The sequence below is a fragment of the uncultured Schumannella sp. genome (assembly GCF_905479755.1).
GTDB lineage: Bacteria > Actinomycetota > Actinomycetes > Actinomycetales > Microbacteriaceae > DCRR01.
Genome location: NZ_CAJQNT010000003.1, coordinates 171,115 through 227,399, shown reverse-complemented (window position 1 = coordinate 227,399; position 56,285 = coordinate 171,115). Strand labels below are relative to the sequence as shown.

56 protein-coding genes, 1 tRNA gene and 1 riboswitch (1 of these 58 running past the window's edge) are annotated in these 56,285 nt (G+C 68.5%); of the genes, 30 read left to right on the top strand and 27 right to left on the bottom strand.

The features are described 5' to 3' along the window. The 4 genes from QZ258_RS01230 to QZ258_RS01215 all read left to right on the top strand — a co-directional run. The coding region (locus tag QZ258_RS01230; RefSeq protein ID WP_294178287.1) for a hypothetical protein at positions 1-871 on the top strand (871 nt) is incomplete at its 5' end. A 42-nt stretch (positions 872-913) separates the two neighbouring features. After that, positions 914-1,087, top strand: a complete 174-nt coding sequence (locus tag QZ258_RS01225; RefSeq protein WP_294178285.1) for a hypothetical protein — start codon at positions 914-916, stop codon at positions 1,085-1,087. 192 nt (positions 1,088-1,279) lie between these two features. Beyond that, the gene (locus QZ258_RS01220) at positions 1,280-2,494 is read left to right on the top strand and encodes an NADP-dependent isocitrate dehydrogenase (protein ID WP_294178283.1); all 1,215 of its coding nucleotides are present in this window, start codon (positions 1,280-1,282) and stop codon (positions 2,492-2,494) included. A 171-nt stretch (positions 2,495-2,665) separates the two neighbouring features. Continuing rightward, a complete protein-coding gene (locus QZ258_RS01215; protein WP_294178280.1) occupies positions 2,666-3,310 on the top strand; it encodes an SDR family oxidoreductase in 645 nt (214 codons plus the stop codon). A gap of 85 nt (positions 3,311-3,395) precedes the next feature. On the opposite strand, the gene QZ258_RS01210 is transcribed toward QZ258_RS01215, so the two are convergent. Then, positions 3,396-3,812, bottom strand: coding sequence for an Hsp20/alpha crystallin family protein (locus QZ258_RS01210; RefSeq protein WP_294178278.1), 417 nt, complete (start codon positions 3,810-3,812; stop codon positions 3,396-3,398). 215 nt (positions 3,813-4,027) lie between these two features. On the opposite strand from QZ258_RS01210, the gene QZ258_RS01205 reads away from it, so the two are divergent. Further along, positions 4,028-4,738, top strand: a complete 711-nt coding sequence (locus QZ258_RS01205; protein ID WP_294178276.1) for a hypothetical protein — start codon at positions 4,028-4,030, stop codon at positions 4,736-4,738. A gap of 352 nt (positions 4,739-5,090) precedes the next feature. Here QZ258_RS01205 and QZ258_RS01200 read toward each other — a convergent pair whose 3' ends face one another. Beyond that, positions 5,091-5,522: an Hsp20/alpha crystallin family protein gene (locus QZ258_RS01200; RefSeq protein WP_294178274.1), complete on the bottom strand. Its 432-nt coding sequence runs from the start codon at positions 5,520-5,522 to the stop codon at positions 5,091-5,093. 187 nt (positions 5,523-5,709) lie between these two features. Between QZ258_RS01200 and QZ258_RS01195 the strand changes: the two genes are divergently transcribed. Continuing rightward, on the top strand, positions 5,710-7,623 hold the full coding sequence (locus QZ258_RS01195; protein ID WP_294178273.1) for a heavy metal translocating P-type ATPase: 1,914 nt from the start codon (positions 5,710-5,712) through the stop codon (positions 7,621-7,623). Here the strand turns inward: QZ258_RS01195 and QZ258_RS01190 are convergent. From QZ258_RS01190 to purU, 5 genes are all read right to left on the bottom strand, one after another. Further along, positions 7,543-9,087, bottom strand: a complete 1,545-nt coding sequence (locus tag QZ258_RS01190; RefSeq protein ID WP_294178272.1) for a ferredoxin--NADP reductase — start codon at positions 9,085-9,087, stop codon at positions 7,543-7,545. The genes QZ258_RS01195 and QZ258_RS01190 overlap by 81 nt on opposite strands. Beyond that, a complete protein-coding gene (locus QZ258_RS01185) occupies positions 9,084-9,914 on the bottom strand; it encodes an FAD:protein FMN transferase (protein ID WP_294178305.1) in 831 nt (276 codons plus the stop codon). Before QZ258_RS01185 ends, QZ258_RS01190 begins: the two co-directional genes overlap by 4 nt. A gap of 38 nt (positions 9,915-9,952) precedes the next feature. Then, entirely contained in the window at positions 9,953-10,360 is a 408-nt protein-coding gene (locus tag QZ258_RS01180; protein WP_294178270.1) for a hypothetical protein, read from the bottom strand. Positions 10,361-10,485: 125 nt separating this feature from the next. Next, the gene (nagA, locus tag QZ258_RS01175) at positions 10,486-11,634 is read right to left on the bottom strand and encodes an N-acetylglucosamine-6-phosphate deacetylase (protein ID WP_294178268.1); all 1,149 of its coding nucleotides are present in this window, start codon (positions 11,632-11,634) and stop codon (positions 10,486-10,488) included. Between the two features lie 16 nt (positions 11,635-11,650). Next, a complete protein-coding gene (purU, locus tag QZ258_RS01170; RefSeq protein ID WP_294178266.1) occupies positions 11,651-12,505 on the bottom strand; it encodes a formyltetrahydrofolate deformylase in 855 nt (284 codons plus the stop codon). A 190-nt stretch (positions 12,506-12,695) separates the two neighbouring features. On the opposite strand from purU, the gene QZ258_RS01165 reads away from it, so the two are divergent. The 3 genes from QZ258_RS01165 (at position 12,696) to QZ258_RS01155 (ending at position 16,213) form a co-directional block, all read left to right on the top strand. Continuing rightward, a complete protein-coding gene (locus QZ258_RS01165; RefSeq protein ID WP_294178264.1) occupies positions 12,696-13,919 on the top strand; it encodes an MFS transporter in 1,224 nt (407 codons plus the stop codon). A gap of 2 nt (positions 13,920-13,921) precedes the next feature. Next, positions 13,922-14,007, top strand: a riboswitch (ZMP/ZTP riboswitch). A 41-nt stretch (positions 14,008-14,048) separates the two neighbouring features. Further along, complete coding sequence (gene glyA, locus QZ258_RS01160) at positions 14,049-15,341, top strand: serine hydroxymethyltransferase (protein WP_294178262.1); 1,293 nt, start codon at positions 14,049-14,051, stop codon at positions 15,339-15,341. Beyond that, positions 15,338-16,213: a bifunctional methylenetetrahydrofolate dehydrogenase/methenyltetrahydrofolate cyclohydrolase gene (locus tag QZ258_RS01155; protein WP_294178260.1), complete on the top strand. Its 876-nt coding sequence runs from the start codon at positions 15,338-15,340 to the stop codon at positions 16,211-16,213. The genes glyA and QZ258_RS01155 overlap by 4 nt, the downstream gene beginning before the upstream one ends. A 51-nt stretch (positions 16,214-16,264) precedes the next feature. Here QZ258_RS01155 and QZ258_RS01150 read toward each other — a convergent pair whose 3' ends face one another. Genes QZ258_RS01150 through QZ258_RS01135 form a run of 4 tightly spaced genes read right to left on the bottom strand, consistent with a single transcriptional unit; the run spans position 16,265 to position 19,287 of the window. Further along, entirely contained in the window at positions 16,265-17,146 is an 882-nt protein-coding gene (locus tag QZ258_RS01150) for a biotin-dependent carboxyltransferase family protein (protein ID WP_294178258.1), read from the bottom strand. Further along, complete coding sequence (locus QZ258_RS01145; RefSeq protein WP_294178257.1) at positions 17,143-17,757, bottom strand: allophanate hydrolase subunit 1; 615 nt, start codon at positions 17,755-17,757, stop codon at positions 17,143-17,145. Before QZ258_RS01145 ends, QZ258_RS01150 begins: the two co-directional genes overlap by 4 nt. Further along, the gene (locus QZ258_RS01140) at positions 17,754-18,491 is read right to left on the bottom strand and encodes a LamB/YcsF family protein (RefSeq protein WP_294178255.1); all 738 of its coding nucleotides are present in this window, start codon (positions 18,489-18,491) and stop codon (positions 17,754-17,756) included. The genes QZ258_RS01145 and QZ258_RS01140 overlap by 4 nt, the downstream gene beginning before the upstream one ends. A gap of 10 nt (positions 18,492-18,501) precedes the next feature. Beyond that, complete coding sequence (locus QZ258_RS01135; protein WP_294178253.1) at positions 18,502-19,287, bottom strand: ABC transporter permease; 786 nt, start codon at positions 19,285-19,287, stop codon at positions 18,502-18,504. A gap of 439 nt (positions 19,288-19,726) precedes the next feature. Between QZ258_RS01135 and QZ258_RS01130 the strand changes: the two genes are divergently transcribed. The 4 genes from QZ258_RS01130 to QZ258_RS01115 are packed head-to-tail and all read left to right on the top strand — an operon-like array spanning position 19,727 to position 22,688. Then, positions 19,727-20,176, top strand: a complete 450-nt coding sequence (locus QZ258_RS01130; RefSeq protein WP_294178250.1) for a MaoC family dehydratase N-terminal domain-containing protein — start codon at positions 19,727-19,729, stop codon at positions 20,174-20,176. Further along, the gene (locus tag QZ258_RS01125; protein WP_294178248.1) at positions 20,173-20,601 is read left to right on the top strand and encodes a MaoC/PaaZ C-terminal domain-containing protein; all 429 of its coding nucleotides are present in this window, start codon (positions 20,173-20,175) and stop codon (positions 20,599-20,601) included. Before QZ258_RS01130 ends, QZ258_RS01125 begins: the two co-directional genes overlap by 4 nt. Continuing rightward, positions 20,598-21,782: a UDP-N-acetylmuramate dehydrogenase gene (locus tag QZ258_RS01120; RefSeq protein WP_294178247.1), complete on the top strand. Its 1,185-nt coding sequence runs from the start codon at positions 20,598-20,600 to the stop codon at positions 21,780-21,782. The genes QZ258_RS01125 and QZ258_RS01120 overlap by 4 nt, the downstream gene beginning before the upstream one ends. A gap of 18 nt (positions 21,783-21,800) precedes the next feature. Continuing rightward, the gene (locus QZ258_RS01115; protein ID WP_294178245.1) at positions 21,801-22,688 is read left to right on the top strand and encodes a ribokinase; all 888 of its coding nucleotides are present in this window, start codon (positions 21,801-21,803) and stop codon (positions 22,686-22,688) included. Positions 22,689-22,713: 25 nt separating this feature from the next. On the opposite strand, the gene QZ258_RS01110 is transcribed toward QZ258_RS01115, so the two are convergent. The 6 genes from QZ258_RS01110 to QZ258_RS01085 all read right to left on the bottom strand — a co-directional run bounded on the left by QZ258_RS01110 (position 22,714) and on the right by QZ258_RS01085 (position 29,481). Then, a complete protein-coding gene (locus QZ258_RS01110) occupies positions 22,714-23,337 on the bottom strand; it encodes a response regulator transcription factor (protein WP_294178244.1) in 624 nt (207 codons plus the stop codon). Then, entirely contained in the window at positions 23,334-24,482 is a 1,149-nt protein-coding gene (locus QZ258_RS01105; protein WP_294178242.1) for a sensor histidine kinase, read from the bottom strand. Before QZ258_RS01105 ends, QZ258_RS01110 begins: the two co-directional genes overlap by 4 nt. A gap of 1 nt (position 24,483) precedes the next feature. Further along, entirely contained in the window at positions 24,484-25,320 is an 837-nt protein-coding gene (locus QZ258_RS01100; RefSeq protein WP_294178239.1) for an ABC transporter permease, read from the bottom strand. After that, positions 25,317-26,192, bottom strand: a complete 876-nt coding sequence (locus tag QZ258_RS01095; protein WP_294178238.1) for an ABC transporter ATP-binding protein — start codon at positions 26,190-26,192, stop codon at positions 25,317-25,319. The genes QZ258_RS01100 and QZ258_RS01095 overlap by 4 nt, the downstream gene beginning before the upstream one ends. Before the next feature lie 82 nt (positions 26,193-26,274). Continuing rightward, entirely contained in the window at positions 26,275-27,465 is a 1,191-nt protein-coding gene (locus QZ258_RS01090) for a pyridoxal phosphate-dependent aminotransferase (protein WP_294178236.1), read from the bottom strand. A 99-nt stretch (positions 27,466-27,564) separates the two neighbouring features. Next, complete coding sequence (locus tag QZ258_RS01085) at positions 27,565-29,481, bottom strand: choice-of-anchor G family protein (protein WP_294178235.1); 1,917 nt, start codon at positions 29,479-29,481, stop codon at positions 27,565-27,567. A 382-nt stretch (positions 29,482-29,863) separates the two neighbouring features. On the opposite strand from QZ258_RS01085, the gene QZ258_RS01080 reads away from it, so the two are divergent. The 7 genes from QZ258_RS01080 (at position 29,864) to QZ258_RS01050 (ending at position 34,108) form a co-directional block, all read left to right on the top strand. Next, a tRNA-Trp gene (locus QZ258_RS01080) sits at positions 29,864-29,936 on the top strand. A 48-nt stretch (positions 29,937-29,984) separates the two neighbouring features. Next, on the top strand, positions 29,985-30,266 hold the full coding sequence (gene secE, locus QZ258_RS01075) for a preprotein translocase subunit SecE (RefSeq protein WP_294178233.1): 282 nt from the start codon (positions 29,985-29,987) through the stop codon (positions 30,264-30,266). Between the two features lie 37 nt (positions 30,267-30,303). Further along, positions 30,304-31,248, top strand: coding sequence for a transcription termination/antitermination protein NusG (gene nusG / locus QZ258_RS01070; RefSeq protein WP_294178231.1), 945 nt, complete (start codon positions 30,304-30,306; stop codon positions 31,246-31,248). Continuing rightward, complete coding sequence (locus tag QZ258_RS01065; RefSeq protein ID WP_363181759.1) at positions 31,245-32,192, top strand: DUF368 domain-containing protein; 948 nt, start codon at positions 31,245-31,247, stop codon at positions 32,190-32,192. The genes nusG and QZ258_RS01065 overlap by 4 nt, the downstream gene beginning before the upstream one ends. 150 nt (positions 32,193-32,342) lie before the next feature. Further along, positions 32,343-32,774, top strand: a complete 432-nt coding sequence (gene rplK / locus QZ258_RS01060; protein WP_286720013.1) for a 50S ribosomal protein L11 — start codon at positions 32,343-32,345, stop codon at positions 32,772-32,774. A gap of 2 nt (positions 32,775-32,776) precedes the next feature. Beyond that, positions 32,777-33,466, top strand: a complete 690-nt coding sequence (gene rplA / locus QZ258_RS01055) for a 50S ribosomal protein L1 (RefSeq protein ID WP_294178223.1) — start codon at positions 32,777-32,779, stop codon at positions 33,464-33,466. Positions 33,467-33,574: 108 nt separating this feature from the next. Further along, the gene (locus QZ258_RS01050; RefSeq protein WP_294178220.1) at positions 33,575-34,108 is read left to right on the top strand and encodes an N-acetyltransferase; all 534 of its coding nucleotides are present in this window, start codon (positions 33,575-33,577) and stop codon (positions 34,106-34,108) included. Here the strand turns inward: QZ258_RS01050 and QZ258_RS01045 are convergent. From QZ258_RS01045 to QZ258_RS01015, 7 genes are all read right to left on the bottom strand, one after another. Continuing rightward, positions 34,101-34,457: a cupin domain-containing protein gene (locus QZ258_RS01045; RefSeq protein WP_294178217.1), complete on the bottom strand. Its 357-nt coding sequence runs from the start codon at positions 34,455-34,457 to the stop codon at positions 34,101-34,103. The genes QZ258_RS01050 and QZ258_RS01045 overlap by 8 nt on opposite strands. Beyond that, positions 34,454-35,884 carry an FAD-binding oxidoreductase gene (locus QZ258_RS01040; RefSeq protein WP_294178215.1) on the bottom strand — a complete coding sequence of 477 codons (1,431 nt, stop codon included), beginning with the start codon at positions 35,882-35,884 and terminating at the stop codon, positions 34,454-34,456. The genes QZ258_RS01045 and QZ258_RS01040 overlap by 4 nt, the downstream gene beginning before the upstream one ends. Before the next feature lie 129 nt (positions 35,885-36,013). After that, complete coding sequence (locus QZ258_RS01035) at positions 36,014-37,909, bottom strand: glycogen debranching N-terminal domain-containing protein (protein WP_294178213.1); 1,896 nt, start codon at positions 37,907-37,909, stop codon at positions 36,014-36,016. After that, positions 37,906-39,054, bottom strand: coding sequence for an ROK family transcriptional regulator (locus QZ258_RS01030; RefSeq protein WP_294178211.1), 1,149 nt, complete (start codon positions 39,052-39,054; stop codon positions 37,906-37,908). The genes QZ258_RS01035 and QZ258_RS01030 overlap by 4 nt, the downstream gene beginning before the upstream one ends. Positions 39,055-39,060: 6 nt before the next feature. Then, on the bottom strand, positions 39,061-39,927 hold the full coding sequence (locus tag QZ258_RS01025; protein WP_294178210.1) for a carbohydrate ABC transporter permease: 867 nt from the start codon (positions 39,925-39,927) through the stop codon (positions 39,061-39,063). Beyond that, entirely contained in the window at positions 39,927-40,772 is an 846-nt protein-coding gene (locus QZ258_RS01020; RefSeq protein ID WP_294178209.1) for a carbohydrate ABC transporter permease, read from the bottom strand. The genes QZ258_RS01025 and QZ258_RS01020 overlap by 1 nt, the downstream gene beginning before the upstream one ends. A gap of 91 nt (positions 40,773-40,863) precedes the next feature. Next, positions 40,864-42,207 carry an ABC transporter substrate-binding protein gene (locus QZ258_RS01015; RefSeq protein ID WP_294178208.1) on the bottom strand — a complete coding sequence of 448 codons (1,344 nt, stop codon included), beginning with the start codon at positions 42,205-42,207 and terminating at the stop codon, positions 40,864-40,866. Between the two features lie 198 nt (positions 42,208-42,405). On the opposite strand from QZ258_RS01015, the gene QZ258_RS01010 reads away from it, so the two are divergent. After that, complete coding sequence (locus tag QZ258_RS01010; protein ID WP_294178206.1) at positions 42,406-44,097, top strand: alpha-amylase family glycosyl hydrolase; 1,692 nt, start codon at positions 42,406-42,408, stop codon at positions 44,095-44,097. Positions 44,098-44,164: 67 nt separating this feature from the next. On the opposite strand, the gene QZ258_RS01005 is transcribed toward QZ258_RS01010, so the two are convergent. Continuing rightward, a complete protein-coding gene (locus tag QZ258_RS01005) occupies positions 44,165-45,112 on the bottom strand; it encodes an NADP-dependent oxidoreductase (RefSeq protein ID WP_294178202.1) in 948 nt (315 codons plus the stop codon). 168 nt (positions 45,113-45,280) lie between these two features. Here QZ258_RS01005 and QZ258_RS01000 point away from each other — a divergent pair, with 168 nt between their 5' ends. Further along, complete coding sequence (locus QZ258_RS01000; RefSeq protein ID WP_294178200.1) at positions 45,281-45,970, top strand: Pr6Pr family membrane protein; 690 nt, start codon at positions 45,281-45,283, stop codon at positions 45,968-45,970. On the opposite strand, the gene QZ258_RS00995 is transcribed toward QZ258_RS01000, so the two are convergent. Further along, positions 45,947-46,555, bottom strand: a complete 609-nt coding sequence (locus QZ258_RS00995) for a YqaJ viral recombinase family protein (protein ID WP_294178197.1) — start codon at positions 46,553-46,555, stop codon at positions 45,947-45,949. The genes QZ258_RS01000 and QZ258_RS00995 overlap by 24 nt on opposite strands. Positions 46,556-46,660: 105 nt before the next feature. Between QZ258_RS00995 and QZ258_RS00990 the strand changes: the two genes are divergently transcribed. The 3 genes from QZ258_RS00990 (at position 46,661) to rplL (ending at position 48,864) form a co-directional block, all read left to right on the top strand. Continuing rightward, a complete protein-coding gene (locus QZ258_RS00990) occupies positions 46,661-47,626 on the top strand; it encodes a hypothetical protein (protein ID WP_294178195.1) in 966 nt (321 codons plus the stop codon). Positions 47,627-47,919: 293 nt separating this feature from the next. Beyond that, positions 47,920-48,435: a 50S ribosomal protein L10 gene (gene rplJ / locus QZ258_RS00985; protein WP_294178193.1), complete on the top strand. Its 516-nt coding sequence runs from the start codon at positions 47,920-47,922 to the stop codon at positions 48,433-48,435. 39 nt (positions 48,436-48,474) lie between these two features. Continuing rightward, positions 48,475-48,864 carry a 50S ribosomal protein L7/L12 gene (rplL, locus tag QZ258_RS00980; RefSeq protein WP_294178191.1) on the top strand — a complete coding sequence of 130 codons (390 nt, stop codon included), beginning with the start codon at positions 48,475-48,477 and terminating at the stop codon, positions 48,862-48,864. A 70-nt stretch (positions 48,865-48,934) separates the two neighbouring features. Here the strand turns inward: rplL and QZ258_RS00975 are convergent, their stop codons facing one another. After that, positions 48,935-49,945, bottom strand: coding sequence for a LacI family DNA-binding transcriptional regulator (locus QZ258_RS00975; protein WP_294178189.1), 1,011 nt, complete (start codon positions 49,943-49,945; stop codon positions 48,935-48,937). Between the two features lie 299 nt (positions 49,946-50,244). Between QZ258_RS00975 and QZ258_RS00970 the strand changes: the two genes are divergently transcribed. From QZ258_RS00970 to QZ258_RS00950, 5 genes are all read left to right on the top strand, one after another. Then, positions 50,245-51,594, top strand: a complete 1,350-nt coding sequence (locus QZ258_RS00970) for an ABC transporter substrate-binding protein (protein ID WP_294178187.1) — start codon at positions 50,245-50,247, stop codon at positions 51,592-51,594. 122 nt (positions 51,595-51,716) lie between these two features. Beyond that, complete coding sequence (locus QZ258_RS00965) at positions 51,717-52,724, top strand: carbohydrate ABC transporter permease (RefSeq protein WP_294178186.1); 1,008 nt, start codon at positions 51,717-51,719, stop codon at positions 52,722-52,724. Then, complete coding sequence (locus QZ258_RS00960; protein ID WP_294178184.1) at positions 52,721-53,647, top strand: carbohydrate ABC transporter permease; 927 nt, start codon at positions 52,721-52,723, stop codon at positions 53,645-53,647. Before QZ258_RS00965 ends, QZ258_RS00960 begins: the two co-directional genes overlap by 4 nt. 89 nt (positions 53,648-53,736) lie before the next feature. Next, on the top strand, positions 53,737-55,605 hold the full coding sequence (locus tag QZ258_RS00955; protein ID WP_294178302.1) for an ABC transporter ATP-binding protein: 1,869 nt from the start codon (positions 53,737-53,739) through the stop codon (positions 55,603-55,605). A 58-nt stretch (positions 55,606-55,663) separates the two neighbouring features. Further along, positions 55,664-56,285, top strand: partial view of an adenylate/guanylate cyclase domain-containing protein gene (locus tag QZ258_RS00950; protein WP_294178183.1) — the 5' portion only. Its footprint extends 1,526 nt past the window's final position; the window shows 622 of its 2,148 coding nt (coding positions 1-622); the start codon lies at positions 55,664-55,666; the stop codon falls past the right edge of the window.

The window sequence follows — 56,285 nt, the reverse complement described above, 5'->3', positions numbered from 1 at the left end:
CGGGACGCAAGGCGCGGTCGAGCCGGGCAAGGTCTATGGCGATCCCGCCAATGGCACCGCCCGGGTGCTGTACACCCCCGCGATGACCCATCCGGCCGAGCACATCTCGCATGAGGCGATCGGCTACAGCCTCGACTGGTTCGCCAAGACGTTGAAGGGCGGCACGCCTCGTCCGGTCGACGACCAGATCTGGTTCCGCAAGGAGATCGGCACCCTGATCGCGCTGATCGGCTTCGTGGCGCTGGTGATCGGGACATTTGACGGGCTGCTGGAGGCACCGATGTTCTCCCGCCTGCGGCTGCCGGCGGTTGCCGACGGCACCATGCCGGCGCATCAGGCTGCGAGCGGCCGGCGCTGGACCACGGCGTTCATCCTGTCTGCCTTCATTCCGGCGCTGACTTATTACCCGGCCTTTGCGCTGGGCGGCACCTTGGTGACCCCGAGCGCGTTCCTGCCACAGGGCATCACCAACCAGATCCTGATCTGGGCCATCATCAACGGCCTGATCACGCTGGCCCTGATGTGGTTCGCCCCGAAGCGCGCCAGCCGGGCCGGTCTCGTCAGTCAATCCGTCGTGATCGCGCTGGCCTCGGTTGCAGTCGGCTACGCCGCGCTCTGGCTCGCCGACCTCGTGTTCAAGATCGACTTCAGATTCTGGATCGTCGCACTCAAATTGATGAGCGCGAAGCAATTCCTCATCTTCCTGATCTATCTGATTCCGTTCACGGCGTTTTTCGTGGTGGCGCTGCACGTGCTGCATCGGAATTTCTCGACCATGGGCGCCCCGCGCGGAGCGCTCTATCTGACCAACATCCTGGCGCTGACGCTCGGTTTCATCGTGTTGCTGGTGCTGCAATACGGCACACTGTGACTGACCAGTAAGCTGTTCAACCCGATCCCGGACCCTGGTTTCGTGCCGCTCTCGACCATCGTCGCGATCCAGTTCGTGCCGCTCCTGGCGATCGTCGCCGTGATCGCGACCTTCACCTGGCGGCGGACCGGGTCGAGCCTGCCGGGAGCCCTGATCGCGGGCCTGTTCGTGACCTGGTACATCGTGGCCGGGACCGCCACGCAGGTCCCATTCTAGAGGGGGTCAGGCCAGGAAAACCCGTCCAGGACAAGGAGCGAGAGCCGCCGTCAGAATGGCGGTTCTCGGTGAAAAGATGGGCTGAAAGTGCATAACCGGTGCGCTTCCGCCCGTCCCCGGGCGGTGCTATAGCGCAGGCGTATTCCACCCCCGCCGTCAAAAGCGCGCCGTTCCCAAGAGGGCCTCCCCGTCATGGCAAAAATCAAGGTATCCAACCCCGTCGTCGAGCTCGATGGCGACGAGATGACCCGGATCATCTGGCAGTACATCAAGGACAAGCTGATCAACCCGTTCCTGGATGTCGAACTGCTCTATTTCGATCTGGGCATGGAATACCGCGATGAGACCAATGACCAGGTGACCATCGACGCCGCCGAAGCCATCAAGAAGGTCGGCGTCGGCGTCAAATGCGCCACCATCACCCCCGACGAGGCCCGGGTGAAGGAGTTCGGCCTGAAGCAGATGTGGAAGTCGCCGAACGGCACCATCCGCAACATCCTCGGCGGCGTGATCTTCCGCGAGCCGATCATCATCTCGAACATCCCGCGACTGGTTCCCGGGTGGAACAAGCCGATCATCATCGGTCGTCACGCCTTCGGAGACCAGTACCGCGCCACCGACTTCGTGTTCAAGGGCAAGGGCAAGCTCACGGTCGAGTTCACGCCGGAGGACGGCTCCGAGCCGATGAAGTTCGAGGTCTACGACGCGCCCGATGACGGCATCGCCCAGGTGCAGTACAACCAGGATGCGTCGATCCGCGACTTCGCGCGCGCCTCACTCAACTACGGCCTGGCCCGCAAGTACCCGGTGTACCTCTCGACGAAGAACACGATCCTGAAGGCCTACGACGGCCGCTTCAAGGACATCTTCCAGGAGATCTACGACGCCGAGTTCAAGGAGCAGTTCGAGGCCGCCGGCATCACCTACGAGCACCGTCTCATCGACGACATGGTCGCCTCGGCCATGAAGTGGGAGGGCGGCTACGTCTGGGCGTGCAAAAACTACGACGGCGACGTGCAGTCCGACACCGTCGCGCAGGGCTTCGGCTCGCTCGGCCTCATGACGAGCGTGCTCACCACGCCCGACGGCAAGATCGTCGAGGCGGAGGCGGCGCACGGCACGGTGACGCGCCACTACCGCCAGCACCAGCAGGGCAAGCCCACCTCGACGAACCCGATCGCGTCGATCTTCGCGTGGACTCGCGGGCTCATGCACCGCGGCAAGCTCGACGGCAACCAGGCGCTCATCACCTTCGCCGAGACCCTCGAGGATGTCGTCATCACGACGGTCGAGAGCGGCAAGATGACGAAGGACCTCGCGCTGCTGGTCGGCCCCGACCAGGAGTGGCAGACGACCGAGGATTTCCTCGCGACGCTCGACGAGAACCTGAAGGCGCGTCTGGGCTAGTCGCCCCGCGACTGATTCGCCGTCAGCGCCCGTGCACCCGCACGGGCGCTGACGCGGTTAACGAGGTCTCGCACAGCCGGGCCCCGGCGGGTCGTCACGAACGCGAGTAGCGTCGAGGCATCCGCGGCGCGGACGCGCGGCGGAGTCGACGACCCACCCGCGGAGGTTCTCATGGCACGCATTCTGGTGATCGGCGGTCACGGCAAGGTGGCGCTGCTGCTGGCCCCGATTCTGGCGGAGCGGGGCGACTCGGTGTCGGCGGTGATCCGCAATCCCGCGCACGCGAGCGACGTCGAGGCGCGTGGTGCGACCGCGGTCGTCTGCGACGTCGAGACGGCGGATCTCGACGAGTTGACGGCGCTGGCGCAGGGGCACGACGCGGTGGTCTGGTCGGCGGGTGCCGGCGGCGGCGATCCGGAGCGCACCTATGCCGTCGATCGTGATGCGGCGATCCGCATGATGGATGCCGCGCTCGCGGCGGGCGTTTCCCGGTTCGTGATGGTGTCGTATTTCGGTGCCGACCCCGAGCACGGCGTTCCCGCCGACAACCCGTTCTTCGCCTACGCGGAGGCGAAGGCCACCGCGGACCAGTTCTTGCGCGCGAGCGCCCTCGAGTGGACGATCCTCGCTCCGAGCACGTTGACGCTCGATGAGCCGACCGGCGAGATCGATGCCGAGGCGCCGAGCGCCGGCTCGGTCAGTCGCGGCGATGTCGCGGCGGTCATCGCGCAGACGCTCGTCGAGCCGCGCACGATTCACCGCACGATCCGCTTCAACACGGGGCGCACCCCGATCGCCGAGGCCCTGGCCGACTGAGTTGCCGCACCGCGCCGAGGGCCCGATCAGCACAAAACCGGACCCGGATGCGGGGGGGAGCATCCGGGTCCGAGTCGGTGGCGGGCTAGGCCTTGACCTGAGCCTTGCCGTGGGGCTTCGCCTGAATCGCGATCTTGCGGGGCTTGGCCTCCTCGGCGACGGGGATCAGGACGCTCAGCACGCCGTTCTCGTAGCTGGCGGAGATGTTCGCCGTGTCGATGCCCTGCCCGAGGTTGAGCTGGCGCAGGAAGCTGCCGGCGGGGCGCTCACGCGTGAGCCACTTGACACCCTCCTTTGACCGGGGGGTGCGCTCGGCGCGGATGGTCAGAAGCTGGCCATCGACGTCCATGTCGACACTGCCCGGGTCGACGCCCGGGAGGTCGGCGGTGAGCACGTCGTGGTCGCCGTCGCGGTAGGGGTCCATGGGCATCAGCCGCGGGACCTGGCGGCTGTTGAGCAACTGCCCGGCCACACGGTCGAGCTCCGTCGTCAGGCGGGTCACTCTCGAGACATTGCTCCCGCTGCTCGATCGTCAACTCGGGAATCGGTTTGTCGGCGAACACGACCATGCGGCGAGAGTAGCGCGCACGTCAAACGACGCCGCAGACCGCATTGGCTGAGCTCGCACGCTTCGCGTCTTACGTGCGACACGAGGTGGATCCTTGACAAGTCTGTCTACCAGTGATCTTGTGGTGGAAACCTCAGGTTGGAGGCGGGGTGGCATTCGTCAATAAATCACGAAGCTCAGCGCTTGGTTTGCTAGGCGCAACCGCACTCGTCGCGACTGTCTTGTTCGGCGCTCCAGCTAGCGCCGCGGTTCCTCTATCGGACGAGGAGGAGCAGGCGATTCGAGCGGTTCTGGTGCGGTGGGACGTGCCAGCAGAGCAGCAGGACGCGCTGCTGGCAAAGGTCGTTGCTGGCGAACCTTGGGACGTGTATGGGGAGGGTGTTCCTGTAAGTACCGAGTCGCGCGTTGTTGATGGTTGTGAGTATTCGATCGAGCGGTTTGCGGACGGATCAGTCGCTGCAGTCGGAGTTGAGATCCCGGAGGAAGTTCCGGCGGGCGTCGCGAGCCCGATGAGCATTGTGGGTTGTACGACATCGACGGGGAGCGGCTATGCAGCGCGCACCGGCTGCCAAGTCGATGCGTGGATCGGAACCGTGTTCATCGCCGCGTTAAATGTCGGCTACACGCACGTACAGGGAGGATACGACTACATCACCAGCACAGGCTATGGCGCCCAGAATTGCATCTACCCGACCAGCTGCACGTCGCCGGTGCGAGTTGCCTACAAACAGCATGAGAATGCGAGTGGGAATGCTTATGCGCGATGGCAGTCTGACGTCACTGGAGGTGTCCTCGGCTCATGGAACGTATGGGTTCAATTGAACGTCGGAGGGGACACCGCTTGGTCAACGAACTCTTGACAGGTCATGCATGATGAACGAACTGCTGCTTCCGCCGAGCTTCGCGTTTCTCTATTTTGTCGTGCCGGTGTTGTGGGTGCTACTCATGTCCGTGGCAGTCTTCACGCTCGTGGCCGAGGCGGACCTCGCTCGTGCCCCTCGCGTGACTTGGACGATTGTCGTGGTAGCGATTCCCTTTATCGGAGCGATCGCATGGTTGTCGGTTCTTCTCGCGCGACGCGCAGAGAGGCGAGTCGCCTCTCGCTCTGAGGGGTAGTGGTTCGCGTCATCGCGTGCGATCGTCTCTGGTCAGACGACAGCAACGCGAAGGGGCCCGGATGCGCGACGCATCCGGGCCCGTGATCGCGCGAAGTTACTTCGAGGCTTCCACCTCGACCTGGGTGGCGTGGCCGGACTGGATCGCGATCTTGCGCGGCTTGGCCTCTTCGGCGACGGGGATCAGGACGCTCAGCACGCCGTTCTCGTAGCTGGCGGAGATGCTGGCCGTGTCGATGCCCTGCCCGAGGTTGAGCTGGCGCAGGAAGCTGCCGGCGGGGCGCTCACGCGTGAGCCACTTGACACCCTCCTTTGACCGGGGGGTGCGCTCAGCGCGGATGGTCAGAAGCTGGCCATCGACGTCCATGTCGACACTGCCCGGGTCGACGCCCGGAAGGTCGGCGGTGAGCACGTAGTGGTCGCCGTCGCGGTAGAGATCCATGGGCATGAGTCGTGGACCTTGTCGGCTGTCGAGCAGTCGTTCGGTCGCGCGGTCCAACTCACGGAAGGGGTCGAAGAGAAGTGTCATCGGGTCCTCCTGGATGATTCTCGATAGTTGAGTCACCTTGACTCAAGTGTGAAAAATTTAGCACTCTCCTACCGAGAGTGCCAGCGGTTCTCGGCGAACTCTCGGCGTGCTCGCTCACGGCGAAACCGCCGGTCAGGGCAGGCTCGGCTTACTGGAAATCCGCTCACAACAGGCGTAAGCAGAACGCATGAGACGTGTCGTGGGCTTTTTCGTTCGGTACCCGCTCGTCGGCGTCACGCTCGCGGTCGGTGTGATCGGGCTCGTGCTGCTGGCGACACCGCTGGACGGGATCGTGCCGTGGCTGGTCGGCGGATTCGCCGCGCTCGTCGCGCTGCGCGAAGGCGTCAGCATGGTGCGCAGCATGCTGCGTCGAGAGTTCGGTCTCGACCTGCTCGCCCTGATCGCGATCATCAGCACGATCGCCGTCGGCGAATACTGGGCAGCCCTGATCGTCGTGCTCATGCTGACCGGCGGTGAGGCGCTCGAAGACTTCGCGGCGGGACGCGCGAACCGGGAGCTCAAGGCGCTCCTGGATCGCAGCCCGCAGGTGGCGCACCGCGTCGAGGGCGATGCCCTCGTGGACATCGCGGCCGACGACGTCCGGGTCGGGGATCGCATCCTCGTGCGCCCCTCGGAGGTGATTCCGGTCGACGGACTCCTCCTCAGCGCGACGGGCACCTTCGATGAGTCCTCCATCACGGGCGAGAGCCTCCCGGTGGATCGCGAGCGCGGCTCGGCCGTCTCGAGTGGCGCCGTCAACGGCGCCGGGGTCGTCGAGATCGAGGCGACGGCGCTCGCCGCGGACAGTCAGTACCAGCGCATCGTCGCCCTCGTGCGCGAGGCGACCGCGAGTACCGCTCCGCTCGTGCGGCTCGCCGACCGGTACGCTGTGCCCTTCACCCTCGTCTCACTCGGCCTCGCCGTGCTCGGCTGGGCGATCTCGGGCGACCCGGTCCGCTTCGCCGAGGTGCTCGTCGTCGCGACGCCGTGCCCGCTGCTGATCGCCGCCCCGGTTGCCTTCATGGGCGGAATGGGTCGCGCGGCGAAAGAAGGCATCGTCATGAAGTCCGCGGGGGTACTCGAGACCCTCGCGCGCGTGCGGACGGCGGTGTTCGACAAGACGGGCACCCTCACCAGCGGGATGCCCGAACTGGTGCGCGTCGACGTCGCCTCCTCAATCCCCGAGCGCGAACTCCTCGCCCTGGTGGGTGCGGCCGAGCGCGCCTCCAGCCACGTCCTCGCCCAGGCCCTGCGCGCCGAGATCGCCGCGCGGGGAATCGTCGAGCCGCCGGTCGGCGACGCGGAAGAGGTCGCGACGACCGGCGTCCGCGCCGTCGTCGACGGGCGTACGGTGTGGGTGGGCAAGCCGGGTTTCGTGGCGGAGCACGTCGCGGGGCTGAAGCGCGCGGCACTGGAAACCGGCGAGGCGGCGGTTTACGTCGGTGTCGACGGCAGCTTCGCCGGAACGCTCATCCTCCGCGACCAGCCGCGCCCCGAGGCGCGCGAGACCCTCGCCGAGTTGGCGGCCCTCGGCATCCAGCGCACGCTCGTCGTGACCGGGGACGTGGCCGACACGGCGGAGTCGATCGCCGCGGAGGTCGGCATCGACGAGGTCCACGCCGAGTGCCGTCCCGAAGACAAGGTGCGGATTCTGCGCGAACTGCCCGATCGCCCGGTGATGATGACCGGAGACGGCGTCAACGACGCCCCGGTGCTCGCGGTTGCCGAGGTGGGGATCGCGCTGGGCGCACGCGGGACCACGGTGGCGAGTGAATCCGCCGACATCGTGCTGCTGCTCGATGACCTGAACGGTGTCGCCCGCGCGGTCGCGATCGGCCAGCGCACCGTGGCGATCGCGCTGCAGAGCATCTGGATCGGCATCATCATCAGCATCGGACTGATGCTGTTCGCCCTCACCGGGTCGCTGCCCGCGATCGTGGGCGCGGGGCTTCAGGAGGTCGTCGACCTGGTCGCGATCCTGGCGGCGCTGCGCGCCCTGCGGCCCGGCCGCGGGGAACGATCAGTAACCCACGAACACGTCGGTGCGGGGGTGGCGGACGCCCGCCCGGTGGAGGGTGCGGCGCAGCGTCTCCACGAGTGACGGCGGGCCCGACAGGTATGCCGTGCGCGCGGGCGCGTCGGGAACCGCGGCCAGAATCGCCTCGGCGCTGAGCCGGTCGGGGCCGATCCAGCTCCACCCGGGTCGCAGATCCGCCGGCTCCTCCGGCGAGGCGATGACGACACGCGCGCCGCTGCGCGCGAGCTCCGGAAGGTAGGCGAGTTCGGCGGTGTCCGAGACCGCGTAGACGACGACGACATCCGGGCTGACGCCGTTGGCGGTGCCGAGGGCAGACAGGTGTTCCAGATGCCCGATGAACGGGGTGATCCCGATGCCGCCCGCGACGAGCAGGAGCGGCGCGGCCGGGTCGCGCGGCAGCACGAAGTCGCCGCCGACCGAGGTGGCGCCGAGGCGCTCGCCGGGCTCGAGGGCGAGCAGGCGCTGCTTGAAGGTCGAGGTGGGCGGCGTTGAGCGCACGCCGATCTTGAGCCGGTCGGCGGAGGCGGAGGCGATGCTGAACACGCGCCGGTTGCCGCGGCCGTCGGTGCCCCGGTGCGGCAGCGTGATCTCGATGAACTGCCCCGCCGTGAAGCGGACCGGCGCAAGCGGTCGCAGCTCGAACTCCCAGCTGGTGGGGGTCAGTTGCCGCTTCGACATCAGCTCGAGGCGGATGCCGCGGCGTTGACCCAGCGCGAACGAGACGGCGTTGCCCACGATGAGTGCGAGTTCGGGCGTCGAGCTGAGCGGCCCGAGCGCGACCGCGCCGAGCTCAAGCGCCCCCGTCGAGAACGGCACGCTCAGGATCACGGCGACCAGCGCGGCGACCACCATTTGCTGGCGTCGGCGCGGCGGCAGGGTGAGCGGTTCGCTCAGCATGAAGCCGATGAAGAACAGCAGGGGTGAGGAGGCGAGGGCGAAACCGAGCGCGGTGCCGAGGTCGAGGCCGGCGCCCAGATACCGCCCGAGCAGGATCGCGGTCGCGACGCCGACCGCGACAGCGCCGAGCGGCAGGTGCCGCGTGCGGAACAGGATGAGCGCCCCCGCGACCACGACGAGCGGCAGCAGCGGCGGCGTGCCCACCCACCAGGTCGGGGTGACGAGTCCGATGATGCCGGCCAGGAACGCGCCCGTCGCGGCGGGGTTGAAGATGTGGCGGCCGCGCACCGCGAACAGATACTTGCTGACGGCGGCGATCGCCGCGGCGCCCGCGTCCGCGGCGAGGGCGAGCGGGTCGAGGCTCGCCGGAAGGATGAAGAACAGCAGTAGCGCGGTGATCGTCGAGGAGTCGTAGTGCGGGCTGACCCGGGCGATGCGCGCGGCGACGACGTTGGCGGCATGGGTGGCCGCGAGCAGCACGGCGAGGGAGCCCAGGAGTTCCAGGGGGGTGAAGGCGAGCTCGCCCGCGGCGCCGAGCCCGAGGGCGACGATCACGAGAACGATCAGGCTGACGATCACCAGTCGGTAGGTCGTGAGGTGGCCGAGCAGTCGGTCGAGCAGCGTAGTCACAAGAAGAGTTCTCCGGGGAAGTCGGCGGAGACGTCGAAACGTCCGTCGGCGAACAGTCTGACGTGTTCCACGCGGTGGCGCTGGAGGAAGTCGGGCTCGACGTCGAAGAACAGCGCCGTCGCCGCGCCGTCGGCGACGAGCGCCGTGTCGGCGATCGCCCAGGTCGCGACGACGTGCGGGGTCGGCAGGCCGGTGACGGCATCCAGCACGTGGTGGGTCACATCGGCCCAGCGGCGCCGGTTCGTCGCGCTCGCGCACAGCGCCCGGGCTCCCGGTTCGGCGACGCCGACCGCGCGCCGCGGGTCGCCGGGGTGCTCGAGGGCGATCCGCAGCCCGAGCTCGCCGCGTCCGCGGAGGTCTCCGCTGGCATCCACCAGGAACTCCGAGACGCTCGCCTCGCGCAAGAGCTCGCAGACCAGGTCAACCAGGTAGCCCTTGCCGGCCGCGCCGACATCCAGCAGTGCCGCGGTGGTCGTCTCGAGGCGCTCGCCGTCCCAGCTGAGGACGTCGTCCCACGGCGGCACCAGATGCTCGGCGGCCAGACGGAGCGCGGGCGTGGCGCCGTAGCCGAGCCGCTCCAGCTGGCGCGCCACCAGCGGCGAGACCCGCCCGGCGGTCGCGTCATAGAGCTCGCGGTAGAGGTCGAGGAGCGCCGGCGCGTCGGGCGGCATCCGGTAGCGTCCGGGCGCTTCGGCGATCCGGTGCACGAGCGAGTCCACGCGAAACCGGGACCAGTCGCGGTCGAACCGGTCAATGCGCGCGGTCACGGCGGCGGCGAGCGCGTCGCCGAGCGGTGCGCGGGTGTCGATGCGCCAGGCCGTTCCGATCGCGTCGAACCGCCACGCGACGGGGAGCGGGTCGACGATCAGCTCTCGAGCGCTTCCGACTTGATGGCGTCGATCGCCGCGACGAATCCGGTGGTCGTGAGCGACGACCCGGCGACCCGCGAAACGGAGAGCGAATCGATGTCCACCCCCACGACCTCGCTCGCGATCCCGCCGGCGAACTGCTCCTGGAATCGCTGCGCCTGGGAGTCGGTCGCGTCGCCGACCACCTCGACGGCGGTGATGGTGTCATCGGCGAGCGTCACGGTGACCACGATCGATTCGGCGCCGCTGGGAGCCTGGTACTCCGCCGTCGCGGTGTACTCGCCATCGGTGTAGCTCGCGGTCGCGGCGGAGGCGGCGTCGCTCGCGGTTGCGCATCCGGTGAGGGCGAGGGTGACTCCGAGGCTCGCGACTCCGGCGGAGGCGAGACGGGGGTGTGCGGTCATGGGGGCTCCCAGGGGTGAACGGCGGCGGACTGATCGTGCAGAGCCAGTTTTTCAGGCTTCGGCGCCGCCTCGCTGTGCGGGCGCCGTGAGGCTGGTATGCACGTCCGATGACGCGGTCGGCCGGGTCAGACCGGCACGCGCTCCCCGCGGGCCCACACCGCGTCGACGGTCCACTCGTCGTCGAGGACCACGAGGTCGGCGGCGAAGCCGGGGGCCAGCCGGCCGAGGCGGTCATCGAGGCCGAGCACCCGGGCCGGCGTTGAGGTGAGCGCGGCCACCGCATCCGCGGGAGCGGTCTGAGCGGCGACGATCGCGGTCCGCAGTGCGACATCGAGGGTCAGCGTCGAGCCCGCGAGGGTGTCGGTGCCGTTGAGCACCGCCCGGCCCTCCTTGACCACGACGTTGAGCGATCCGATCGAATAGAACCCCTCGGCGCTTCCGGCGGCCGCCATCGCGTCGGTGACGAGCACGATCCGGTTCGGCGCGGCGCGGAACGTCATCTCGAGCACTCCCGGGTGCACGTGGATCCCGTCGGCGACGAGTTCGACCGCCACGTTCGGGTCGTCGAAGGCGGCCACCAGCGGACCGGGGTCGCGGTGGTGGATTCCGGGCATCGCGTTGTAGGCGTGGGTCAGCAGCCGCGCGCCGTGGGCGAACGCCTGGCGAGCCGTCTCGTAGTCCACCTCGGTGTGTCCGATCGCGACGACGGCGCCCGCGGCGGTGTAGCGATCGATCGACTCGAGCGCTCCCTCGAGCTCGGGGGCGATCGTGATCTGCCGAAGCGTGCCGTTCGCGGCCTCCAACAGCCGCGCGTCGACCTCCGCATCGGGCGCGATCAGGAACTCCTGCGCGTGCGCGCCCCGGCGGCGCACCGCGAGGTAGGGGCCCTCGAGGTGCGACCCGAGAATGAGCGGGTCGGAGGCGACGAGCTCGGCGACGGTGCGGAGGCTGGCGGTGAGGGTGTCGAGCGGATTCGCGACGAGCGAGATCACACTCCGCGTCGTGCCGTGGGCGCGATGCGTGGCGAGGGCCGCGCGGATCGACTCCGGTCCGTCATCGAAGGCGAAACCGCCGCCGCCGTGGCCGTGGAGGTCGATGAATCCGGGCGCCAGCCAGGCGCCGGCGACGTCGATGCGCTCGGCGGCAGCCGCGGTCACCTCATCAGGCGCGGATCCGGTGCCGGTCGCGGTGATCGTGTCGCCATCGACCAGGAGCCAGCCGGGGCGCTCGCCGTCGAGGTCGACCAGTCGAGCGTTCTCGAAGAGCAGGGGCATGCGTGCCTCCGTGAGGTCAGCGGAAGATGATGGTCCGCGCGCCGTCGAGCAGGACTCGATCCTCGCTGAACCACTTGACGGCCTGGGTGAGGGTGCGGCTCTCTTCGTCCTGGCCGATGGCGACGAGTTCCGAGACGGTGCGGGTGTGGTCGACGCGCACGATGTTCTGTTCGATGATCGGGCCTTCGTCGAGGTCGCTCGTGACGAAGTGCGCCGTCGCTCCGATGATCTTCACCCCGCGCGCGTGCGCCTGCTTGTAGGGGTTGGCGCCCTTGAAGCCGGGAAGGAACGAGTGGTGGATGTTGATGACGCGTCCCGCGAGTGCCTCGCACAGCTCCGGGGAGAGGATCTGCATGTACCGCGCCAGGACGACGAGCTCGATGTCGTGCTCCTCGACGACCTCGAGCACCCGCTGCTCGAAGGCGAGCTTCTGGCCGGGGCTCGCCACGGGATGCGACTCGAACGGGACGCCGTAGAACGAGGCGAGCTCGCCGAGGTCGGGGTGATTGCTGAGCACGAGCGGAATGTCGACCGAGAGCTGGCCGGCGCGCTGACGGAACAGCAGGTCGTTGAGGCAGTGCGCGGACTTGGAGGCCAGCACGAGCGTGCGCAGGGGTCGACCGACGACGTCGAGCTGCCACTGCATGTCGTAGTGCTTCGTCACCGGGGCGAGGGCGGCCTCGAACTCATCGCGGGTGGCCGACGACTCCACCTGGAGTCGCATGAAGAACGTGCCGGTGTCGTCGCTCGAGAACTGCTGCGACTCGGTGATGTTCCCGGATGCGGCGACGATCGCCCCGCTGATGGCGTGCACGATGCCGGGCTTGTCCTCGCACACGAGCGTCAGGATCCAGTGAGTCGGGGTGGTCACGCTTTTAGCGTAGGGCAGGCGTTCCGCCCTGCCGTGCAGGCACCGGCCCGGGAGTGCGGCGGTGCGGCCGTGCCGTGTCCGAGCGATGCTCGACGGCGATTCCGTAGACTTGACCCGAGCCCGCGGCACGCGCGCTCCCGCGGCCGGCGATTCGCGCCATCCCCTCGTTCTCGAGAGCTGTCTTCTTTCTATGTCGTCCACTGTTGCGCCCACCACCACCGCGCCCTTCCCGCTCGGGCGCCTCCTCGTCCTGACGGGGGCCATCTTCGTCTCCGTCTCGAGCGAGTTCCTGCCCACCGGGCTGCTGCCCGACATGGCGAGTGACCTCGGGGTCTCGGAGTCCCGGGTCGGTCTGCTGATCACGATCTTCGCGTTCACCGTCGTCGTCAGCACCGCCCCGCTCGCCGCGATCACCCACAAGTACTCCCGCAAGTGGCTCATGGTCGTGCTGCTCGGGGTGTTCGCTCTCGCCAACGTGCTGGCGGGCATCGCGCCGAGCTACGAGTTCCTGGTCGGCGCACGCATCCTCGGCGGTCTCGCGCACGGACTGTTCTGGGCCGTGACCGGGCCGTATGCCTCGCGCCTGGTGCCGCGCACTCAGCTGGCCAAGGCCATCTCGATCACCAACGCGGGCGGCACGGCCGCGTTCATCCTCGGGGTCCCCGTCGGCACGGCGCTCGGCCACGCGCTCGGCTGGCGCGCCGCCTTCATCGTGATGGCGGCGGTCGTCGTGGTCTTCGCCACGCTCGTGGTGCTCTACCTGCCGCCGGTCGCCCACCGCATCCCGCTGGCGACCGGAGAGATCCAGACCTCGGCGCGCAAAGACCCGACCGTGCCCGGCATCATCATCGTCTGCGTCACCGTCGCGCTGGTCATCACGGGCTACAACCTGTTCGGCACCTACGTCGCGCCCTGGTCGATCCAGGTCGCCGGGGTGGCGCCCGAGCTCGTTCCCGTGATCCTGCTCGTCAACGGCATCGGCGGCGCGCTGGGGTTGGTGCTCGCGGCGGTGTTCGGCGACCGGGCGCCGCAGGCGACGCTCTTCACGATGATGGCCGGCGTGGCGGCGAGCATGGCGGCGCTCGCCGTGTGGGGCAACGGCTTCGTCGCGGCCCTCGTGCTCATGGCGCTGTGGAGCATCGCCTTCGGCGGCATCCCTGCGGTCATGCACGCGCGCATCCTGCACACCGCGTCGCTGCGGCTGCGCGACATCGCCGCGGCGTGGCTCACGACCGCGTTCAACGTGGCGATCGGCGGCGGCGCCCTGCTCGGGGGCGCGCTGCTCGACCAGGTCGGCATCGCGGTCCTGCCCTGGGGGCTCGTGGTGCTGGTGGTGATCGGCATCGCCTTCGTCGCCCTCACCGATCGTGTACGCCTCGCGCCGCATTCCGGTGAGCTGCGCGGCGTCGCGTAGACTGGCGCTGTCGCGACTGGCGTTCGGATGGGTCACCATCGGGGAGCGACGATCACGTGAACGGCGGCCGTACGCCTGGGCCGCCCCTGCACCAACCAGGTAGTTTTCTCGTGAACGTTAGGAGCGCCCGTGTCCATTCCCTCCACTTTCAATTCGCCGCTGTCTGAGGTCGACCCGGAGGTCGCCGAGGCGCTCGCCCTCGAACTCGATCGCCAGCGTTCGACGCTCGAGATGATCGCGAGCGAGAACTTCGTGCCGCGCGCGATCCTCGAGGCGCAGGGCTCGGTGCTCACCAACAAGTACGCCGAGGGCTACCCGGGCCGCCGCTACTACGGCGGCTGCGAATTCGTCGACATTGTCGAGACGCTCGCCATCGAGCGCGCCAAGGCGCTGTTCGGTGCCCAGTTCGCCAACGTGCAGCCGCACTCCGGTGCGAGCGCCAACGCGGCCGTGCTGAGCGCGATCGCGCAGCCGGGCGACCGCATCCTGGGTCTCGAGCTGGCGCACGGCGGTCACCTGACCCACGGGATGCGTCTCAACTTCTCGGGCAAGCTCTACGAGGCGCACGCCTACGGCGTCGACCCCGAAACGATGACGATCGACATGGCGACGGTGCGCGAGAAGGCGCTCGAGGTGAAGCCGCAGGTGATCATCGCCGGCTGGTCGGCCTACCCGCGCCAGCTCGACTTTGCCGCCTTCCGCGCGATCGCCGACGAGGTGGGCGCGAAGCTCTGGGTCGACATGGCGCACTTCGCCGGGCTGGTCGCCGCGGGGCTGCACCCCTCACCGGTGCCGCACGCGCACATCGTCTCCTCGACCGTGCACAAGACGATCGGCGGTCCGCGCTCGGGCTTCATCCTCACCAACGACGCCGACATCGCCAAGAAGATGAACTCCAACGTCTTCCCCGGCCAGCAGGGCGGCCCGCTCATGCACGTCATCGCCGCCAAGGCGACCGCGTTCAAGCTGGCGGCCGAGCCGGAGTTCCGCGACCGCCAAGAGCGCACCATGCGCGGCGCCGCGATCCTCGCCGAGCGCCTCACGCAGCCGGATGCGAAGGCCGCCGGCATCGACGTCCTGTCCGGCGGCACCGACGTGCACCTCGTGCTCGTGGATCTTCGGCACTCGGAGATGACCGGCCAGGATGCCGAGGACCGCCTGCACGAGGTCGGCGTCACCGTGAACAAGAACTCCGTGCCGAACGACCCGCGCCCGCCGATGGTCACCAGCGGCGTGCGCATCGGCACGCCCGCGCTCGCGACCCGCGGCTTCGGCGATGCCGAGTTCACCGAGGTGGCCGACATCATCGCGCTGACGCTCATCCCCGGTTCGGACCTTTCCGCGCTGCGCACCCGCGTCGAGACGCTCGCGAACGCCTTCCCGCTCTACGAGGGCCTCTCCTCGCCGGGCACGTGGCGATGACCGCGATCCGTCTCGACGGCATCGCGACCGCGACCGCGATCAAGGCCGAGCTCGCCGAGCGCGTCGCCGTGCTGCGATCCGCCGGCATCGCGCCCGGGCTCGGCACACTGCTCGTCGGCAGCGACCCCGGATCCGTCTCCTACGTCGGCGGCAAGCACCGCGACTCCGCGGAGGTCGGCATCGAGTCGATCCGGGTCGAACTGCCGGAGACGGCGAGCGAGGCCGAGGTGCGTGCGGCGATCGCCGGACTGAACGCCGACCCCGCCGTCACCGGCTACATCGTGCAGCTGCCGCTGCCGAAGGGCATCGACGAGAACGCCATGCTCGAGCTCATCGATCCCGCGAAGGATGCCGACGGGCTGCACCCCACGAACCTGGGGCGGCTCGTGCTCGGCGTCGCGAGCGAGATGAACTCGCCGTTGCCGTGCACGCCCGCGGGTGTCGTCGAACTGCTGCGTCGGCACGACGTGCCGATTGCCGGCAAGCACGTGACGATCATCGGGCGCGGACTCACGGTCGGGCGCCCGCTCGGCCTCGTCTTCACCCGCAAGGGCGTCGACGCGACCGTGACGCTGACCCACTCGCGCACCCCGGATCTGGCTGCCGAGGTGCGCCGGGCCGACATCGTGGTGGCGGCGCTCGGCGTTCCGCACTTCGTGCAGCCGGACTGGATCAAGCCCGGCGCCGCGGTGCTGGATGTCGGGGTCACCCGCGTCGGCACCACCGACTCGGGGCGCGCCCGCCTGCACGGCGACGTGCACCCGGACGTGGCCGAGGTCGCGGGTTGGCTCTCGCCGAACCCCGGCGGGGTCGGACCGATGACCCGCGCGCTGCTGCTGCAGAACGTGGTCGAGGCGGCCGAACGGCTCTGAGCCGGTCGAGGCGCCGCCGTTCGACGCGCGGCCGGTCGAGGTGCGGCCGGGCTACGCGGCGCCCGTCGCGAGCGTGAAGCGCACCGACTGCCCGGGGCGCAGCTGCGCGAGGGCGTCGAGGTCGGCATCCGTGACGACGGCGATCACCGGGTAGCCGCCGGTCGCCGGATGATCGGGGCCGAGGATCGTCGGCGCGCCGTCGGGGGAGACCTGGATGGCGCCCGGGAGCATCCCCTCGCTCGGGAGCTCGCGGTCGTCGCGGCGGCGGAGTGCGGGACCATCCAGGCGGATGCCGGTGCGGTCGGCGCGCGCCGACACCGCCCAGGCCTGCTCGAGGAGCACGCGCCAGGCCTCGGCGGTGAACCACTCCTGCCGGGGTCCCGGTCGCAACGCGAGCAGACGCGCCTGGGCCGTCGGCGGGTCGACGGGAACGAAGTCGATCGCGGGGACCGGTGTCGCGGGTTCGGGGCGAAGCGGCAGCACGTCGCCGTGGGCGAGCGGTTCGGGGCCGAGCGCGGCGAGCGTGTCGCGCGAACGGGAGCCGAGGGCCGGTGGCGCGTCGATGCCGCCGCGCAGCGCGAGATACCCGCGCACGCCGTGCGTCGCCGTGCCGAGCACGAGTTCGGCGCCCGCCGCGGCGAGCGTCGCCGTGTGCGAGTCGACGCGGGCGCCGTCGAGTCGAGCGTCGAGCCGCGCGCCGGTGAGCGCGAACCAGGTCGGGTGCGCGAACCGCAGGCGGGCGCCGCCGAGCAGGAACTCGATGCCCGCGGCGTCGCTCGGATTGCCGACGAGTCGATTGCCGAGGGCGAGGGCTCCGCGATCCATCGCGCCCGAGACGCCGACGCCGTCGCGCGCGCGGCCGGGGCGGCCGAGATCCTGCACGAGAGCGAGCGGACCCGCCTCCCGCACCTCGATCGTGGAGGCGCCGGTCATGGCCGCGCCTCGAATCGCACGCGGGTGCCGGGGCGCAGCAGCGCCGCGGGTTCGCGCTCGGGATCGAACAGCACGGCATCGGTCGAGCCGATCAGCTGCCAGCCGCCGGGGGAGGCGCGCGGGTAGACGCCGGAGAACTCGGCCGCGAGGGCGACCGAGCCGGGCTCCACGCGCGGGCGGGAGGTGGCGCGTCGTGGCAGCTCTAGGCCGAAGTCGGGCGAGACGAGGTAGCCGAAGCCGGGCGCGAAGCCGGTGAACGCGCACACCCAGGCGCTCGCCGCGTGGCGTTCGGCGAGCGCGCCCGCGGTGAGCCCGACCGCGGCGGCAGCCTCGGCGAGATCCGGTCCGTCGTAGCGCACCGGGATCGTGACGAGGGGGGCGCCGGATGCGGCGGCTGCCGGCGCCGGATCTCCCACCTCGCGCATCCAGGTTTCGACCCTGCGCAACGACACCCCCGGCTCCACGCGCACGAGGACGGTGCGCGCGGCGGGCACGAGTTCGACGACGCCCGCCGGTGCTGAGGCCTCGAGCTGCCGCGCGGCGGCCATCGTGACCTCGAGGGAGTCGTATTCGGCGAGTAGCGCCCGATCGCCGAACGGCAGCACCCTCACGCGAAGGCCCGCAGGTCGATGCCCTCGGCGTCGAGGGCGGCGCGCACGGCGCGGGCGAGGGTCGCCGCACCGGGAGTGTCGCCGTGGACGCAGAGCGAGGCGGCGTCCACCTCGAGCTCGCTGCCGTCGAGGGCGACGACGACGTGCTCGCGGGCCAGCCGCACGGCCCGACGGGCCACCTCGTCGGCGTTCGAGAGCACGGCACCCGGCTCCCCGCGGGGGGCGAGGCGGCCATCGGGGAGGTAGCCACGGTCGGCGAAGGCTTCGCGCACGAACCGCACCCCGTGCCGCTCGGCGGCCGACTCGATGGCGCTTCCGGGAAGACCGACGAGCGGCAGTTCCGCGGCCGCCGCGACCCGCGCCACGATGTCGGCCTGACCGGGGTCGATGGCGATGCGGTTGTAGAGCGCGCCGTGCGGCTTGAGGTAGCGCACCTCGACCATCGAGCCGACGGCGGCCTCGGCGAGGGCGGCGAGCTGCGCCTCCAGATCGGCCTGCAGTTCGGCAGGCGAGGGGTTCATCGGGCTGCGGCCGAAGTTCTCGCGGTCGCGGTAGGAGGGGTGTGCGCCGACGGCGACGCCGGACTCCCGCGCGCCCCGCACGGTCGCGAGCATGGTCTCCGCGTCGCCGGCATGGAAGCCGCACGCCACGTTGGCGCTCGTGACCTGGGCGAGGAGTTCGGCATCCTCGCTCATCCCCTCGCCGAGGTCGGCGTTCAGGTCGATCGCTGCCATGCGCGCCAGTCTAGGCAGGCGGCCGTGGGGGTCGCGGGGTGGTGCGGGCGAGCTCGACGTGTCCGGGCCGTTGGGTGATCGCCCCCAGCGAGCGCGCCAGGAGTGTGGCCGTGATGACACCGGCGGCAAGAATGCCGGCGAGGACGAGCAACTGGAAACGCCCGGCTTCGAGAGGCGAGGCGCCGGCGAAGATCGCGCCGACGAAGGCGCCCGGGAGCACGACGATTCCGGTGGTGCGGGTCTGGTCGATCGAGGGCAGGAGCGCCGTGCGAATCGCCTGGCGCGCGAGGGTCGCGGTGGACTGTCGCGGCGTCGCGCCGAGGGCGAGCCAGCCTTCCACCTCGTCCCACCCGTCGCGCACCGTGGAGGTGAAGATGCGCTCGGTGAGGATCGCGATGGTCATGGTGTTGCCGATGATGATGCCGCCGACCGCGAGCACGTAACGCGGCGAGAATTCCAGGGCTCCGCTGGCGAAAATGATCGCGCCGACGGCGAGCGGGCCGACCAGCATGGCCAGCGCGAGGCTGCCGAGCTGCGCGCGTCCGAGTCGCGCGCGGCGGGCCGCCGTGCCGACCGCGGCCGCGAACATGACGACGAGCCCGAGGGCGACCCACCGCGCGTCGGTGATGACCCCGGCCAGGACGAGGCTCAACGCCGCGAGTTGGAGCGCCGCACGGCCCAGCGCTGTGGCGATCGACCACGGCGACGGGATGCGCCCGGCCCACAGTCCGAGCGTCGCCACGGTCGCGAGGACGATGAGCGCGATCGTCGTCGCGAGGCCGGTTTCCCACGTCATGCGCCGAGCCTAGGGTCTGAATCGAGCGGGCACCGGGCGGGCGATTGTCGCGGTGGAGACGAAAATCTTGCGACACGCCGAAATCACAACATCTAGGTAATTACATCGGTGGAATTCCCGGTATATAGTGAAGGACCAACTCACCGGTCGAGGCTTAATTCAGCTCCGGACGGCGTAGGGGAACCGCTGAAATGAGGAGGCTCACATGAACGACGTCGACACCGTTGGTGGGTACGCTGTCCCGGTCGATCCGATGGACGACCTGCAGTGTGAAAGCTGCCAGTAAGGCACACCACTGAACCCGGCTCCGGCCGGGAATGAGAATTCCGAAGCCTCGGGCGCCGCACGGCCCCGGGGCTTCGGTGATTCCGGGGCCGAATGTCGGGTGCGCCGCCTCATTCCCCCGAACCGCCCCGCGGGCGCCGGTAGGCTTTCCCGCGTGTCCGTGAACCCCGAAATCCAGGGTCGCAGCTATCCGACGACCGAGCCGTATCTGGTCGGTCGCGAGAAGGTGCGCGAGTTCTCGCGCGCCGTGCTGTCGACGAGTCCGATCAACCTCGACCCCGAGGCCGCGCGCGCGGCCGGCTACGCCGACGTCGTCGCGCCGCCGACCTTCCCCGTGGTGGTGCAGGAGCACACGCTCGCGCAGCTGCTCGGCGACCCCGACGCCGGCATCGACTTCTCGCGCGTCGTGCACGGCGACCAGCGCTTCAGCTACACGCGGCCGATCGTCGCGGGCGACGAGCTGACGGCCACCATGACCGTGACGAGCGTCAAGTCGCTCGGCGGCAACAGCATGGTCACCGCGTCCTCCGAGATCGTGGATGCCTCCGGCGCCCACGTCGTCACCGCGATCTCGACGCTCGTCGTCCGAGGAGATGAGTCATGAGCACCCTTCCCGACCGGTCCGCCCTCGCCGTCGGTGACGTCGTCGCCGAGTCGAGCTTCGGGCTCACTCGCGACAACCTGGTGCGCTACGCCGGGGCGTCGGGAGACTTCAACCCGATCCACTATCGCGACGACGTTGCGGCGAGCGTTGGGCTCCCCGGCGTGCTCGCCCACGGAATGCTCACGATGGGCTTCGCGGTGCAGCCGGTCGTCGAGTGGCTCGGCGGCGACAGCGGCAAGATTCTCGACTACCAGGTGCGGTTCACGCGCCCGGTCGTGGTGGATCCGGAGACGGGCGCGGTCGTGAGCGTCACCGCCAAGGTCGGGGCCCTCGACGACGCCGGGGCGCGCATCGACCTCACCGTGAGCTACAACGGCCAGACCGTGCTCGGCAAGGCCCAGGCCGTCATCGCCCTGCCCGCGTGACCGACGACGTGACCGACCTCGCCAGCCTGACGACCCTCGGGGTCGGCGGCGCGGCCGAGCGACTCGTCACGCCGACCACGCGCGCCGATCTCCTCGACGCCGTGCGGACCGCGTGGTCGTCGCCGGAGGACTGGCTGCTGCTCGGCGGCGGCTCCAACCTGGTCGTCGCCGACGACGGATTCGAGGGCACCGTCATCCGTGTCGCGAGCCGCGGTCTGGAGCGCCTCGCGGGCGACCCGCCGCGCGTGCGCGAGCCCGGCTCGCCGGTGAGCGGCCCCGCCGCCGGGGAGGGCGCGCGCGAGCGCACCGTCCGTCTGCGCGTGGAGGCGGGGGAGAACTGGGACGACGTCGTCGCCTCGGCCGTCGAGCACGGCTGGGCCGGAATCGAGGCCCTGTCAGGCATCCCGGGCAGCGCGGGCGCCGCGCCGGTGCAAAACATCGGCGCCTACGGTCAGGAGCTCGCGTCGAGCCTGACGGCGATCGAGTTCCTCGACTTCGACTCGGGGGAGCTCTCACGCATTCCCGCCGCCGCACTGGGGCTCGGCTACCGCACGAGCGCGCTCAAGCGCGGACGCCTCGGTCTCGTGGTCGCCCTCGAGCTGGCGCTCTTCGAGGCTCCCGCCGGCCAGACGGCGCTGTCGCAGCCGATCGCCTACCCACAGCTCGCGGATGCCCTGGGCGTCCGCCTCGGCGACCGCATCCCGGTGCACGAGGTGCGCGCGGCGGTGCTGGAACTGCGCGCGAGCAAGGGGATGCTGTGGAACCCGCGCGACCCCGATTCGCGCAGCGCCGGGTCCTTTTTCACGAACCCCGTGGTGAGCGAGCACTTCGCGCGCGGGCTACCGAGCGATGCACCCCGCTGGCCGACGGCGCCGGACGAGCCGGATCGGGTGCTCCCGCTGGGGGCCGAGGTCCCCAGCCTGGCGCGTCCCGCCTCGGGCGAGTATCTCGTCAAGCTCAGCGCGGCCTGGCTGATCGAGCGCGCGGGCATCGCCCGCGGCTTCGCGCTTCCCGGGTCGAAGGCGGCGATCTCGAGCAAGCACACCCTCGCGATCGTGAACCGCGGCGGGGCGACGGCGGCCGAGATCGTGCAGCTGGCGAGCTACGTGCAGACGCGCGTGCTGTCGCAGTTCGGGGTCGTGCTGCACCCCGAACCGGTGCTCGTCGGCGTGCACCTCTAGCCCCGGTACGCTCGAGGGATGCCTCACATCGCCGTGCTCGGAAGCGCCAATCTCGACTTCGTGGTGACCCAACCGCGACTCGCAAAACCGGGCGAGACCATCTTCGGTCACGACTTCGTCACCGTCCCCGGTGGCAAGGGTCTGAATCAGGCCGTCGCCGCCGCGCGCGCGGGCGGGAACGTGGCCTTCCTCGGGGCGGTGGGCGCCGATGACGCGGGCCGGGTGCTGCGCGCGTGCCTCGACGCCGAGGGCATCGACCTGAGTGGCCTGATCGAGGTGGCCGGTGCGACCGGCACCGCACACATCGCCGTCGTGGACGACGGCGAGAATTCGATCGTCGTGGTTCCGGGGGCGAACGCCGCCGTGACCGAACTCGACGACGTCACACGCTCGCACATCGCGGGCGCCTCCGCGCTCGTGCTGCAGCTGGAGCGGCCGCTGGAGCTGGTCGCGGAGGCGCTCGCCTTCGCCCGCGCGTCCGGCGTGCGCACCGTGCTCACCCCGGCGCCCGCGCGCCCCCTGGCCCCGGAGCTGCTGGGCCTGGTTGACATCCTCGTCCCCAACGCGGGCGAGGCGTGCGAGCTGGCGGGCGTCGACGATGAGCTCGTGGCGGCGCGCGCCCTGAGCCAGCAGGCCGCGACGGTCATCATGACCCGCGGCGCACACGGTTCCGTGATCGCGCGTGCGGGCGAGGTGATCGCCGAGGTGCCGGCGCGCCGGGTGAACGCGGTCGACACGACCGCGGCGGGCGACACCTTCGTCGGTGCGCTCATTGCGCGGCTGACCGCGGGCGACGAGCTCGACGACGCCGTCCGGACGGCGTCGGTGGCGGCATCGATCACGGTGACCCGGCCCGGGGCCACCAGCTCGATCCCCACCTGGGATGAGGTCGCCGCGGCGCTCTGATCGCGCCCCGCGGCATCGCGATCCGCTAGAGGATGCCGAGCTCCATCGCGCGCGTGACGGCGCGCGTGCGGTCGGTGACCTCGAGTTTCGTGAACACGTGCAGCAGGTGGGTCTTGACGGTGGACTCGCCCACGAACAGGCGCTCGCCGATGGCCCGATTGCTGAGGCCGTCGGCGACCAGGCGCAGCACCTCGAGTTCGCGCGGGCTGAGCGCGACGGGGGGCGTGGCGGGGCGCGAGACGCGCGTCACCAGCATCGCGGCGACGCGCGGCGCGAGCGCGACCTCGCCGGCGGCGACCGCGCGCACCCCGGCGAGCAGTTCCTGCTCGGGGGCCGCCTTCAGCAGGTAGCCGCTGGCCCCGGCCTCGACACCTGCGAGGATCGCGTCGTCGGATTCGTAGGTGGTGAGGATGACGACCTTCACCTCGGGCGCGACGGCCCGGATCTCGGCTGTCGCGGCGTCGCCATCGAGTTCGGGCATCCGCAAATCCATGAGCACCACGTCGGGGCGCTCGGCGAGCGCGATCTCGACCGCCTCGACGCCCGTCGTCGCGGTGCCGATCACCTCGAGGTCGCTCTCCGCCTCCAGCAGGGCAACGAGTCCCGCGCGGACGATCGGGTGGTCATCGGCGACCAGGATGCGGATCACGAGGCCGCTCCGAGCGGAAGTCGCGCCGTGAGCGTCGTGGCGCCCGGCGTCCCGTCGATGGTGAGGCTGCCGCCGACGAGTTCCAGGCGGGCGGTGAGTCCGTCGAGTCCGAACCCGGCCCCCCGGCGGAGTGCCGGATCGAAGCCGACGCCGTCGTCGCTGATCCGAACCAGCGCGTCGTGCTCGGCCGTGACGACCTCGATGCGCGCCGCGGAGGCGGAGGAGTGTTTGCGCACGTTCGCGAGTCCTTCCTGGGCGCAGCGCAGCACGACCACTTCGGCGTCGCGGTCGAGGTGGGTAGCGGGATCGACCTCCGCGGTGACGGCGATGCCGGTCTCGCGCTCGAAGCGGAGGGCGAGCCGCTCGAGTGCCGCGTCGATGCCGCCGCCGAGATCGACGGGCGCGGTTCCGGCGACGAGCGCGCGCGTCTCGGTGAGCGAATCGCGGGCGGCCGTCTCGAGCAGTTCGAGGCTCTCATCGTTCAGGCGTCCGTCCCGGTGCTCGCGACGGGCACGTTGGGCGAGCAGCACGATGCCGGTGAGGCTCTGCGCGATGGTGTCGTGCAGTTCGCGGGCGAACCGCTCGCGCTCCTCGGTGACGCCGCGGTCGCGGTGCAGCACTTCGAGTTCTCGCTGAGCGGCCGTGAGCTGGTCGACGAGCAGCGCCTTCTCCGCCCCGAATCGGGCGATGCGGGTGATCCAGAGTCCGAGCGCCAGGCTGAAGGTGAGTGACAGCACGACGGTGACGAAGGTGGACAGCAGCGCCCCGGGTGCCGTGCCGAGGTTCACCACGAAGCCCGCGCCCACACTGAGCGCGATGCCGATGTTGGCGATGATCGCGCGCCGCGTGGACGGCGCGAGGGCCCAAACGATCGGGTAGGCGATCGATTGGGCGAAGGCCAGGACGGGGTTGATGGCGACCAGGGCGCCCGTGACGAGGACGGTGACGACGATGAAGATCGACATCGCGTGGTACTGCTCGCGCCGGTACGCTGGGCGCCCGATGGCGAGCCAGGAGATCGCGAAGACGGTCAGGATCGCGTAGCCGACCACCCGATCCGTGCCGTCGGCGAAGAACGTCACGATCCCCGCGAGCACGAGGCTCGAGCCGAGGATCGCGACGTCCCACCACCGCGGGTTGTTCATGTCAGCTATCTTTCCGGATCCACCGGAAGGTGAGGCGCGCGAGCACCAGTCCGACGACGAGCCAGATGCCGGTCGCGATGGCGACCCCCGCGAGGTTCCATACCTCGCCCGGCTCGAAGGCCTCGAAGTTCTCCGGGAGGAACACCGCGCGCATCCCCTGCGCGAGCCACTTGAGCGGGAACACGCTGGCAACATTCTGCAGCCACTCCGGCAGGTCGCTGAAGCGCAGGTAGACCCCCGAGATGAACTGCAGGACGAGCACGATCGGGATGATGACCGCGGTCGCGCTCTTGCCGCTGCGCGGCAGGCTGGCGAGACCGATGCCGAGCACCGCCGAGGTGGCGACGCCGAGGAAGAAGACCCAGGCGAAGGTCGCCCAGCTCTCCGCATCCGTCGGGAGCGGCACCTGGAAGACGACGCCCGCGACCAGGATGAGCAGCGCGGCCTGCAGGATGCCCGTCACGAGCACCTGCCCGATCTTGCCGACGAAGTAGCTCATCATCGGCAGGGGCGTCCCGGCGAGGCGCTTGAGGGTGCCATCGCTTCGTTCCATGGCGATGTCGATCGACATGTTCTGAAGTCCCGACAGGAGCACGCCAGCGGCGAGCATCCCGGGCAGGTAGTAGGCGGCCGCCGTCACGGTCTCGCCGTCGGGGTCGAGGCCGAAGCTGGCCTCGCTGAAGGCGACCGAGAAGATCGTCAGCATGACGAGCGGGAACAGGAACGTGAAGAACACCGTGTCGCCCTGGCGGAAGTACATGGCGACCTCGTAGCGGATGCGCGCGAGTCCGAGCGGGATCACGCGGCCCGGGCGGAGGGGGGCGGTGGCGATGGTCATGCGAGGGCCTCTTCCTGACGCGTGGTCTCGCCGACGAGACCGAGATAGATGTCTTCCAGACTGGGTCGGATCACTTCGAGGCGATCCGGTTCGACGCCGCCGTTCTGGGCGACGAGTTCGGTGACCCGGGCGGCGGGCCGATCGGTGTGCTCCTCGCGCACCGTGCCCTGCTCGACCCAACGCACGATCGGCACGCGCGCCTCGGCGCCTCCGATTTCGTCGATGCGTCCGAGGGCGACGAGCCGTCCGCCGGCGACGATGCCCGCCCGGTCGCCGAGTTGCGCGGCCTCGTCGAGGTAGTGGGTGGTCAACAGAATCGTGGTGCCCTCGCGCTTGAGGTCGCGGATGAGGTCCCAGAACTGGCGACGCGCCTCCGGGTCGAACCCGGTGGTGGGCTCGTCCAAGAACAGCAGCTCGGGGCGACCGATCACGCCGAGGGCGACGTCGACGCGACGGCGCTGACCGCCGGAGAGCTTCTTGATCCGCACATCGGCCTTCGACTCGAGCCCGACGGCCGCGATGACCTGGTCGACCTCGCGCGGGTTCGGGTACATGCCGGCGAAGAGTCGCAGAAGCTCGCGCACGGTCGCATTGCCGGTTTCGCCGCTGCTCTGCAGCACGATGCCGAGGCGCGCCTTCCAGGCGAGCCCCCCGTGCTGCGGATCGACGCCGAGCACGCGCGCCTCGCCGCTGGTGCGGTCGCGGTAGCCCTCGAGAATCTCGATCGTGGTGCTCTTGCCGGCACCGTTGGGGCCGAGCAGGGCGAAGGTCTCGCCGCGATGGATGTCAAAATCGAGGCCGCGCAGTGCGAGCACACCGCCGCGGTACTCCTTGCGGAGATCGCGCACCTCTACCACTGTGTCCGTTGTCATGCCTCAACTCTGCTCCGTGCGAGCGGTCGCGACAACGACGAGGCGGTGGGTTGCGGTATCCACCGGTCGGTGGATACGCGCGCTACCCGAAGAGCTTGTGCAGGCGGGCGATGCCCTCGGCGATGTCGGCGTCGCCGAGCGCATAGCTGAAACGCAGGTACCCGCTCGGCCCGAAGGCCTCCCCGGGCACGGCGGCGACCTCGGTCTTCTCGAGGATCAGATCGGCGAGCTCGAGACTCGTGGTCGGCGTGACGCCGGCCCATTCGCGGCCGAGCAGCCCCGAGACATCCGGGTACACGTAGAACGCGCCCTGCGGCAGCGGCACGGTGATCCCGTCGATCGCGCTGAGCCCCGCGACGATCGCGCGGCGGCGGCGATCGAAGGCGAGGCGCATCTCCTCGACGGCGTCCTGGGGGCCGGTGAGCGCGGCGAGCGCGGCACGCTGCGAGATGTTGGAGACGTTGGAACTGAGGTGCGACTGCAGGTTCGCGGCGGCCGTCATCGCATCCTTCGGCCCGACCATCCAGCCCAGCCGCCAGCCGGTCATGGCGTAGGTCTTGGCGACGCCGTTGACGAGGATGGTGCGGTCGGCGAGCGCGGGCGTCGCCTCCACGATCGAGGCGGCGCGAACGCCGTCGTAGACGAGGTTCTGGTAGATCTCGTCGCTGATCACCCAGAGCCCGTGCTCGTCGGCCCAGGCGCCGATCGCGGCCGTCTGCTCGGGCGAGTAGACCGCGCCGGTGGGGTTCGAGGGCGAGACGAACAGCAGCACCTTGGTGCGCGGCGTGCGGGCGGCCTCGAGCTGGTCGACCGTCACCAGGTAGTTCTGGTCGGCTCCCGCGAACACCTCGACGGGGACGCCGCCGGCGAGCGCGATCGCCTCGGGGTAGGTCGTCCAGTACGGCCCCGGTAGCAGCACCTCGTCGCCCGGGTCGAGCAACGTCGCGAAGGCTTGGTAGACCGCCTGCTTGCCGCCGTTGGTCACCACCACCTGCGAGGGGTCGACCTCGAGCGCCGAGTCGCGCAGCGTCTTGGCCGCGATCGCCTCGCGGAGTTCGGGAAGGCCCGCGGCGGGCGTGTAGCGGTGGTTCTTGGGGTCGCGGGCCGCCGCGACGGCGGCCTCGACGACGTGGTCGGGCGTCGGGAAGTCGGGCTCACCGGCCGCGAAGCTAATGACCGGCCGACCGGCGGCCTTCAGCTGCTTGGCCTTGGCGTCGACCTTGAGGGTCGCGGACTCGGCGATGGATCCGATGCGGTGAGAAACGCGCTGCACCCCCTCAGCCTACTCGGCTGGGTTGGTGAGCGGACAGCGGAGCCGGAGCCGCCTACCCCCAGGCGACTCCGGCTCCGTACTACCCGGCGCTCGCTTGGATCAGCCGAGCACCGCACCGCCCTGGGTCCGGCGGTGGTGTGCGATCAGCAGCGCGCTGCCGACGATGAGGAGGCCGAGGATGATCGCCACGAGCAGGGCGATCCCGACGCCGGTGAGCGCGAGGCTCGCGATGTCGGAGCCATCATCGCCGCCGCCGCCGCCGCCTCCGCCGCCTCCGCCGCCGCCGCTACCGCAGTCGGTGACGCAGCCGGAGTCGTCGGCCCCGTCAGCGTTCGGCCCGACCGTCGCAGACGCGAGGCTGAGCGACAGCAGCTCGCCGCCGTCAAGGACGCCGACGCGCACCGCGGTCTGCGAGAAGTAAGGGTCATCGCTCGGCGCGGTTCCCGCGGGACCGGTGACCGAGGTCTCCTGCACGTTGACCGTGATCGAGACGACGTCTGTGAGCAGATTCTGAATCGAGGACGTGTCGTCGAGCAGCCCATCGAGGGCGGGGTCGACGAGGTTCAGCTCCAGCGCATCCACCAGGTCCGAGATTGCGCCGTCGCCCAGCAGTCGATCGTTCAGCAGGTCTCCGATCGCGCCGACGAAGAGGTTCGCGTTGACGTTGATCGGCAGGCCCAGCACCTGAGCCGTGATGTCGGCATCGACGCCGACGCCGCTGACGAGTTCGTCGACGGTCGCCGAGATGTCGAGCACGAGACTCGTCGTCAGCGGGTCGAGCAGCCGGGTTTCCTCGGTGCAGACGAGTTCTTCGACGATCTTGTCGACGGTTCCGATGACGTTGCCGAGAAGTCCGCCGAGCACGGGTACCTGAATCACTCGCTCGACGGTCTTGCACACCTCGGTGACGACGGGGGCTTGCGCCACGTTGACGACCAGATCGGCGTGCACGTCGACCGTCAGGTCGCGGATGACATCCTCGACCTTGGCGACGACGTCATCCGCGAGTCCGGAGACCGTGTCGGTCACGGTGTGGAGGACGCGCGAGATCACCGCGTCGGTGAGCAGCTCCGTGTTCACCGGGAGGTTGTTGAGACTTCCGACGTAGTGCTCCAGGTCGATCGAGACGACCCCCGTCTCCAGGTTGAACGAGATGCCGCCGTCGCCGTACGCCGCCGTCAGGATCGCCGACACCGCGCTCCGCAGCTGGCTGGTGTCGATGTTCGCCGAAACGTTGGCGTTGGTCCCCACCAGGTTGAGGGCCGGATTGAGGTCGGCGACGAGGGCGGAGACGAGATCCAGCAGATCGCCGTCGGCGCCGCTCAGGTCATCGATTTCGTCGAGAACGACATCGAGCGAGGTGTTGACCTTCTCGGTGAGTCGAGCGATCGCGGGGCTCGAGAAGTGCAGCGTCGCGCCGGCGATGTAGTAATCGCCCTCCGCCTCGCCGGAGTCGCGTTCCGCGCGGGCCGCGAGTGCATCCAGCTCGAGCGTGAGGTCGGCGATCGTGTCGGCGAAGGCGGGAGTGATGAGCGCCTGCAGGTCGATCGTGGCCGAGCCGCTCGGGACGGACGCATCAGAGCCGAGGCCGAGGCCGCCATCGCTCGTGATGGCACCCGATGCCCCGACCGCGGCGCCAGGGTCGGCCAGCGCGTACTGCGACACGGCGCCGACCTCGACGGCATCGCCGAGCGGGATCGTCACCGGCGTGCCGGTGCCGACGGTGACCGCGCTGAGCGCGGTGACCGAGAGCGGGTGCACGACGGTCTGTGTCTCCTCGGTGCCGTCGTTGAAGGCCTGGGCGCCATCGATGCTCACGATGCTGTCGAGCGAGGAGCCGGCGACGGTGCCCGTCAGGAACTGGCCCTCGGCGAAGGTCGCGTCGGTGTGGCTGTCGAGATGCGCCGCGGGGGCGGCGATCGCGGCGGGGCCGCTGAGGATGAGCGCTCCCGCGAGCGCGAGGGTCCCGACCCCTGCGGCCGCGCGGGGGGTGCGCGAGTGGTGTGTGGTGAACACGATGTGTGCCTTCCTGATCCAAGGAGTGGACGCGGAAGCATCAATCGCGGCGGGGATCGCCAACGACAACCCCGGGGGAGGCCGTGGCCTCCCCGCGGGGGTCATCATTGGGCGAACGATCTCTGCCTGATCTCAGCTTCGTTACGCCCGGTTCGGTGTTTCGTTGTGTCCGGCTGAGTTGGTGGCTCTGCCGTTACAGGAAGAGACAGACCGGTACGCCCTCCATGACGCGGGTTGCGAAACTTTCTCCCGAATTTTCTGAGCGAGCCGCCGCCCCTCGGAGGCTCCCCGCGGGATGCCCTACACTGGTCTCGGTGGTGGAAATCGCCAAGCTTCGTCGTGCCCGGGAACGGTCAGGACGAGCGGTGATTCCCGGCACTGTAGGGCGGTAGCTCAATTGGCAGAGCAGCGGTCTCCAAAACCGCAGGTTGCAGGTTCGATTCCTGTCCGCCCTGCAAGATCTCGGGTCTTCCCCGGGATTCAGCGGCCGAAAGGTGGAGAAAGTGGCACGCAAGGTGGTCGACGAGCCGAGTGAGGACCTCGTCGAGAGTGCCAAGCGGGACCGCGCCGAACGGCGAGGGCCGTTTGCGCGGGTTGCACTCTTCATCCGTCAGGTCATCAACGAACTCAAGAAGGTCGTCACCCCGACGCGGCGCGAGCTGATCAGTTTCACCGGAGTCGTTCTGGTGTTCGTCGTCATCATGATGGGGATCATCTACGGACTCGACTACGGCTTCGGCTGGCTCGTGTCCTGGGTGTTCGGCAACGGCAGCTACTTCGGCTGATCCGTCGCCTCGACCACATTTCAAGGAAAGAAGCACCGTGAGCCAAGAAGAGCGCCGCGACATCGATCTCGCGACGGCCGCCGAGCAGTCCTCCGAGGAGGACGAGGCCCAGGAGGGTAACGTCCTCGAGCAGCAGGAGCATTCGGCCGACGCTGCCGAGCACACGGCGATCCACGTCGTGGAGGAGCCGGACGTCGAGTCCGACCTCGAGAGCCTTCTTGACGCGCTCGACGCGGCCGCCGACCCCGAGGCTGACGCCGTCGTGGATGACGCCCTCGACATCGACTCCGCCGACGAGGCCGAGGCCGCCGTTGAGGCGACCGACGATGAGGCGGGCGACGAGGCGGAGGCCGACGGCGCCGAGGTGGACCCCTACGAGGAGTTCCGCGCCGAGCTGCGGGCCGCGCCGGGCAAGTGGTACGTCATCCACTCCTACGCGGGCTTCGAGAAGCGCGTCAAGCAGAACATCGAGTCGCGTCGCCAGTCGATGGGCATGGAGGACTTCGTCTTCGAGGTCCAGGTGCCGATGGAAGACGTTGTCGAGATCAAGAACGGGCAGCGCAAGCTCGTCACCCGCGTCCGCATCCCCGGCTACGTGCTCGTGCGCATGTTCCTCAACGAGGACAGCTGGTCGGTCGTGCGCCACACCCCCGGGGTCACCGGATTCGTGGGCAACAGCCACAACCCGACGCCGCTGCGCTTCGAGGAGGCCTTCAACATGTTGAAGAGCCTCGTGCAGGTTGTCGAGGCTCCGACGAAGCCTGGTGCCGCCAAGGGCGGTCAGCAGGCCGCGCGCGTCATTCCCGCCGAGGTCGACTTCGAGATCGGCGAGACCATCACGATCAAGGAGGGCTCGTTCGCGGGTCTTCCCGGCACGATCAGCGAGATCAAGCCCGAGAGCGGCAAGCTCACGGTGCTCGTGTCGCTGTTCGAGCGCGAGACGCCGGTGGAGCTCAGCTTCGACCAGGTGACGAAGCTCTGAGCCGCCTGGGCTCGGTCGCGGGCGTCGGCATCGACGTCATCCGCGGGGCACTCATCGGAACGGCGGAGGTCGTTCCGGGCGTGTCCGGCGGCACCATCGCGCTCATTGTCGGGGTCTACGACCGGCTGATCGGCTCCGCCGCGGCGGTGGTGCGCGGCACGGTGTCCGCGATCGTCGATGTGCCGTCCGGGCGGGGAACCGCGCGAGCGCGCGGCCACTTCTCGGCGGTCAGTTGGCGTGTCATCCTCCCCGTGCTGGCGGGCATGGCGGTCGCGGTGCTCGTGGCGTCGGCGCTGCTGGCTCCCGCGATCGACAGCCACCCTGTCGAGACGCGCGCCGTCTTCGTGGGTCTGATTCTGGCCTCGCTCGTCGTTCCGATCCGCATGGTCGGGCGGTGGCGTTCGCGCGAGGTGCTGCTGGCGGTGCTCGCGGCGGTGCTCGCGTTCGTACTGACCGGTCTTCCGGCGGCGGGCGACGCGGAGCCCCAGTTGTGGTTCGTCGCGGTGGCCGCCGCGATCGCCATCTGCGCGCTCGTGCTTCCGGGCGTCTCGGGCTCGTTCCTGCTGCTGGCGATGGGGCTGTACGCGCCGACGCTCGAGGCCGTGAATGATCGCGATCTCGTCTACTTGGGCGTCTTCGCGCTGGGCGCCGTGCTCGGTCTTGCGAGCTTCGCGCCGCTGCTGCAGTGGCTTCTTGAGCGCCGCCGTCAGGTGACGCTCGCGATCATGACCGGTCTGATGCTCGGCTCGCTGCGCGCGCTGTGGCCCTGGCAGACCGAGACCGGCGGGGTGCTCGCGCCCGAGGGTGCGCAGTTGCCGATGGTGATCGCTCTTGTCGTTGCCGGCGCCGCGCTCGTCGTCGGGTTGCTGTTCGTGGAGTCCCGCCTGGTGCGGCGCCGCATCGCCACCGGCCGCGACGTGCTCGCCGAGAGCACGGCCGAGTAGCTCCCTCGCCTCGCGGCACCCGTTCGATTCGGGTATGCTGACCTGTCGGCTGTGTCGAAATCGACATCGGCCGAAACATCCCTCACCGCACTCCAGGTTCGCTGGTGTGGCGGGAGCGCGTCCGCAGGACGCTCGACAGAAAGAAGAACAATGGCACCGAAGAAGAAGGTGACCGGCCTGATCAAGCTCCAGATCAACGCCGGCGCCGCGAACCCCGCGCCGCCCATCGGCCCCGCGCTGGGTCAGCACGGCGTGAACATCATGGAGTTCTGCAAGGCCTACAACGCCGCGACCGAGTCGCAGCGCGGCAACGTCATCCCGGTCGAGATCACCGTGTACGAGGACCGCTCGTTCACGTTCATCCTGAAGACCCCGCCCGCCGCCGAGCTCATCAAGAAGGCCGCCGGCGTCGCCAAGGGTTCCGGCACGCCGCACACCGTCAAGGTGGCCAAGCTCACCAAGGACCAGGTTCGCGCGATCGCCGAGCAGAAGCAGGCCGACCTCAACGCGAACGACGTCGAAGCGGCCATGAAGATCATCGCGGGCACGGCCCGTTCGATGGGGATCACGGTGGAGGCGTAATCATGGGAAAGAATTCCAAGTCCTACCGCGCTGCCCTCGACAAGCTCGAAGACGGCAAGTTCTACGGTCCCGACGAGGCTGTTGCCGTCGTCCGCGAGACCGGCTCCGCCAAGTTCAACTCGACCGTTGAGGTCGCGATGAAGCTGGGTGTCGACCCGCGCAAGGCGGACCAGATGGTTCGCGGAACCGTCATCCTGCCGCACGGCACGGGTAAGACCGCGCGCGTCATCGTCTTCGCGACCGGTGCGGCCGCCGAAGCGGCGATCGCCGCGGGTGCCGATGAGGTCGGCGGCGCCGAGCTCATCGAGAAGGTCGCCGGCGGTTACACCAACTTTGACTCGGCCGTCTCGACGCCCGAGCTCATGGGCCAGGTCGGTCGCCTCGGAAAGGTGCTGGGTCCGCGTGGCCTCATGCCGAACCCGAAGACCGGCACCGTCACCCCCGATGCGGCCAAGGCCGTCGCGGAGATCAAGGGCGGAAAGATCGAGTTCCGTGTCGACAAGCACTCCAACGTTCACTTCGTGATCGGCAAGGCGGCGTTCTCGACCGAGCAGCTCGCGGAGAACTTCCACGCCGCGCTCGACGAGATCCAGCGGATCAAGCCGAGCTCGTCGAAGGGCCGCTACATCCAGAAGGCGACGCTCTCGACGACCTTCGGCCCGGGCGTTCCGCTCGACGTCAGCGTGCTCTAAGAGGCACGTTCGACGACAGTTCCTGTTGTCACCCGCACCACAGCAAACGCACCACCGGAAGGGGTCCGCACTCGCGGGCCCCTTCCGTGCTTTCTCGAAGGGGGCCGGATGATCGTCACCGTTCGCCCTGCCCGCGCGGCCGACGCGGAGGCGTTGGCGACACTTGCGGCGCTCACCTTCCCGCTCGCCTGCCCTCCGCACACCACCGAGGCGGCGAAACAGGCGTTCATCGCCGACAACCTGAGTCGCGCGAACTTCGAGACCTACCTCGCCGACGACGCCCGGCAGCTCTTCGTCGCCGAGTCGGGCGAGGCTCTCCTCGGCTACACGATGCTGGTGGCGGGGGAGCCGGGCGATCCGGATGTGGCGGCGGCCGTGAGCGCGCGTCCCACCATCGAGCTCTCCAAGGTCTACGTGCACCCCGACGCGCACGGCGGAGGGGTCGCATCCGAGCTCCTGCGCGTGAGTCTCGCGGCAACCGAGGGGACACGGGCCCGCTCGATCTGGCTGGGCGTCAACCAAGAGAACGCCCGCGCGCAGCGCTTCTACGGCAAGCACGGCTTCGCCGTGGTCGGCACGAAGACGTTCCTGGTGGGCGATCGCTTCGAAGAGGACTACGTGATGGAGCGCCCGCTCAGCTGATGACGAGCTTGCGCACCGTGCGTCGCACCGTCCACTCGGTGCGGTCGCCGGCGGCGAGGCGCACGAGTGCGCCGGGCGTCAGTTCGACGCCGGGGCGGCCATCCTCAAACGTGATCGTGGCGTCGCCGGCGAGAACGACAAAGACCTCATCGACCTCGACGTCGCGCATCCCGCCGCGGGTCATCTCCCAGACGCCGAGTTCGGCTTCGCCGACCGTGCCGAGCACGGTGTAGGCGGTCGAGGGTTCGCCCGCCGTGCGCTGATCGGGCGCGACGGCCTCGTGCTGAAGCGCGAGGGCGGTCAGGTCGAGGGCGACGCCCGCGGGCAGCTCGGGCACCGGCACACTCACGAGTCGAAGCCCAGTCCGAGCGCATCGAGAGTGCGCAGGATGAGGTTGCGCCGACCGCCGCGGTGATCCGCCTGATCGAGCGACCAACGGGTGGCCTGGATTCCCATGCTCGCGATCGGTTCGGGCGGAAACGGCGGCGGGAGCTCTCGCATCATCCGCGTCTCGGTTCGTTCGGTCGCGATTCCGTCGAGTCGATCGAGCATCACCTCGGCGGCGAAGCGACTCGCGCCCACCCCGAGACCCGTGAAGCCGAGCGCCGCGGCGACCCGTCCGTCGCGCGCGAGGCGGACGTAGGCGCAGAAACGGGTCGAGCTGTCGATCGGGCCGGCCCAGCGGTGGGCAAAGTGCAGCCCCTCGAGCTGCGGAAACGTCGTGAAGAAGTGGCTGGCGAGTTTGCGGAAGCTCGCGGGGCGATCCTCGTACTCCTCACGGACGCGACCTCCCGCAAAGTAGACGGCGTCGTAGCCGCCGAACAGGATGCGGTTGTCGCTCGTGAGTCGGTAGTAGTGGAACTGGTTGGCGACATCGCCGAGGCCCTGCCGGCCTTCCCAGCCGATCGATTCGCGCTGCGCGGCCGACAGCGGCTCGGTCATGAGCGCGTAGTCGTAGACCGGAACTGTCATCAGGCGGTCCCGCGTCAACAGGCTCGGGAAGACGTTCGTGGCCAGCGCGACGCGGTCGGCGAGCACACGGCCGTGGGAGGTCGTCACGCGCATCCGCTCGCCTTCGCGCTCGAGGCCCGTGGCCGGGCTGTGCTCGTACACCTCGACGCCGAGCGACTCGGCGGCAGCGGCGAGGCCCTCGGACAGCTTGCCGGGATGCACGAGGGCGAGCGACTCCCCGCTCGTGACGACGCCGCCGAGGTAGGTGGGGGAGTCGACGAGGGCGCGCGCGCCGAGCGCGGATACGCGGTGTCGGCCGGGTTCGCTCGCCATCTCGTCGAGCCACTCGAGCTGGTGCTCCTCGGTGGCGACGTCGAGACCGCCGACCCGTTCGAACTCGGCGTCGACGCCGAGCTCGGTGAGGTCGCGCTCGAATCCGGCGAGATTCTCCAGCCCCAGGCGTTCGAGGGTCTCGATTTCCTCCGGCCACCGCGCGCGGCCGTTGTCGGCGCCGTGGGTCAGGCTCGCATCGCAGAACCCGCCGTTGCGACCGGATGCCGCCCAGCCGATCCGCTTCGCCTCCAGCAGCACGACGCGTCGCCCCGGATCGCGGCGCTTGGCGCGCACGGCGGTCCAGAGTCCGGTCAGCCCGCCGCCGACGACGACCAGATCGGCGTCGACGTCACCGCCAAGGCGCGGTCGTTCGGGCCGCTCGCCGAGGTCTTCGAGCCAGGGAACCGCCTGGCGCGACGGCGCGAGCGCGGACGCCAGAAGGGAATCCGGCCACGCGGTGCGGTCAAACACCGTGGGCGTGCGGCGAGTCATGCCAGAACCCTAGTGCGCGGCGGTCAGATCTCCGTGACCTGCAGCTCGATCTTGCCGCGGGTGTGTCCCATTTCGACGGCCAGGTGTGCCGCGGGGTCGTCCGCCAGATCACCGGCGTTCGCGGGGAGCCTAGCGGAGCGCGCGTGACACGGCGGCGGCGGCCGCAGCAGACCATGCCTGTGGGACACACGCGGTCGGGTGGCGGGTCACCCGGCCGGAGCCAGTGGGGGCATCGCCGCTGAAGAGTTCGGGGACCCTGAACTCACACGAGGCCGCAGCGCTCAGAAGTTCCTGCGCCACGAGTCTTGCATCCGCGCGAAAACCAGCGGCACTCAACCCTTCAATGCAGATTGCCGTGTCGTGCGCCCAGACAGACCCGCAGTGGTATGACAACGGCCAGTACGCTGCCTCGCTCGCCGCCATCGTTCGAATGCCGAACCCGGAGCGCATGTCGGGGCGCATGAGGGCGTCTCGGACAAGAAGTTCCTCCGCCGAGTCGAGGATGCCCGTTGCCAGCAGGTGGCCGATGTTGGACGTCAGGGCATCGGCGGGATTCTTCTGTCCGTCCAGCGCCATCGCCGGAAACCTCATGCCGCCACGTTCGACCCAGAACTTCTTCCTGAATCGATCCGAAAGGTCCTCGGCCCAGTTGCGCCACTTCGCGCCCCCCGGGAGATGGAGCATGTCGAGCAGATCGGCTCCCGCTCTCGCCGCCTGATAGGCGTAGCCCTGGACCTCGCAGAGTGCGACCGGACCCACCGCCACGCTTCCGTCCGCGTGTCGGACTGAGTCCGACGAGTCCTTCCACCCCTGGTTGGCGAGGCCAGTTCCGGAGGAGTCGGCATACTCGACGAACCCGTCACCGTCCGCATCCGCGTCTCGTTCGAGCCACGTCAGCGCTGCGAGCAGGTTGTCTTGCAACTCGCGCACAGCTTCCACGGGCAGGCCAGCTTCGCGCGCCTCGTTGAGGAGCACGATCCACAACAGCGTTGAGTCGACGCTCCCGTAGTAGGCGGCGGGAAACTCGAGCCCTTCCCGTGGAATGCTGTGACGCGCATCGCGCAGTTCGTGGAGGATCTTGCCTGGTTCCGCGGCGGCCGCGTTGTCGTATGTCGTGGCCTGGTGCGCGGCAAGAGCCCTCAAGGTGCCGTGGGCGAGCGGGAGGGCTTCGGGCAACAAAAGGCGTGCGGTCCACAGCGCGTCCCGGCCAAAAAGGGTCAGGTACCACGGGGCTCCCGCAGCGGAAAAGACGGCGTCGGGGACCGCGTCGTTCGCCAACATCAGCGAGTTCAGGTCGTCTCGCGCCCTGGTTCGCCAGCGATCCAGGTCTGGGTTGGTCCCGGATGAATGCTCGCTCAGCGCGGACCCGAGAACGCGAGGGGACGGCGGCATGAGCGCGGTCGCATCGTCGATCATGATGAAACTGATGGCGCCCTCCCACGCTTCACCTGGCTCCACCACGATCTGCCAGGTCGCCGACTCGGCCTCGAGCTGATGCGCGGTCGCGCCGCCGGCCACGACGTCGACTGTGAGTCGTCGTGGACCGCTCTCAACCACCACCGCTCCACCGTGAAGTTGTGCCGTCGCGGTTGCCGAGGTCGGTCGCCCGGCGCGCACACTGGGGAGCGGTGCGAATTCGGTCGCAAAGTCGAGTCGGACAGTAGTGCGCAGGGCCTCCTTCGATCCGTTCCGAACCTCAATCGACTCGTTGACGCACCCGAACGACACCACCCGGGTCCTTGTCACGATGACGTGGGGATCCTTGCCCGCATCGTCGACGTTGCGCGCCATGGACACGAAGCAAGCAGTGCGCGCCTCGACCGAAGTCGAGAGGTGTTCGGGTTGTTGTCCCCCCACGGTCAGCGTGAGCGAGTTGATGTAGCGCACATCGGAGTGGATGATGCCGTGCACGCCGGTCCGTGCCTGCCCGTCAGCTGCAGACCACACCTGGGTGGGCGCTTGGACTGCCACGACGTCCTGCGCCAGCGACGGTGTGATTGCGTGCGGCTGCGTCGTCGGGGTCATTCGTCCACTCCGAGGCGCGCGTTGATCGCACTCTCGGAATAGAGACTGTCAACCGCGACGAGTGCGAGCCCGATGAGCGCTGCCTCATCGCCGAGCTCGGAGGCACGGATGGTGAGATGCCTCGTCGCTCGCGGCAGTGTCCCGGCGTAGACGGTCGACCTGATGGCGGCGATGAGCTCTGGTGACACCATGGGCCCGCCCACCACGACGACAGCGGGGTTAATCACGCCGACGACAGTCGCGAGCACCTGGCCGATCAGTTCGCCGGCGCGCCGCAGTTCTGCCGCAGCCGTTGAGTCGCCACGGTCCACGAGGTCGTGGATCTCGCTGATGTGTTCCAGGTGACGGCCCGTTTCGCCGAGTCGCCTGATCAGCGCCGTTCCCGAGGCTTCCGCCGCGAGGCAACCGTCCCTGCCGCAGCGGCACTCTGCTGCACCGCCAACCGAGACGTGTCCGATGTCGCCAGCTCCGCCGTCGACTCCGCGAAAAATCTCACCCCGGATGACGAGGCCGGCACCGAGAAATGACGACGCCTTGATGAAGACCAATGCCGCCGTCGGGCCGTGGAGTTGGGAAGCCTCGCCGTACGCCATCGCGTCCGCGTCGTTCTCGACGAAAACTGGCACGTTCATCGTCTCGCGCAACGAATCAAGAATCGGCCAGCCGTCCCAGCCCGGCATGATGGGCGGGTCGCTGAGGCGGTGCTCGGCCGGGTCGATCGGACCCGGCAGAGAAATGGCGACCGCTGCCACGCGTTCGACGGCGACATCGTGGGTGCGCATCAGTTCCTCGATCGCCGCGGCGGTCGTGCTCAGGGTAGCTTCGGGGCCGTCTGTGACGTCGGTATCGATGCTTGTGCTCGCGAGAACCTTGCCGTGCGGACTCACGACCGCAACGGTGCCGCCGACGGCGTCCAGGGCGGCCGTGACCACGACAACGTCCGGGTCGAAAATGAACGTGGTCGCGCGGCGCCCGCCGGTGGCGTCGCCGGTTCCCGCTTCGCGAATGATTCCGGCCGCAGTGAGTTTCTCGATACGGCGCGCGACCGTGACACGGGACAACCCCGTTGCCGCGAGCAACGCTCCGCGCGTGGTGGCCTCACCCGAGCGAATCAGCCGCAGCGTCTGGCCAGGTCCCGGGTTCAACGGTGCCTACCCTTTGTCTGCACCTACGGTCAGCCCTTCGGTCAGCCAGCGTTCCGCGAACCCGTACATGATCACGATCGGGAGCGTTAGCAAGACACTACCCGCCATGAGGATTGTCCGGGAGACCTCTTGGCCGTCAGCCAGACGCGTGAGGCCGAGCGACACGGTCCACAGATCTGGTTTGGCGGAGAGGAACAAGAGCGCGAACAGGAACTCGTTCCACGCGATCATGAACGAGTACAGCGCCGTGGACATGATGGTCGGGAGCGACAGCGGTACCGTGATCTTGCGCATGATCTGCCATCGTGTGGCGCCGTCGATCATCGCGGCCTCGTCGATCGACTCGGGAAGCCCGAGCATGTACGAGCGCAGCATGTGGACGGACACCGGAACGGTGAGGGCGATGTACGCGATGGTGAGGCCAACAAGGGTCGTCCCGAGCCCGATGACCTGGAATCCCACGAACACGGGCACCGCGATGATGATGGCGGGGAACATGTACACCGCCAGGAACATGGCGGAGACCTGCTTGCGGCCCGCGAACTTGAGGCGCGTCATGGCGTATGACGCTGGCACGGACAGCAGCATCGTCAGCAGTGTCGCGGCGGTGGCCACGATCGCCGAGTTGAGCATAAATCGCCCGAACCCGAACCCACCGTCGCCTTCCGGCGCGATGACTCGCACATACGTATCGAGGGTGAGTTGGCCGATGTCAGGAACGAGAGCGAGCGGGTTGCGCAGCAGATCCTGGATCGGCACAAAACTCATGACGATCATGTAGTAAAACGGAAAGATCGTCACGATCAGCAGGAACACGATCAGTGCCCATTTGAGGAAGCGGAAGACTTCGGTTTGGATGCGGAAAGAGTTCATCAGGATTCCTTTTGCCGCGTCAGTCGCAGGTAGAGGGTGAGCCCGGCACCGAGGACGAGAGCCAGCAACACCGCGTTGGCGGACGCTCCCCCGATGTCTGACGATCCAACGAGTTGGTCGTAGACGCGGACGGCGGCGACCTGGGTACCAGCTGCGCCTCCGGTGAGGAGGAAGATGTCGTCAAACTTGTTGAACGTCATCACCAGGCGGAGCAACGTCAGCAACGCGATGACGGGCATGGCCTGGGGTGTGATCACGTGCCAGAACTTCTGCCACGGCGTTGCGCCGTCGATCAGGGCTGCCTCTTCGATGTCTCGTGACAGTCCGGTAAGTGCAGCGGCAAAGAAGATGAAGGCAAACGGAAAGTAGCGCCATATCTCAAACACGATCACGGTGAGGAGAGCGAATGGTGGGCGCCCCAGGAAGTCGATCGACTGCTCCCAGCCGAGGTAGGTCGTGCCGAGTTCATTGATGACGCCGTACTGCGGGTTGAGCATCACCTTCCAGACGTAGGCCGCGGCCACGACGGGCGCAACGTAGGGGAGCAGCAGGATGGCGCGGACGGCACCCCGTCCGCGAAATGCCCCTCGCAGAGCCAAGGCTGCGGCAAATCCGACCACAATGGAGCCGATGGTGGTGCCGGCCGTGTAGAGCACGGTGACCCACAAGGATTCCCAGAACCCCGCAGAGGTCAGGACGTCCGTGTAGTTCGACAGCGTGAGCGGGTTGAACATTCCGTTGCGGGCGACGTCCGAATAGCGCGCCTCTTGGAACGACAGAATGAACGTCCAGATGATCGGCACGATGATGACCGCGAGCACGATCAACGTGATCGGGAGAGCCATCGACCAACCGTCGCGGTTGGCCCTGCGCTGCGCCACCGTGGGGCGGGGGCGCTTGGCCCCCACCCCACGGTATGCCGCTTTTAGTGACATCTCAGCGGCTTGCGATCTCGTCGACGGCTTCGACCATCTCCTGTTGCGCCGTCGCGGCATCGATGGCGCCAGATCCGGCGTCGGCGATGATCTTGGCAATGGGCAGCTCGGCCGACAGCACTCCGACGATCTCGCCCTGGCCCTGGAGGAACGCCCAGCGAGACATGCTTGCTGCGGCTCCGGTCAGGGTGTCGATTGTGGCGGCCTCGTAGATGTCTCCGAGCGCAGCCCGGGAGTCGACGCCGGTCTCAAGTTCGGCCCAGGCATCGGAGAACTCCGTGGGGTTGTCCGCGGTTCCAAGGCGAACGGGGAACTTGCCTTCGGGAGCCATCCCGAACCATTCGACATAGCCGTCGCCCATGACGTATTCGATGAGCTGTTGGGTCTCTTCGGGAGAGGCCGCCGACGTGGGAACGAACGACGTCATTTCACCGAAGGAGCCAGCGTTGTCACCGGCATTCGGACCCGTGATGAGAGGCACGATGCCGGAGTTCTCAGCGAGCCACGTGGATGTGGTGCACTCGTCGCATGACGGTGCGGCATCGTCGCGGAGACCCGCCATCTCGTCGAGCAGGAACGTCGACCACATGATCATGGCGGACTGACCCGCGAAGTAGGACGCACGTGTCGACACGACATCCTGTGTTCCGGCGGGGGAGTAGTCCTGCGCAAGCGCCGTGTAGAGCTCGATCGCCGCAGTACATTCCGGCGAATCGAGTGCGACGCTTCCGTCGTCGTTGACGAGCTGGCAGTTGTTGCCGAGCGCGACAGCTTCGAAGGTTTCTTGCGTGAAGCTCCCCGCCGGGTCGGTCGAGAGTGTGATGCCGAACTGGTCTCCGGTCGTCAGCGTCTCTGCGGCGGTGAGCAGCGTGTCGTAGGTGGTCGGCGCTGCGAGGCCGGCGGCGTCAAACAGGTCCGTGCGGTACACCAGGATCTGAGCCCATGCATCGGACGGCACCGAGAGTTGGCGGCCGCCGTCGCTGGTGAGGTCGAGCGCGCCAGAGGAGAAGGTGTCCGCGCCGAGGGCGTCGACAGCCGCTGCAGAAATGTCGGAGCTGGCGTAGCCCTCGGAGTCGAAGTTGCGCACGAGCCCAAGGGGCACAGATCCGAGGAGGTCGGGCATTTCGTTCGACAAAGCGGCCGCAGCCATCAGCTGGGCGACCTGGTCTTGTTCAACCGGTACGAGTTCGACTTCGATGCCGGTCTCGGCCGTGAAGCCGTCGAGCATCGTCTGCTGTGTTGCCAAGCGGTCCGGCTGAACTTCCAGCGTCCACATGAGCAGTCCGTCGGATGCGTCGTTGGCCTGCTGGCCCGAGCCGCAGGCCGTCAGACCGAAGGCTCCCACAGTGATCAGAGCCGCTGGTAAGAGTAGTCGCCGTGTCGTTTTAAACATCTATTCCTCTTCTCTCGTCGTTGAGCGCGGGCCGCAACCCGAAGGCGTTCTGTCTAACAGATGTCCATAAGATGTGCAAGGAGTGCAACAAAGCTGTTATCTGCGCTACGGTCGAGCTCTGGCCGACTGCCGAGAGTTGAGGAGACGATGATGTCTGGCGTTTCTGCCGATAGGACCGAAACCGTCCGGCGCCACCTCGGTGCGCTCTACGACGACGCGACGGTGGAGAGCGTGCTTCCGCGTGTGCTCGAGCTCGCGGAGCGGTACCGAGACACGCTGGCCGCCCGAGATGTCGCGCCGAACTCGCAGCGCACCGCGTTTCTGATTACCTACGGGTCGTCGTTTACTCGTGACGGAGAGGCGCCCCTGCGGACCCTCGCCTACGTGCTCGACGAGTTCGGCACCGAGATCTCTGACGTTCACTTGTTGCCGATGTACCCCTGGACGTCGGACGACGGCTTTGCGGTCGTTGATCACCGCCGAATTGACCCGGCGCTCGGCACCTGGGACGACGTCACCGCGGTCGGCGAGGGCCGCGGTCTCATGTTCGACTTCGTCGCCAACCACATTTCGTCGGAGTCGGAGTGGTTCGTTCGCTGGCTTGCGGGCGACGCGAGGTACGCCGACTATTTCTTCGAGCCAGGACCCGAGTTCGACACTTCAGCCGTGGTCCGGCCGCGTACGACCCCGCTCACTCACGACTACGAACGTCCCGACGGCACGTTCGCGACCGCGTGGACGACTTTTGGTCCGGATCAGGTGGATGTCCACGTGGGCAATCCCGAGGTGTTGCTCGACCTCACCGACGTATTGCTGGAGTACCTCGCTGCGGGGGCAAGTACCGTCCGGCTCGACGCCATCGGCTTCCTGTGGAAGGAGTCCGGGACGACGTGTCTGCACCTCCCCGGGACGCACGCCGTCATCAAGTTGTGGCGCGTGCTCATCGACGACCTCATGCCGCGGGCTCGGCTGCTGACGGAGACCAACGTGCCGCACCGGGACAACGTGTCGTACTTTGGCAACGGTCACGACGAAGCGCACATGGTGTACCAGTTCGCGCTGCCGCCGCTGGTGTTGCATTCGTTCGTCGCAGGCGACTCGAGCGCATTGACCGCGTGGGCAGCTGGTCTCGAGCCGCTCCCGGCGGGGTCGACCTGGTTCAATTTCCTCGCGAGTCACGACGGGGTCGGGATGCGCCCAGCAAAGGGGCTACTGGCGGAGGCGGATGTTGAGGCCCTCGTCGCGCGAGTTCAGGCCCACGGCGGCCTCGCCTCGTTTGCGGGCGAACCCGGCGGAGGCCGGTCCGTGTATGAGCTCAACACTTCCTATCTCGATGCCCTAGCGGAGCCCGAGCGCGTCGGCGATACGGCGCACGAGGTCGGTCGAGCGCTCGCGGCCCACGCGATCATGTTCGCCATGGCAGGCGTACCCGCGATCTACTACCACTCGCTCTTCGGCTCGCATCACGACACAGCGGCGGTCGAGCGCACGGGCATCCCCCGGCGCATCAACCGCGCGACTCTTGATGCCGACGAACTGCGCGACCAGCTCGACTCAGACCCGCGTCGGCGCGGCGTGTATGAGGGCCTGGCGGAGCTGCTGCGCAGGCGCGGCGACTTCCCGGCCTTCGCACCAGATGCGCCGCAGCAGGTGCTCGAGTTGGGGCCCGAGGTGTTCGCGGTACGGCGTGGGGAAGGGGCGGACACGGTGACGGTGGTTGTCAATGTGTCTGGTGCCGCGGTCACGCTGGAAGGGGTGGCCGGGCGGGACGTCTTGTCCGGTGCGCTGACGGACGCGCTGTCGCTGGAGGCCGATGGGTTTGCGTGGTTGGTGCCGTCCTGACGCTTGCGTGCGCGGGCCGACACCGCCGGTGTGCGGTGCGTCATGACTGTACAGTCACGCTCGGCGCTCAGATCTCGGCGACCTGCAGGACGATCTTTCCGCGAGTGTGGCCGGTTTCGATGGCGCGGTGTGCCGCGGCGGCGTCCGGCAGATCAAAGACCTGGTCGACCGCGACGCGCACATCTCCCGAGCCGAGCAAGCGGGAGATGATCGCGAGCGTCGCGCCGTTGGGCGAGACGCGGTATCCGGTGCCCCGCACGCCCGCGGCGGCGCACTCCTCGACGAGCGTCGGCCAACTTCCGGTCGGGCCGTTGACGATGATCCCGCCGGGCCGCAGCACGGTCAGTGAGCGGGTCGCGGTGTCGTCGCTGACGTTGCCGATCAGGTCGATCACTGCGTCAACCGGGGCAAGGTTTTCCTCGAACCGCGTCGCGGTGTAGTCGATGACCTCGGCGGCGCCGAGGGTGCGCAGCCACTCGGCGTTCTGGGCCGAGCCCGTGGCGATCACATGGGCACCGAAGTACGAGGCGAATTGGACGGCGAAGTGCCCGACCCCGCCCGCGCCGGCGTGAATCAGCATCCGTTGTCCCTCGTGCGCGCGGGCGGTCTCGACGACCATCCCCCACGCGGTGAGAGCAGCGAGGGGCACCGCGGCGGCCTCGACGTGGGACAGCGTCGGAGGCTTGCGCACGACGCTCATCTCGTTGACGCTGACGTATTCGGCGTACGTGCCCTGTGCGCGAGGCACGGTCGTCATGCCGTAGACCTCGGTGCCGGGCTGGAGGGGATGCGTTTCAAACGGGGCCTCGACGACGACGCCGCTGAAGTCGTTTCCGAGCACGACGGGGAACTCGCGAATGGCCGGGAATCCCCCGCGGCCGGCGCGCGTCTTGGCGTCGATCGGGTTGACCCCGGCGGCGGCGACCTGGATGAGAACTTCGGAATTCGTCCGGACCGGACGCAAGATCTCCGCGAGTTCGAGCACGTCGGCATCCCCCGACCGGGATATCGTCATCGCGCGCATCGTTGAAGGCTGTGTTTCGTGCATGGTAGATAACAGTTAAGTTCGTTGATGATTCAGTGATGTTTCCGACGTGTCACGGTGTCGCAAAAGTTCCGCAGACAGTAGACCCGCTAGTCTCCCGTCAAGAGTGGGGGCTCGCCCCGGGGGAGGAACGCACTGATGCGAATTCTGTTTGCCGTTGTTCGGGCCGGGATGGCGCTCGCCATCGCCGCGGCGATCGTCGGCCAGTTGATCACGTCGATCGAGTTCTGGAGTCAGGACCCGACGTCCGACATCCCCTTCTTGCTCCTCGGATTCTTCAGCTTCTTCACGATCGAGTCGAACGTGCTCAGTGTGGTCGTGCTCGGAATCGGGGCGGTGCTGCTGCTCGTGCGACGCGGCGAGGACCCGCGTTGGTTCGCCGTCGTGCGGATCTCCGTCGTCACCTATATGGCGGTGACGGGCATCGTCTACAACCTGCTGCTGCGCGGGGTGGAACTCCCGCAGGGCAGCACGCTCGGCTGGTCGAACGAGATCCTGCACGTGGTCGGTCCGATCTACCTCGTGCTCGACTGGCTGTTCGCCCCGGGGCGCGCCCAGATGGCGTGGGCGACCGTCCGGACGATCATCGTGTTCCCGATCGTGTGGGCGGCCTACACGCTCGTGCGCGGGCCGTTCGCGATCGACAGCCGCACGGGCGAACCGTGGTACCCGTACCCGTTCCTCAACCCGGGCCTCTCGGCGAACGGCTACCTCTCGGTCGCCTTCTACGTGGTGCTGATCGCGGTCATCATCGCCGTGACCGGTGCGGGGGCGGTGTGGGTGTCGCGGCGTTCGCTCGCGCGCTCAGGAGCGCAGCGCGTCGAGTAGTTCGTCGGCGAGGCCGACGAGCGCGCGGATCTGAGCGTCATCGCGGTCGACCCACTGGCATGTCGGTTCGCGGTGGATCGGGACGAAGTCTCGGTGCTGCTCCCAGACCACGAGCGTGCGTTCGGCGCCCAACACGTACTGCTGCCACCACACCTGGCGGAGGTAGGAGCGCGGGATCGTCGACCAGCCGCTGCTCGTCGTCTTGATCTCACACAACTCCACCCGTCCGTCGCGTTCGCGCAGGCCGTCCGGTGTCGCGAGGTGCAGCGGGTTGCCGACCGCGTGAAACAGCGCGCCGCTGGGGGTCATGTCATAGACGCGCCCCGCCCACGCCGCGATCTCCGGTTCGCGCCGTCGGCCGTGTTCCGTGTAGGCGTTGCCGCGAAAGCCCGAGCCCGAGGTCTTGTCGCGGGCGAGCGCGGCGATCGCGCGGCGGCTACCGAGTCGCGCCGCGTCGCTCGCGGTGACACCGCGCGAACGGGCGCGAAACCATGCCACGCGGTCCGAACCATCCGCCACGATGCGGTCGCGGTGGTCGGGGACCGGCTCGCCCCAGAGCGGCACGGCGGTATGCGGAGCGGACACCACCCCATTCTGACCCCCATCCGGCGCGCCGAGCGCGTCGCACGCCGTCCGGCGAGGGCCGGGTAACGTCAGACCCAGCCCGCACTCCCGGATCCAAGGACAGACATGCGCACCATTCGGCCCACGATCTCGACGGCCGCCCGTCGTGGCGCGATCGCCGCCGCGCTTCTCGCGGCCGCGTTCGTGTCGGTGCAGGCGTCCTCGACCGCGGCGCCGAGCGCGGCGGAGAGCCTCGGCTCGGTTCCGGCCGAGGTGAAGGAGTTCATCACCGGGGGCGAGCTCCTCGTCGAACTCCGCGATGTCTACGGCCTGGATGCGAGCGGCGAGCGCGGCACCGACTTCACCGACGAGACGGAGACGGGGGAGATCAGCCGGGTCTTCGCGTGGACCGATGACTACCTCGCCGGGATCGAGACGGAAGACGTCGTCCGTCTGCTGAACGAGTGGATCGTTCCGATCCTCGTCGACGACGAACCGGTGGGCCTTGCCACGGTGTGGATCCAGCCCGAGACAGTGCTGCCCGAGCTCGCCCTGTTCGTTCCCGACCGGGAACTCGCGCTCGCGCTCTCCGAGGTGCCGGATGCGGCGGCGCTCGTGCACGACGAGGGCGCCGACGCCTGGTTCGCTCTGCAGGACGAGACCCTGACACCGCTCGTGGCGGGGCGCTCGGGTCTGGAGAGCCCGGCGCCGCTCGCCGACGTCGCCATCGTGCCGCCGGCCGACGACGCGGGGGAGGCCTCGACGACGAGCACGGGAATTCCGATTGCGGCGGGGGCGGTCGTTCTGCTGCTTGCGGCGATCGCGCTCGCACTGTTGTTGCCCTCGCGCCTGGGCCCGGCACGTCGCGCACGGCTTGCGGCGGCGGTACCTCGCGAGGCGGCAACTCGGGAGGCGGCGCCGGCGGAAGGCGGCTCCGCCGCGGCGGGCCTGCGACGCGAACAGAGCCTCACCCGCACCGGTCGCCAGATCAAGCGCGCCCTCGAACGCGAGGAGCTGGCAGCTGAGCGCCCCGCGGCGAAGCCGGGTGCCGCTCGGCTCGGCCGCATGCTGAAGCAGCGACGCTCTCGCTGACACTCCCGCGCGGGGCAGCCGTCCCGGCGGAATCGGAATTGCGCCGGTCGGCGTGCTGCCGTAGTCTTGCGGAGGCCGAAGACCGCTGGTCTCCGTTGTGTCGTGAAAACGATGCACCGGACGAAGTCCTCCACGTGAGGGTCCCGCGCAGGTGTGTGAAGCAAGTCCCGAATTCCTCGGGCCCAAAGCTCCGTGCGCGTGCGCCGGAGCTTTTTTTGCGGGTGACATTCCTTCGTCTCGGCCGAGGCATCCACACGGATGCCGGCAATGCATACGAGAACCACAGGAGCGCCATGGCGAACAAGGAAGCAACGGTCGCCGAGCTGACGGAGAACTTCCGCAGCTCGAACGCGGTCGTGCTCACCGAGTATCGCGGACTCACGGTCGCGCAGCTGAAGCAGCTGCGGAAGTCGATCAGCGAGCACGCGACCTATGCCGTGGTGAAGAACACGCTGACCAAGATTGCGGCCAACGAGGCCGGAATCACGTCGTTCGACGATGACCTTGTCGGTCCGTCGGCGATCGCATTCGTGCACGGTGACACGGTCGCCGTCGCGAAGGCGCTGCGTGACTTCGCCAAGGCGAACCCTCTGCTCGTGGTCAAGGGGGGCTATTTCGATGGCGCCCCGCTGACCGCCGCCGAGGTGGGCAAGCTCGCCGATCTGGAGAGCCGTGAGGTGCTGCTGGCCAAGCTGGCCGGTGCCTTCAAGGCCTCGCTGTTCGGAGCCGCCTACATGTTCAACGCACCGCTCGCGCAGGCCGTTCGCACGGTCGACGCGCTGCGCGCGAAGCAGGAGACCGCGGCCTAGTCCGCGGCAGTGACCCACAGAAACAACCAAGGAGAAATCATGGCTAAGCTCAGCACCGACGAGCTGCTCGAGGCGTTCAAGGAGCTCTCGCTCATCGAGCTCAGCGAGTTCGTCAAGAAGTTCGAGGAGACCTTCGAGGTCACCGCTGCCGCCCCGGTCGCCGTTGCGGCCGCGGGTGCCCCCGCCGGTGGCGCGGGCGCCGAAGAGGCCGAAGAGAAGGACGCGTTCGACGTCGTGATCGAGGCCGCTGGCGACAAGAAGATCCAGGTCATCAAGGAGGTCCGCGCGCTCACGAGCCTCGGCCTCGGCGAGGCCAAGGCGCTCGTGGATGGCGCTCCGGCGACCGTCCTCGAGGGCGCCAACAAGGAGACGGCCGAGAAGGCCAAGGCTCAGCTCGAAGAGGCTGGCGCCACCGTCGTCCTCAAGTAATTCCCTGCGACCTCGAGTCGCGTGAACGGGCGTCGCCTTCGGGCGGCGCCCGTTGTGCGTTGCCGGGAGTTCAGCCGTGCTGGGGTGCGCTCGTGCTGGAGCGCACGCGCAGGGCCAGCGGCAGTTGCAGATCGCGGCGGGTGAGCTCGCCGGAGTTGATCGACGCCATGATCATGCTGACCGCGTCGCGTCCCTGTGCGCGCGGGACCTGGCGCACGGTCGTGAGGCCGAACATCTCCGCGAGGTCGTGGTCGTCGATGCCGACGACGGACAGGTCGCGGGGGACCTGAATGCCGAGTTGGCGGGCCGCCAGAATCACGCCGATGGCGATCTCATCACTCGCGGCGACGATCGCACTCGGTCGGGTGGTCGGATTGCCGAGCACGCGCAGGCCGGTCGAGAACCCGCCCGCGATCGTGAACTCCGCCGCCGCGAAGTCGTCACCCGGGCGGTGCCCCGCGGTGGCCATCGCCTGACGGAATCCGGCGAGGCGCTGCGCGTGGACGTGGAAGTCCATCCGCTCCTCCTGGTCACCGCCGACGTGCAGAATGTGCGAATGGCCGAGGCTCAACAGGTGCTCGGTCGCGAGCCTGCTGGCGGCGACATCATCGATCCGGATGCTGCTCATCCCGGCGATTCCGCCGCCGATGCCGACGACCGGCTTGCCGAGGGCGGCGAGGGCGCTGATCTCCTCCGGGCTCAGCGCGACGCACACGGTGATGACGGCGTCGACGCGTTTGCGCACGAGGAAGTAGTCGAACACGCGCTGGCGCAGGTCGGGGTCTTCTTGCACGCGGAACAGGGTGAGGTCGTAGCCGGCATCGATGAGGGCCTCTTCGACGCCTTCGATGACCTCGCCGAAGAACCACCGGCTGATGAACGGAGTGACCACGCCGACGTTGCGGCTGCGACCGGTGACGAGGCTCGCGGCGCTGGTCGAGGCGACGAAGCCGAGTTCGGCGGCCGAGGCGGCGACGCGTGCTCGCGTGGCTTCCGACACGTGGGCGGCTCCGCTGAGGGCGCGCGATGCGGTCGCCTTGGAGACGCCGGCGTGGCGTGCGACTTCGGCGAGCGAACTCACGCGGATTCCCCTCCTCGGATGCGTCAATGGACCCCGGAACCGGTTCCAACATCCTAGGGGCATCGGGCAGCTCCGCGCGACCGGGGGCCGCCCAGAAGGTGACGGATGATTGAGTCACGAAATGGTGTCGTCCGGTTTTTGTGCTTGCACCCGGTCGGGAGACCGCTTAGCGTGGGGACTGGAACCGGTTCCGTATGGCCTCGAGTTTTCGCGAGCAACGGCGTCAGTTCCGACCTGCACCACCACCACACCGTGTCCGCGATGCGCGGGCACTCAGACCCTCAACGAGGAGGACCACAGTGCGTTCACTCACCAAACGTCGCTTGCTGGCGACGGTTTCGGCGGCCGGAATCGCGGGCCTCGCCCTCGCCGGTTGTACGACGACGACGGACAGCGGCGGCACCGGCGACCTGGACTGCTCGGCCTACGAGCAGTACGGCACGTTCGACGGCGAAACCGTCGAGCTCTACACGACGATTCAGGGCGTCGAGCTCGACCAGCTGGTCGAGTCGATGTTCGACTTCGAAGACTGCACCGGCATCACGGTCGACACGGTCGGCACGCAAGAGGCCGAGACCCAGATCAACGTGCGCGCCGCCGCGGGTGACGCGCCGGAGCTCATGATCATTCCGCAGCCGGGACTCCTGCAGCGCCTCGTCGAAGACGGCTACGTGCTTCCCGCCGCCTCCACGGTCGAAGACAACGTCGACGAGTTCTGGTCGGAGAGCTGGAAGGGCTACGGCACCATCGACGGCACCTTCTACGCCGCGCCGCTGATGGCGAGCGTCAAGGGCTGGATCTGGTATTCGCCGGCCGAGTTCGAGGCCAACGGCTATGAGGTTCCCACCACGTGGGACGACATGATGGCCCTCACCGAGACGATGTCGGGCAACAACACCGCGACCTACAAGCCGTGGTGTGTCGGATTCGGTTCCGGTGACGCGACCGGATGGCCGGGCACCGACTGGGTGGAAGACGCCGTTCTTCGAACCGCCGGTCCCGAGGCCTACGACCAGTGGGTCGCCGGTGAGCTGAAGTTCGACTCGCCCGAGATCCGTGAAGCCTTCGACCTCGTCGGAGACATCATCCTGAACCCGGACTACGTCAACGGTGGTTTCGGTGGCGTGGAGTCGATCGTGTCGACCACCTTCAACGACGGTGGACTGCCGATCCTCGACGGCAACTGCTCGCTGCACCACCAGGCCTCGTTCTACGAGGCGCAGTGGCCCGAGGGCACGACCGTCGCACCGGATGGTGACATTTGGGCGTTCATCACCCCGAAGACCGACCCCACCGCGGGTGACTCGGTGACCGGTGGTGGCGAGTTCGTCGCCAAGTTCGTCGAAGGCGAAGCCGTCGACGCGCTGCAGACCTACCTCTCCAGCGACACCTGGGCGAACAACCGAGTTGCTCTCGGCGGCGTCATCAGCGCCAACAAGGGCCTCGACGCCTCGCTCGCCGGATCGGAGCTCGGCCGTGCCTCGATCGAGATCCTGCAGGGTGAAGACACCGTGTTCGCGTTCGACGCATCCGACCTGATGCCGGCCGCGGTCGGAACGAGTTCGTTCTGGACCGGCATGGTCGACTGGGTGGTCGGAACGAAGAGCACCGACGAGGTGCTGACGTTCATCGACAGCACGTACCCGTAGGTCGATCGGCCTCAACTGAATAGTGGTCGGCCCACCGGGCATCTTGCTCGGTGGGCCGACTGCTCGGTAGCGTTCACACACCAAAGGGAGGAACTGGCGTGTCAATGATGATGATGCCGGGGATGTTGGCCGGAGCTGTGCCGTTCGCCGCCCGGGGCGATTTCTGGGGCGCACTCTGGGAGAAATTCGGAGTCTTCGCGATCGGCCTGGTCGCCTTTATCGCGGTCGTCGGGCTCGTGTTGTTCCTTGCAGATCGTGCGCCGAAGCGCGGACGCGACTTCCTGCAGCTGCTCGCCTTCGTGGCGCCCGCCATGATCCTGCTCGCGGTGGGCCTGATCTACCCCGCGGTGCGCACGACGTATCTCGCCTTCACCAACCGCACGGGCGAATTCATCGGCATCGACAACTTCGTCTGGATGTTCACCCAGCCGGACATCGTCACCACGCTCGGCAACACCCTGCTCTGGGTGGCGCTCGTGCCGACCATCTCCACCGTCGTGGGGCTCGCCTACGCGGTGTTCATCGACAAGTCGCGCGGTGAAAAGGTTCTGAAGTCGCTGGTCTTCATGCCGATGGCGATCTCGTTCGTCGGCGCCGGCATCATCTGGCGCTTCGTCTACGAGTACCGCGCCACGGGCTTCGAGCAGATCGGTCTGCTCAACCAGGTGCTGGTCTGGCTCGGGCTCGAACCGCAGCAGTTCCTCATCAACTCGCCGTGGAACAACCTGTTCCTGATCATCGTGATGGTCTGGATTCAGACCGGATTCGCGATGGTGCTGCTCTCGGCGGCGATCAAGGGCGTCCCGATCGAACGCCTCGAGGCGGCGCGACTGGATGGCGCCAACGCCTGGCAGCAGTTCACCAACGTGACGATCCCCGAAATCCGCGGAAGCCTCGTGGTCGTCGTCACGACCATCACCATCGCGACGTTGAAGGTCTTCGACATCGTTCGCACGATGACCGGCGGAAACTTCGACACCAGCGTCATCGCGAACGAGATGTACACGCAGGCCTTCAACCGTGGCGAGTTCGGCCAAGGTTCGGCGCTCGCGCTCGTCCTGTTCATCATGGTTCTGCCGATCGTGATCTACAACGTGAGAGTCATGCGCAAGCAGAAGGAGATCCGATGAGCGGCGTCGCGGCCACCGCAGGTGTGGCAAAGCCGAACCCGGAAGGCAACGGCCCCAAGCTCAAGCGCGTCAAGCAGCGCCTGACCTCGCGCGGCGCGACGGCGGCGGCGATCCTGATCGCCGTGGTCTGGACGATCCCCACCTTCGGGCTCTTCGTCAACTCGTTCCGCCCGGCCGACGACATCCGCACGAGCGGGTGGTGGAACATCTTCGTCAACCCGCAGTTCAGCCTCGAAAACTACGGCGACGTGCTGTTCTCGGGCGGCGCCTCCTCGGCGAACCTTGGTTCGTACTTCATCAACTCGATCGTCGTGGCGATCCCGAGCGCACTCTTCCCGATCGTGCTCGCCTCGATGGCGGCGTACGCGTTCGCCTGGATCAAATTCCCGGGCAGCAACGCGGTGTTCGTGCTCGTGTTCGCGCTGCAGATCGTGCCGCTGCAGATGGCGCTCATTCCGCTGCTGCAGATCTTCTCGCAGGTGCTCGGCATCAGCGGAACGTTCCCGGCGGTCTGGATCGCGCACACGATCTTCGGGTTGCCGTTGTGCATCTTCTTGCTGCACAACTTCATCTCCGAGATCCCGGCCGACGTGATCGAGGCCGCGCGCGTCGATGGCGCCAACCACACGCAGATGTTCTTCCGGATCATCCTGCCGCTGTCGGTGCCGGCACTGGCGAGCATCGGCATCTTCCAGTTCCTCTGGGTCTGGAACGATCTGCTGGTGGCGCTCGTGTTCTCGGGCGGCACGGTCGATGTCGCCCCGCTGACGCAGCGCCTGGCCGAACTCGTCGGCAACTTCGGTCGCAACACGCAACTGCTCCCGGCGGGCGCGTTCCTCGCGCTCATCGTGCCGCTGATCGTGTTCTTCTCGCTGCAGCGCTACTTCGTGCGCGGACTCCTCGCGGGTTCCACGAAGGGCTGATCACACCCCGGCCGACGCCGGGTGGCGAGCACCAGGAACTCGCCACCCGGCGCTTCGGTGCGCCCGCGGCTTAGGCTCGCAGAATGAGCATGGGCGGACGAGGTGGCGGTGTCGGCCCGGCCGGCCGAGGTCGCGGCCGGGTGAGTGGGGCGGATGCGGCGGCGCAGCGCGCCGAGAACCAGGCGGCGCCGCGCATCCCCGACCTGCTCCCGCGCATCGGGGAACTGTTCCGCCCGCACCGCCGCGCGCTCACCGTCACGATCACCCTCGTGCTGATCAGCGCCGCGCTGAGCGTGCTGCCGCCGCTGCTCACCCAGCAGGCCTTCGACCTCGGGCTGTTCCCGCCGGAAGGCTCGCCCGACGTGCCGGTGCTGCTCGAGCTGGTGGCGCTCATGATCGTGCTCTGGCTCGCCTCGGCGGGCATCGGCATCGGGCAGACCTACCTCACCGCCCGCGTCGGCAACACCGTCATGGGCGAGCTGCGGGTGCGGTTGTTCACGCACCTGCAGTCGATGGAGCTCGCGTTCTTCACCCGCACCAAGACGGGAGTGATCCAGTCGCGGCTGCAAAACGACGTGGGCGGCGTCGCCGGCGTGCTGAGCAACACCATCCAAAGCGTCATCGGCAACACGGTGACCGTCATCGCGGCGCTGGTGTCGATGCTCATCCTGAGCTGGCAGATGACAATCGTCGCGGTGATCCTCCTGCCGGTGCTCGTGATCGCGCAGCGCAAGGTCGGCCAGGTGCGGGCGCGCATCGCGACGAAGACCCAGGAGTCGCTGTCGGACATGACCGCGATCACGCAGGAAACGCTGAGCGTCTCCGGCATCCTGCTCGCCAAGAGCTTCACCCGCCAGGGCTGGGAGATCGGGCGCTACCGCGACGAGAACGACACCCAGATCGGCCTGCAGGTCCGGCTCGCGATGAGCGGCCAGTGGTTCTTCGCGATGGTGAACGTGTTCCTCTCGGTGATCCCGGCCCTCATCTATCTGGTCGCCGCCTGGCTGATCCTCCAGGACGTGCCGGTGACGGCGGGCACGATCGTCGCCTTCACCACGGTGCAGGCCCGGCTGAGCTGGCCGCTCATGGGCCTGTTGCGCGTCGCCCTCGACCTGCAGACCTCGCAGGCGCTGTTCGCTCGGATCTTCGAGTATCTGGACCTGCGTCCCGCCGTCACCGACCGTCCGGATGCGCGCGAGGTCGACGAGTCCCGGCTCGGCATGATCGAGTTCGAGGACGTTGTCTTCCGGTATCCGGATGCGGGGGAGGACACCCCGCCGACCCTCGACGGTCTCGCCTTCCGCATCGAACCCGGCCAGTACGCCGCCTTCGTCGGGCCGTCCGGCGCGGGCAAGACGACCGTCTCCTATCTCGTTCCGAGGCTGCACGACGTCGCGAGCGGACGCGTGCTGTTCGCCGGCGACGATGTGCGGGAGCTGCGCCACGAGTCGCTGCTTCACTCGATCGGCATCGTGAGCCAGGAGACCTACCTGTTTCACGCCTCGATCGCCGAAAACCTCCGCTACGCGAAACCGGGGGCGAGCGACGCGGAACTGGAGCAGGCGGCACGCGCGGCCAACATCCACGACACGATCATGAGCTTCCCCGAGGGCTACGACACGATCGTGGGGGAGCGCGGCTACCGGCTCTCCGGCGGCGAGAAGCAGCGCGTCTCGATCGCGCGCGTCCTGCTCAAAGACCCGGCCGTGCTCGTGCTCGACGAGGCGACGAGCGCCCTCGACACCGTGTCGGAGCGCGTCGTGCAGAGCGCCCTCGACGACGCCGCCCGCGGGCGCACCACGATCGCGATCGCGCACCGGCTCTCCACGGTCGTCGATGCCGACGTCATCTTCGTCGTCGACGGCGGACGCATCGTCGAGAGCGGCACGCACGCCGAACTGCTCGCCGCCGACGGCGTGTACGCGCGCCTGTTCGCACGGCAGCGCCTGGCGACGTAGCTCTTCCCCCGACGAAGCCCGCCCGATAGAGTGCGGCTACCGTTGAGGAGGACTCGAGATGTCGGAACCTCTCCCGATCGCGACCGGAGGCCGCCGCCGAACGGGCCTCAGCATCCAGTCGATGCTCCTCATCATGCTGCTCCTGGTGAGCGTGACCTCCAACGTCGTCATCGGCCTGATCGGGTACGTCAGCGGCACCGAATCGCTGCGCGCGGCGGCGACCGACCGGGTCGTCGAAGTCCGCGACTCCCGCGCCCGCGAGATCGCCGGGCTCTTCGACACGATCGAGAATTCGATGCTCGTGCACGCGCGCGGCGAGAGCGTCATGGGGGCATCCGAGCAGTTCAATGCCGCGTTCGCCGAGCTCGCCGAGTCGTCGCTGTCGGGCGAACAGAGCGCGGCGCTCGACGCCTACTATCGCGACGAGCTCGCGCCCGAACTCGCGGCCGCGGTCGGCGAGGCGGCGGTCGACGTCTCGGCGTTCATCCCCAGCCAGCCCGCCGGGCGCTACCTGCAGTACTACTACACGCGTCCGCCCGCGGACTTCGCCGAGGCGATCGCGATCGATGATGCGGGCGACGGCAGCGCCTGGTCGGCGGTGCACGCCGAATACCACGACTACTTCGCCCGGATGACGACGCAGCTCGACTACCAGGACACGCTGCTGATCGACCTCGACG

Coding starts and splice junctions, on each gene's coding strand:
- QZ258_RS00960 (WP_294178184.1), top strand. CDS start 52,721: ATGAGCGGCGTCGCGGCCACCGCAGGTGTGGCAAAGCCGAACCCGGAA.
- rplL (WP_294178191.1), top strand. CDS start 48,475: ATGGCTAAGCTCAGCACCGACGAGCTGCTCGAGGCGTTCAAGGAGCTC.
- rplA (WP_294178223.1), top strand. CDS start 32,777: ATGGGAAAGAATTCCAAGTCCTACCGCGCTGCCCTCGACAAGCTCGAA.
- QZ258_RS01150 (WP_294178258.1), bottom strand. CDS start 17,146: ATGACCGGCGCCTCCACGATCGAGGTGCGGGAGGCGGGTCCGCTCGCT.
- QZ258_RS01125 (WP_294178248.1), top strand. CDS start 20,173: ATGAGCACCCTTCCCGACCGGTCCGCCCTCGCCGTCGGTGACGTCGTC.
- QZ258_RS01010 (WP_294178206.1), top strand. CDS start 42,406: ATGTCTGGCGTTTCTGCCGATAGGACCGAAACCGTCCGGCGCCACCTC.
- QZ258_RS01200 (WP_294178274.1), bottom strand. CDS start 5,522: ATGACACTTCTCTTCGACCCCTTCCGTGAGTTGGACCGCGCGACCGAA.
- QZ258_RS01105 (WP_294178242.1), bottom strand. CDS start 24,482: ATGAACAACCCGCGGTGGTGGGACGTCGCGATCCTCGGCTCGAGCCTC.
- QZ258_RS01135 (WP_294178253.1), bottom strand. CDS start 19,287: ATGACGTGGGAAACCGGCCTCGCGACGACGATCGCGCTCATCGTCCTC.
- QZ258_RS01020 (WP_294178209.1), bottom strand. CDS start 40,772: ATGGCTCTCCCGATCACGTTGATCGTGCTCGCGGTCATCATCGTGCCG.
- QZ258_RS01155 (WP_294178260.1), top strand. CDS start 15,338: ATGACCGCGATCCGTCTCGACGGCATCGCGACCGCGACCGCGATCAAG.
- QZ258_RS01050 (WP_294178220.1), top strand. CDS start 33,575: ATGATCGTCACCGTTCGCCCTGCCCGCGCGGCCGACGCGGAGGCGTTG.
- QZ258_RS01035 (WP_294178213.1), bottom strand. CDS start 37,909: ATGACCCCGACGACGCAGCCGCACGCAATCACACCGTCGCTGGCGCAG.
- QZ258_RS01040 (WP_294178215.1), bottom strand. CDS start 35,884: ATGACTCGCCGCACGCCCACGGTGTTTGACCGCACCGCGTGGCCGGAT.
- nagA (WP_294178268.1), bottom strand. CDS start 11,634: ATGCCCCTGCTCTTCGAGAACGCTCGACTGGTCGACCTCGACGGCGAG.
- QZ258_RS01215 (WP_294178280.1), top strand. CDS start 2,666: ATGGCACGCATTCTGGTGATCGGCGGTCACGGCAAGGTGGCGCTGCTG.
- QZ258_RS01195 (WP_294178273.1), top strand. CDS start 5,710: ATGAGACGTGTCGTGGGCTTTTTCGTTCGGTACCCGCTCGTCGGCGTC.
- QZ258_RS01140 (WP_294178255.1), bottom strand. CDS start 18,491: ATGGCAGCGATCGACCTGAACGCCGACCTCGGCGAGGGGATGAGCGAG.
- QZ258_RS00990 (WP_294178195.1), top strand. CDS start 46,661: ATGCGCACCATTCGGCCCACGATCTCGACGGCCGCCCGTCGTGGCGCG.
- QZ258_RS01005 (WP_294178202.1), bottom strand. CDS start 45,112: ATGACGATATCCCGGTCGGGGGATGCCGACGTGCTCGAACTCGCGGAG.
- QZ258_RS01180 (WP_294178270.1), bottom strand. CDS start 10,360: ATGACCGCACACCCCCGTCTCGCCTCCGCCGGAGTCGCGAGCCTCGGA.
- QZ258_RS01000 (WP_294178200.1), top strand. CDS start 45,281: ATGCGAATTCTGTTTGCCGTTGTTCGGGCCGGGATGGCGCTCGCCATC.
- QZ258_RS01095 (WP_294178238.1), bottom strand. CDS start 26,192: ATGACAACGGACACAGTGGTAGAGGTGCGCGATCTCCGCAAGGAGTAC.
- QZ258_RS00965 (WP_294178186.1), top strand. CDS start 51,717: ATGTTGGCCGGAGCTGTGCCGTTCGCCGCCCGGGGCGATTTCTGGGGC.
- QZ258_RS01165 (WP_294178264.1), top strand. CDS start 12,696: ATGTCGTCCACTGTTGCGCCCACCACCACCGCGCCCTTCCCGCTCGGG.
- QZ258_RS01100 (WP_294178239.1), bottom strand. CDS start 25,320: ATGACCATCGCCACCGCCCCCCTCCGCCCGGGCCGCGTGATCCCGCTC.
- rplJ (WP_294178193.1), top strand. CDS start 47,920: ATGGCGAACAAGGAAGCAACGGTCGCCGAGCTGACGGAGAACTTCCGC.
- QZ258_RS01220 (WP_294178283.1), top strand. CDS start 1,280: ATGGCAAAAATCAAGGTATCCAACCCCGTCGTCGAGCTCGATGGCGAC.
- QZ258_RS01115 (WP_294178245.1), top strand. CDS start 21,801: ATGCCTCACATCGCCGTGCTCGGAAGCGCCAATCTCGACTTCGTGGTG.
- QZ258_RS01025 (WP_294178210.1), bottom strand. CDS start 39,927: ATGAACTCTTTCCGCATCCAAACCGAAGTCTTCCGCTTCCTCAAATGG.
- rplK (WP_286720013.1), top strand. CDS start 32,343: ATGGCACCGAAGAAGAAGGTGACCGGCCTGATCAAGCTCCAGATCAAC.
- QZ258_RS00955 (WP_294178302.1), top strand. CDS start 53,737: ATGGGCGGACGAGGTGGCGGTGTCGGCCCGGCCGGCCGAGGTCGCGGC.